Genomic DNA, 57671 nt, shown 5'->3' with positions numbered 1-57671 from the left:
CGGCGGACGCTCAACCGCTATCGCCGGGACCGGCCATCGGGCTTTCCGACCGAATATGATATCGGCAGGGGCACCAAACCCCGGCCTCGTTTCCGATTGGACGAGGTTCAAAAATGGCTGGACTCACGCGCATTGTGGTGACGTTAGGTATCGTCACAACGATCGCGCCGACGCACCGGGCAAAAGTTCTTCATCGCGCATCATGTAAAGCGGCGCTTGACATTCCGATGTAAAGCACTACCTTCCATTCGTGGAAATCGAGAGCATCCATCACAAGGCGCTCCGGCGGTTTGTCGAAACCGGCAAACCGAAGGGCTTGCCCGGTGATCTGGTCGATCGGCTGCTCAAGATGGTGACCCTCATCATTGACGCCGCGACGCTGGACGAACTCTCGACGCCGCCGAACTACGGCCTTCACCCTCTGACCGGCGACCGCGCCGGAACATGGGCGATGACCGTGACCCGCAACTGGCGCATGACCTTCTCACTCAATGAGCAGGGCGCCATCGTCGATCTGGACCTGGAGGATTATCACTGATGGCCATCAAGATTCATCCGTCGTTCGCGATCCACGCAGGGGAGTGGCTCAAGACTGAAATCATCGAGGCCCACGGGGTTTCGATCAACGCGCTGGCCGAGGCCTTTGGGGTCAGCCGGCAGTCGATCAGCGCGCTGCTCAACGGCCGGGCATCCCTGTCGGCCGACATGGCGATCCGCTTCGAGCACGCCTTCGGCGTGAAGGCCGAGACGTTGATGCGGATGCAGGCCCGCTATGAACTCGGCAAGGCCCGCGAGCATGAGGCCGATCTGTCGGTGCCGAGCCTGATCGCGGCGTGAGCACACCGCGCTATAGCCACAGGCGGGTTGAACTTCGGGTCATTGCTCTTCCGCTGGGGGCCGGCACGGGCCGCTGATGTCGGCAACTGAGACATTATTGCCGTTCGAAGCGACGGCTGCGAATGACAGTTATTGCCAGGAGCGGCCGCAATCCTTTCGGTCAGAGGACGGCAGCATATACGAAAGTCGGGCCGTTTGCAGTCAGGCGGCTTTTCGAGAGTAGGACGAATTAACGGCCGTTCATCAGCCGCCAAGACCGCTTATTGCCGAAGGGCATGCCGCCCAGGAGTCTGATTCTGCTTCAGCACCCTTCATCCATCAGCTCGTTGCATTTTCTCCCCTGACTCGGAAGCCCCGCTTCGCCGAGCAGATACGGACCTGTCGGCAAATTTGCATAATTTACGATGATTGTTGCATAAGATAGATCTAAATGGCATAACGCTGACAGATAACGGATTCATAATGGGATTTTGTAATGGAGCATTTTTCGGCGGTCCAAAGTTTGTGTCGGGTCGGCCTAGAAAGCGGCGATGCGCGATTCAGAAAACAGGTCGAAAGATTACGTGACCGATTGGCGAAAGCAGGCGACGAGCGAGATGCCTCTACGATCAGCGCGCTGCTGGCAAATGTGACGAGCGAGGTGTCCTTCGCTCCCAGTAACGTAGAAGTGTCGCGGTCGCTGGTCACGGGTGACGAGTTGACCCCCAACGTACACCCCCCGGCTGATCGTGAAACGAGTGTTCCCCTTGCGGAGATTTTGCTTGCACCTGCGTTGGGACAGCCCACGCCGATCTTCGACGAAACGCTCCAATTGGCCATGAATGCGCTAGTCTCAGAATGGCAACGCGCCGACGCTCTCAAACTTCTCGGTGTAGAACCCTCCCGATCGTGTCTGTTCTATGGCCCTCCCGGCACCGGGAAAACGCTCGCTGCATTGACGCTTGCGGCTCGGCTGAACCTTCCGGTCGTCAATGCCCGGATCGATGGTTTGGTGAGTTCGTTCCTGGGCACGACCGCCCGCAACATTGCCAATCTCTTCGATTTTGCCAACCGCTATAGGTGCGTGCTGGTCCTCGACGAATTCGATGCACTCGCAAAAATGCGCGACGACCCGCATGAACTGGGCGAATTGAAACGCGTGGTGAATACGCTCCTTCAGAACCTCGACGCGCGCGCTGATAAAGGGTTGACGATCGCAATCACCAATCATGAGGGCCTGCTCGATCCAGCGGTCTGGCGCCGCTTCCAAAACCATGTGCGGATCGGCCAGCCCGATCTTCCGACCAGGCTAGAAATGCTACGCACGTTTCTAAGCTCGCTGGAACTCGGTGACGATGTCATTAAGACCTTGAGCTACGTCGCCGGCGCCCGGTCTGGCTCGGATCTGAAGACGTTCGCCGATGCGCTCCGACGCAGCTTGGCGCTGTCGGGCAGTGAGGTGACGCCGCGCGCCATCACCATTGCGACCAAGGCGTTGTTGCCGCGGCTCGGGATCGAAGATGCCGACATGGGGCCTGCGCGGCTTTTCCTTGTCGACGAGCCGAAGTTCATCGGCGCGATTCTCCACGCAGAGCTTGGTGTGCGGCAGGAGAGTCTCGCGCAGATGTTTGATTGCAGCCAGAGCAAGATCTCGCGCTGGTCTGCGGACTGGACGCCTGAGGGCGCCTCATCAGAAGGGGTCGTCGATGCCTAACAATCCCGTCCAGATCGTCCTGAACGACGATTCATTCCTTCGTGCGCCCGATCCCGGTCGGGCGGGTCCTGACAAGGACTTTTTTGAGAAGAACGATCGTGCGTTCGCGTTGCATAAGGCGGCGATGCTCGCGCGTCTGGACGAGATCGACGCAACTCTCGCCATCTCTCGCTTCGGGCCTGTTACTTATGTCCGGGTACGTATGCGCGTGGAAGCCATAGCGAAATCCTATCGGCCGAACCGGGCGCTGTTCCTTGCCGACCAGTTCCCATGCGTGGGTGCTGGTGCGCCCGGCGAGCTCTTCTTTCGGGCGCCACGCATTCACCTTAACCGACTGCGGGCGCGGTTCGAGGACGCCGAGCTTGCGGGTGAAACCCGGATTTCGAGTAAGACCGGCAACCCCTACCATTATGTCACACGCACTAGGTCGGAACTCGGTGCGATCGAAACGATCGAGATCGCTGCTCCCGACGCCAAGCGCGATTTTTCCGCTGCTTCAGCCGTTGATGCGATGCTCGACCCTTCTGCCGCCAGCGGCTACATTGTCGAGCTGTTCGAACAGAAACCACTGGATGTGATCAGCAGCGCCGATATTCTCGGTATGCGCCAGTCGTTTGACACGCTGCAGCAGGATATCGCCCAACTCGGCGATGGCATGTATGCAGCGTTACTGCCCAGTCCGGGTGGTGTGCCCTCGATCGAATTGCTTGTGACCACCGCCCCCAGGAGGCCGCTGATCGAGGATCGCCGCGCAGTTCGCGGCGAGCTGACGCTGGTACCGCCCGTCGCGCAGGTCGACGCCGATGTCGAGCGGCACGAGCTCGTGCTGAAGGTAATGGCCGCGCATCCGCTGGTTCGTCGCATCCGATTTCCGGTGCTGCTCCAGCCCTCCCACGCACCGGCAAGCCCTGGGTCAACGACATTCGCCGTCCCTGCGCGTGTGGCGACCGGCACGTATCCCAAAGTTGGGGTGATCGACACTGGAATCTGCTCTCACTTCTCGGACTGGATTCAGGATCGCTACGACTATCTTGATACTGAAGCCTGTGACGCGACGCATGGCACTCTGGTCGCAGGGATTTTAATCGGTGCGCAGAGTCATAATGGCAACGACATTGGGCGTGAGGCCGACGGCTGTGATCTGGTCGATATTCCGTTGATGCCCAAGGGACGGTTTTTCGACGTTTACGGACAGCGTGGTTTCGAAGCCTTTCTCGAGGAACTGGAGGCTGCAATTGTTGAGGCGCGCGACAATCACGATGTTCGGGTGTTCAATATGTCGTTGAACATCACTTCGCCGGTCGAACAGAATCTCTACAGCATCTACGCCGCCCGTCTCGATGAGATTCAGGATCGCCAAGGTGTAATCATCGTCAATTCTGCCGGGAACCTCAACGGTGCCGAATGGCGCGCGCCATGGCCGCGCACAGCTCGCCAGGCGATCACGGCACTGGCCTCCCGGACCGCGTCCGATACGATTTTCATGCCCTGCGAGAGTGTGCGCGCACTCGCGGTCGGCGCCCTTAATCCGCCCGGAGGTTCCCATGTGGAAGGCGCGCCGGCGACTTATTCGCGCCGTGGTCCGGGCTTGCGGGTCGGTGTTAAACCCGATCTCGCCCATTACGGCGGGACGGGCGATTCTGCTTCGCCCGACAAGACCGCGCTAGTGTCCTGCGCGCTGGATGGAAACTGCGCCGAGACTCGCGGTACTAGCTTCGCTGCTCCACTTGTCGCCAAAACTCTTGCGACGCTGGACGCCATGACTGGCCAAAAGCTCGATACGCGCACCCTGCGGGCTTTTGCCATCCACCATGCAACCATACCAACCTGCCTTGAACACCGATCTCTCAGAGATGTTGCCCGCCAGTTTGTGGGCTTCGGTCAGCCGAGCGATGCGGCGTCGATGCTGGGGACTGACGACCATTCAATTACGCTCGTGTTCGAAAGTCGCCTGAGCATCGGCGAGAAGCGGCCGGCTATTCTGCGCTTTCCCTTTGCGTGGCCTGCTTCGATGGTCGATCCGTCAACGCGCGCGTGTCGCGGTCAAGTGCGGATGACGCTCGTCTATGACGCGCCGATCGACCAGGCCTTCGGGACCGAGTTCGTGCGCGTGAACCTAGATGCCAAGCTTCGCCAGCGTCAGCCGGTCGATCGCGCCGACGGCTTGCCTAGCTTCCATGATCAGATAACCCAAGCGTTCTTGCCGAAATCTTCGGGCATGACGCCGCCAGAGCGTGCGTTGATCTCTCATGGCCTCAAATGGTGGCCAACCAAGCGCTACGCCGCCAATTTTGGCGGCGGTGTCGGCAGCAGCACCGAGTGGCAATTGCAGGTGGAAAGCCTCGTGCGCGCCGAGGCGCAATTCCCCGCCGAGGGTGTACCTTTCTCGCTGATCGTCACTATCGAAGATCCCGAACGCACTCAGCCGATCTTCCAAGAATTCCGGCGCCAGCTCGTGACGCAACGCGTGGACCTCCACGATATCCGGACCGCCGTAAGGCTGCGCGCTCGAACACGCCGATAGCCCGTTGTCCAGCGCACGATGAGGGAACGGCCGCTTGGTGGCTTTGAATCATAAGCGGTGAACGACCGAAAAGAGGCGCATTACCGATCGTCCGGTCTTCGGCGAATGAATGGCCGTTTCTGTCCAGAATAGTCCTTCGCTGCCATCACGCGGAATGGCTCGAGCCGGGGGCAACTGCCTGACAGTTCATGTCGACCACCGAAGCTATTTCGTTTGTGTCACTCAGAACCTGCTAAACGGCACTCGGCCAACTTATGCCATGCATTCCCGTTTGGTCGCGCTATGATTTCTATAGCGACGGCGTATGCGCGAGGGAGTGCAGGGCCGAGTCAATTCGTGTGATTGACCCAACGATTTTCTTGGCCTATTTTACAAAGAGCGGCAGATTTCTGCCGTTTCGCCGCGATTTTTGATGCGATCATAATCCGCGTGTCGGGGGTTCGAGTCCCTCCTCGGCTACCATTTGAATTCAATAATTTCAGGTCGTTAGGGTTCCACCTCTTGGCCGTCACGGGCCATGTGGAACCCGTTCATCACGGGCTAGTATCAGCCATGCTTGCTGACCGCAGGAAAGCCGCGCCGCAAGGCAGGGACCGTTGCGGTTGATCGTGACCGGTAGGGGGTGGGGCGTTCCGGCGTCTGGTGAGAGCCTCCGCCATACGCCTTGTCGCCGCGGTGTCATGTCCTCAGATTCTGCGGCACTATTCTGCCGTTGCGCTCCGCCGCTGGCGCGGTCGGCTCTCGGGGGCGGTTCGCGAACCATCCTCGAATATGATGAGCACCGAACAACCCTCCGGCCCGACGCGGATCGGGCCATAGCCGGTGCCGCGCTTGACCATGCGAATGTCGCCCGCGCCAAAGCGCGTCTTTCCGACCGTTTGTTCGCCGGCCAGGATATATTCGAAATAATTGCTGTCGTGGGCATGCGGCGCCACGACTTCGCCCGGCTCGAAGTCGGTGAGCACGACCGCTGGTGCGGTGGGATTGGCCTCGTCGATCGGGAAGATGGCAAAGCGCGTACCGGGCGATGCTGCCTTCCAGTCGATCTCGTCGCGGAAAATATCGCGATGCCCGCGTCCTGCCATGATGCTCTCCTCGACGCGGTTGGCCCTCCGCCGCAACGGCCCGAGCCGAAGCGGGATCGCGCGCTGCAAAGGCTTGCGCGACGATGTTAGATGTATTACCTCGTTATATATCTAACGACAAGGGAGGCATGCGGTGGCTGGAGCTAAGTCCGATATCAAGGCAAGCGACGAGTGGCAGAAGGCCGTCGCTTATGAAATTACCGATGCGGATATCGAGCGGCAGCGCGCGTTGCTCGGTTTCGACCAGGCGTCGCGGACGCGCGAATATATCCAGACCGCGACCGAGGATAATATCCGCAATTTCGCGCACGGCATGGGCGACGACAAGCCGCTCTATACCGACCCTCATTATGCCAGGAAGACGCGCTGGGGCAGTGTGATCGCGCCCGGCATGATGGCGGGCATCATCAATCGGCCGATGAAGGGCGACCCTATCCCCGACGAGATCAAGGCGCTGAGGAAAAGCCTGTTCAAGGGCATCCACGTCTTTGTTTCGGGGTCGCAGTGGGATTTCTATCGCCCGATTTTCCCGGGCGACACTATTTACAGTTTCAACGGCGACGAGACGTGCGAGGTCAAGCAATCCGAATTCGCCGGCCGTTCGGTGATCACGGTGCGCCGCGACGTCAAGATGAACCAGCGCGGCGAGGTCGTCGCGGTCTATCGCATCTTGCGCGTCCTGACCGAGCGCAAGACTGCGGCGAAGAAGGGGAAATATTCGGCGATTGAACCCGCGACCTATACCGACGAGGAGATGCAGGCGGTCGAGGATATCTACGCCGCCGAACAGGTCCAGGGCGCCGAGAAACGCTGGTTCGAAAGCGTCGAGAAGGGCGATTCGGTCGGATTGCAAGCCAAGGGTCCGCTGACCGTCACCGACGTCATCTGTTTCCACGCCGGCGGCTATGGCTTCGTGCCTTATGCGCCGACCGCGAACCGGCTCGCGCACAAAAACCGTCAGCGCATCCCCGCCTTTTACATCAAGAATGAATATGGCGTCCCCGACGTCGCGCAGCGGTTGCACTGGGACCCGGTGTGGGCGCAGGCGATCGGCAATCCGATGGCCTATGATTATGGCGTGATGCGCGAAAATTACCTGTGGCAATATCTCAGCGACTGGGCTGGCGACGATGCCGTGATCACCCATGTCCACGACGAGATTCGCAAGTTCAACTATATGGGCGACGTCCAGCGCGTCACCGGCGAAGTGCTCGCCAAGCGGCAGGAGGGCGGACAGAGCCTGGTCGATGTCGCGGTGAAATTCACCAACCAGCGCGGCGAGGAAACGGTGCGCGCCACCGCGACGATCGCGCTGCCGAGCAAGGACCGGCCGCTACCGCTCTATCCGCAGGTGCCCGACGCGCTTGCCGAAAAGGCGGTGCGCATGCTGGCGCGGCACCGCGAACTCGGCGGGGATTGAGCAGGGCCGATGTGACGTTGCCCGCGCCGCCGCAGTTTCCGATCGCGCGCGGCTCGGCCGGGCCCGCGCCGCCGCGGCGTCCGGGGTCGATCCGCCGGACGACCTCGATCGATTCCGAATGGCCCGACGGCTTCGGCCGGTCGGGGATGATGACGGGGCGCGCGCGCGATCTTGTGACCGATTTCGCGGGCGAGGCGGCCGAACTGGCCGCGGGCGCATTTCACATCCGCGCCTCGCCGCTTCGTGCGATCGAGGAGATCGACGTTACTCCGGCGCATCCGCGGGGCTCTCATCTCATCGGCGTTCGCGCCGGCGGCGCGAGCCGGAGCGCGCTGGTCGATGCGCTCGGCGATTGCCGAGGAAGCCCGCTCTTCCAACTGCTCGACGATTTTTCGGGTGCGAGCCTCGTCGCCAAATGGATATGGTCGGCATGGGCCGACGACGCGCTGGCGCCTCGGGACGAAGGCGATGCCGCAGCGCGGCGCCGACGGATGGTCAATATTTGCACCGGCTTTGCCGAGGGGGCGAGTTCGCTTACCGGCGACGGCGGCATCGACGCGCCATCGTCGGTCGAGGTCGGGTCGCTGATCGATCCCGCCGACCCGCTCGGCTGGCACGCCATGGCCGACGCACCCGGCCGTCCCCACGCGCGCCGCGCGCGGCGGATCGATATCTGGCGTGCCGAGGGCGTCCTCAACGTCGATGCGGGATTCCAGGACAGCGGCTCGCACCCCGGCGGCGGTCGCAGCGCGATCCACGAATATCGCGTCCATGCCGAAATCGACGAGGTCGACGGCTGCCTCGCCGCGCTTCAGATATTGCCGCTCGCATTGCCGTTTCGCGAATGCCCGGGCGCCGCGATCAAGGCGGCGCGCATGATCGGCCAGCCGGTCGCCGCCTTTCGCCAATCGACGCTCGAATTCTTGCCCGGTACGCTCGGCTGCACGCATCTCAACGACGTGCTGCGTTCGTTCGCCGACATTCCCTTGCTCGCGAAATCCTTGCCAGACGCCCCGCGATAAGCGAGACCTTCAATGGAAAATAGGCGCGGGCTCTGCTCGTTAGTTGTATAACTAGGTAATATGAGTTAGAGGCGCGCGCCAGGAGGATCGACATGGGAATTCTGGAAGGAAAAGTGGTCGCGGTGACGGGCGCGGGACGCGGCGTCGGGCGCGAGATCGCGCTGCTTTGCGCGCGCGAGGGGGCCGCGGTCGTGGTCAACGATCTCGGCGGCAATGCCGAGGGCGAAGGCGCCGATCTGACGCCCGCACAGCAGACCGTCGACGACATCAAGGCGGCAGGCGGCAAGGCGCTCGTCAATGGCGCGAGCGTCGCCGACCCCAAGGGTGCGGCGAGCATCGTCGAGGATGCAGTGCAGGCGTTCGGCCGCATCGACGCGGTGGTGAACAACGCCGGCATCCTGCGCGACCGCATCTGGCACAAGATGAGTCATGAGGACTGGAACGCGGTGATCGACGTCCATCTGAACGGCTGTTTCAATGTCTCGAAGGCGGCGACCCCCTATTTTCGCGAGCAGCAGTCGGGCAGCTTCGTCCATTTCACTTCGACCAGCGGGCTGATCGGCAATTTCGGCCAGGCCAATTATTCGGCGGCCAAGCTGGGGATCGTCGGGCTGTCGCAGTCGATCGCGCTCGACATGGCGCGTGCCGGGGTACGATCGAACTGTATCGCGCCCTTTGCGTGGAGCCGACTGATCGCGACGATCCCCGCGACCAACGAGGCCGAGGCGCTGCGCATCGAACGCATGAAGACAATGACCGCCGACAAGATCGCACCTTTGGTGGCGTTCCTCGCGAGCGATGCGTCGCAGGACGTCAGCAACCAGATTTTCGGCGTCCGCAAGAACGAGATTTTCCTCTTTTCCAAACCGCGCCCGATCCGCTCGATGCAGAAAAGCGAAGGCTGGACCGCGCAGGCGATCGCCGACGAAATGCTGCCGGCGTTCCGCGGCAGTTTTGCCGACCCGGGCGAACGGTCGGGGGATGTGTTCGGCTATGATCCGATCTGAGGATTAGGGCATGGCGATCGACCCTGACCATCTTCTCTCGATGCCCCCCATCGTCACGCGGCAACGGCTGACTCCGCGCGACACGATCCTCTACGCGCTTGGCGTCGGCGCGACCGAACTCGATTTCCTGTTCGAGGAGCGGTTGCAGGCACTGCCGACGATGGCGGTGACTTTGGGCTATCCGGGCTTCATCTGGCGCGACCCGGCGCTGGGCGCGAACTGGCGGAAAATCCTGCACGGCGAGCAATCGACGATCCTCCACCAGCCTTTGCCGGTGGAAGGCGAGATCGTCGGTACGACGCGCATCGAGGCACTGTTCGACAAGGGCGCCGACAAGGGGGCGCTCGCGATGGTGGCGCGCGAGATCCACGATGGCGCGGGCGCGCATCTTGCAACGTCGCGTTCGATGACCTTCCTGCGCGGCGACGGCGGCTTCGGCGGAACGAGCGAAGGCGCCCCCACACCGCACCCGCTGCCCGATCGCGCGCCCGATGCCATCGTGACGCTGGCGACCGCCGCGAACCAGGCGCAGATATATCGCCTGTCGGGCGACCTCAACCCGCTGCATATCGACCCCGATGTCGCGGCGGGTGCGGGCTTCGACGGGCCGATCCTGCACGGGCTCGCGACCTATGGCGTGATCGGGCGCGCGCTGCTCGCCGTGCGTTGCGGCAATGATCCGGCGCGGCTTCGCCGTATCGACGGGCGCTTTTCGTCGCCGGTCTATCCCGGCGAGACGATCGAGACGATGATCTGGGACGCCAAAGGGTCTGGGGACGAAGGAAAGCTTGCCTTTCGCGCCCGCGTCGTCGAGCGCGACAAGATCATCTTTACCAACGGCTATGCGGAGACGGCATGAGCGATTTCGGAATCCTGGCCTTTGGCGCCTATGTGCCGATCACGCGGCTGCAACGCGGCGCGATCCATGCGACGAACAAATGGTTCGCCAGCGGCCTGGGCGGACTCGCCAAGGGCGAGAAGGCGGTCGCGAACTGGGACGAGGACAGCGTCACCATGGCGGTCGAGGCCGCGCGCGATGTGCTCGACGGTATCGATCGCACGCGCGTCGAGCGCGTCGTGATCGCGTCGACCACGCTGCCTTTCGCCGACCGGCAGAATGCGGGGATCGTCAAGGAGGCGCTGAACCTGCCCGACGCGGTCGGCGCGATGGATGTCACGGGGTCGCAGCGCGCGGCGACCTCGGCGCTGCTTGCGGCACTGGGCGGCACAGAGACGACGCTTCTCGCCGCGGCCGAGATTGCGACCCCGAAACCCGCATCGGAGCGCGAGATGACGAGCGGAGACGCAGCGGCGGCGCTGCTTGTCGGCCGCGGAACACCGATCGCGACGCTGGTGGCACGCCACAGCGTCACGGTCGATTTCGTCGACCATTTTCGCGAAGCGGGCGCCGCGCATGATTATGACTGGGAAGCGCGCTGGGTTCGCGACGAGGGTTTCGCGCGAATCTTGGTTCCCGCGGTTGCGACGCTGCTGGGCAAGGCGGGTGTAACGGGCGACGCGATCGATCGGTTCATCGTTCCCGTTGCGGTGAAGGGCGTGCCCGAGATGCTGGCAAAGCAGGCGGGCATCGCGCCTGATGCGATCGCCGACACGCTGGCGCCGGTGCTCGGCCACAGCGGCGCGGCGCATCCGCTGGTGATGCTCTCGGCGGCGCTCGAAACGGCGAAGCCGGGCGAGCGCATTCTGCTTGCGAGCTTTGGTCAGGGGTGTGATCTCATGCTGTTCGAGGTCACGGCCGCGATCGGCTCGGTCAAACCGCGCCTCGGTGTTTCGGGCTGGCTCGCGCGGCGGGTCGAGTCCACCAATTACGCCAAATATCTGTTCCACCGCGGCCTGCTCCAACTCGACCGCGGGATGCGCGCCGAGCATGACAGCAAGACCGCGCTGACCGCGCTGTGGCGTAACCGTAAGGCGGTGCTCGGGCTCGTCGGCGGGCGCTGCACCAAGACCGGGACGGTGCAGTTCCCAAAGAGCGAGATCAGCGTGGGCGGCAACGACCATGCGGTCGGGACGCAGGAGGATTACCCGCTCGCCGAGGTGCCGGCGACGGTGCTCACCTGGACCGCCGACGCGCTGACCTATTCGCCCGACCCGCCGAGCTATTATGGCAATATCGACTTTGTCGGCGGCGGGCGCATGATGGCCGAATTCGTCGATTTCGCAGGCAGCGCGCTCGACGCTGGCGCCCAACTGCGGATGATGTTCCGCATCAAGGCGTTCGATGAGAACCGCGGGTTCCGCCGCTATTTCTGGAAAGCCGCGCCGGCTTTCTGAGAGGAGACGACAAATGGCAAAAGGCATCCGCGACAAGGTCGCCATCCTGGGCATGGGCTGCGCCAAGTTCGGTGAGCGCTGGGACAAGGATGAAGACCAGTTGATGGTCGAAGCCTATCAGGAAGCGCTCGCCGACGCCGGGATCGAACCGAGCCAGATCGACGCCGCATGGCTCGGCGCCGCGTTCGATGCGCAGAATATCGGCCCGAGCGGCATCCCGCTCGCGATGGCGCTGCGGCTCCCCGACATCGGGGTCACCAAGGTCGAAAATTATTGCGCGAGCGGCACCGAGAGCTTTCGCGGCGCGGTCTATGCCGTCGCGTCGGGGGCGTGCGACATCGCGCTCGCGATGGGCGCCGAAAAACTGAAGGACACAGGATACGGTGGGCTACCCGTCCGCACCCGCGGGACGACGCACGACATGGTCGGCATCACCGGGTCGGCGCCGGGGAATTTCGCGCAGCTCGCGAGCGCCTATCGCGGTGTCCACGGCGTCGGCAAGGATGATTTGAAGCGCGCGATGGCGCATGTGTCGGTCAAGAGCCACGCCAATGGCGCGAAGAACCCCAAGGCGCATCTACAAAAGGCGGTGACGATGGAGCAGGTGCTGAACGCACCGATGATCGCCGAACCGCTCGGCCTGTTCGATTGCTGCGGGGTGAGCGACGGCGCCGCCTGCGCGATCGTGACGACCCCCGAAATCGCGCGGTCGCTGGGCAAGACCGACATTGTGACGGTCAAGGCGCTCCAGCTCGCGACCTCGAACGGCTGGGAAATGCAGGGTTCGGGATGGAACGGCAGCTATTTCCACACCACCCGCGTCGCCGCGACCAAGGCCTATGACGAGGCGGGAATCACCGATCCGCGCTCGCAGTTGAGCCTGATCGAGGTCCATGACTGTTTCTCGGTCACCGAACTGGTGACGATGGAGGATCTGCACATCTCGAAAGAAGGCCAGGGCTGGCGCGACATCCTCGACGGATTCTTCGACGCCGACGGCGAGCTTCCGTGTCAGATCGACGGCGGGCTGAAATGTTTCGGCCATCCGATCGGCGCTTCGGGGCTGCGGATGATATACGAAAACTACCTGCAAATCCTCGGCCGCGCTGGCGAGCGCCAGCGGCAGGATAGTCCGGTGTTTGCCTTGAGCCACAATCTTGGCGGCATGCCGAACCAGAATGTCTCGTCGATCGCGATCATCGGTCGCGCCGACGCCTGACACGGGGAGGCGAGACGGGCCCGGCCCTGATCGACGCGCTCGATAAGCCCTTCCCCTGATGGGGCGGGGGTTCATCCTCGGCCGCAAAACCCATCGCTGCTCCTTATAAATGGTCTGTATTGACCTAAAAATCTCATATGAATTGTCCATAATTCCCCATAATTTCGAACTCTGTCGAAGGGATTGGATTTTCATAACTAGTCATTATAGACTATTTATGAAAATCCAAGCCGAGTCGCGACCGCTCGCGGCGTCGGCACGAGAGGAGCGGGCATCGATGCAATTGCGGGGAAAGACGGCCTTCATCACCGGCGCGGCGAGCGGCATCGGTCTTGCCATCGCCGAAAAATGCGCGGCTGAAGGAATGAAGCTGCTGATCGCGGATATCGCGGCGGACGCCCTAGCAGCGGCGGCCGAAGCGTTGCGTGCATCGGGCGCCGAGGTGGCGACCTACCGGCTCGACGTCTCCGACCTCGACACTTATCGCGCCGTGGCCGAAGCCGTGCTCGCCGAGCATGGCGCACCGTTTCTGCTGGTGAACAACGCCGGTGTCGCCTGGAAGGCACCCGCAAGCGCCGCGACGCCCGAGGACTGGCGCTGGACGGTGTCGGTCAATATCCTTGGGGTCGGCTATGGACTCAGTCTGTTCGTGCCCGCGATGATCGCGAGCGGCGAGCAGGGGTATGTCGTGAATACCGCGTCGGTGACGGGGCTGATCACCTCGCCCGGAACCTCTGCGGTCTATGCGGCGACCAAGCACGCCGTGCTCGCCATTTCGGAAACGCTGGCGCACGAGTTGCGGCCGCACGGGCTGCATGTAGCGGTGCTGTGCCCGGGCAGCGTCGCGACCAACATCACCGACGCCGACCGCAATTTGCCCGACCATGTGTCGCACGATGGCCTGACGTCGGCCGAAGAGTCGGAGCGTGCCTTCACCCGCCAGTTCGTCGGTAACGGCCTGCCGCCGGCGGCGGTCGCCGACCAGCTGTTCGCGGCGCTCGCGGAACGGCGCTTCTATGTGATTACGCACCCCGAATATCGCGAAGAGATCGAAACCCGTCACCGCCAGATCGAGGCCGCGATCCGCGGCGAGCCGGCGAGCGATGTCGGGCTGCTCGCCATGGCCAAGCAGATCCTCAATCTGCAGCCGCTCACCTGATTGTCAGATGGACCCGACCCCATGACCACAGATGTTCCCGATGACCTGCCGCGCGGCATCGAACTGACCTCGCTGTCCGAAACCTTCCGCGCCGATCCGCACAAGGTGCTGAATGACGCGCGCGGGCGCTGTCCCGTCTATCACGACGGCATATTGCGCGACACCGTCGTGCTGTCGGCCGACATCGGGCGCAAGATATTGACCGATCGCAGCCTGCCGAGCGATCCGCGCAACACGATCGAGACCTCGACGCGGCGGCTGCGCGGCGAGGATCTCACGAAGAATCCGCCGATCATGTTCATGGATGATCCGCTGCACAAGCGCGTCCGCACCCTCGTCGGCAAGGCATTCAACAACGAGCGGATCGAACGGATGCGGGCGCGCGTCGGCGATCTGTGCCGCGAGCTGGTCGATGCCGCCGCTGCCGACGCCTTCGATTTCATCGAGGCAGTCGCGCGGCCGCTGCCGACGATCGCGATCGCCGAGGTTCTGGGGATCGACGCCAGCCATCACGACAATTTCAAACTATGGTCGGACCAGATGGTCGCGGCGAACCTCAATCCCCTGGCGTCGGCCGAGGTCAAGCAGGCCGGTGCCGAGGCCGCGGTCAGCCTGCACAATCTGTTCGCCGCCGAGATCGCCGAGCGCCGGGCGCGCGCTGCCGTCGGCGACGACCTGATCAGCGCAATGATCGCCGTCGAGCAGGAGGGCGACCGGCTGACCGATGCCGAGATCATCGAGCTCAGCCAGGTGCTGCTGATCGCGGGCAACCAGACGACCACCGACCTGCTCGGCACCATGCTGCGCAACATCCTGACCACCGGCGATTCCTACGCACGGCTGCGCGCGAACCCGGCGCTCATCCCCAATGCGGTCGATGAGGCGATCCGGTTCGAACCGCCGATCTTCTCGACCGATCGCGTCGCCCCCGACGATATGGAACTCGGCGGCACGATCATTCCCAAGGGGCACCAGATTTCGGTGATGCTGCCCGCGCTCAACCATGACCCGGCGCTCAACCCCGACCCCGATCGCTTCGATATCGAGCGCAGGCCGGTCAAGCATTTCTCGTTCGGCGGCGGCCGCCACATCTGCCTCGGCGCGCCGCTCGCGCGGCTGGAGGCGCAGGAACTGCTGAAGGTGCTGGTCGAGCGCATGCCCGCGCTGACACCCGACCCCGCGCATGTGCCGGTCTATACGATCAATCCGGGCTTTCGCGGGCTCGACGAATTTTGGGTGACGCAGGGCTGACCGCCGGCGCATCGAACAAGGAGAACAGGATGTCCGTTTCGCAAGCCGCGACCCCGGCGATCGACCTCGAGGCGCTGCGCGACAAATATCGCGACGAACGCGACAAGCGCCTGCGTAAGGATGGGATCGATCAATATATCGAAATCGGCGGTGACTTCGGGCATTTCGCCGACGATCCCTATGCCGAGCGGATCGAGCGCGCGCCGATCGTCCGCCGCTGCGAGGTCGCGATCGTCGGCGCGGGCTTTGGCGGCATATTGACCGCCGTCAAGCTGAAGGACGCGGGCATCGACGATGTGCTGCTGCTCGAAAAGGGCGGCGGTTTCGGCGGAACCTGGTACTGGAACCGCTATCCGGGTCTGGCGTGCGACATGAAGGCTTATGTCTATCTGCCGCTGCTCGAAGAAACCGGCTATATGCCGCCGCGCAACTATGCTTCGGGGCCCGAAATCCGCGCCCATGCCGAGCGGATCGTCGATCGCTGGGAGCTGCGCAACAAGGCATTGTTCCAGACGCAGGTGACGCGCGCCGAATGGCAGGAGGACCGCGCGGTCTGGCAGGTCGCGACTGATCGCGGCGACGTGATCGAAGCGCGTTATCTGGTCACCGCGAACGGCCCGATGTCGAAACCCAAGCTGCCGGGCATCGCGGGTATCGCGGGTTTCACGGGCCACATCTTCCACACCAGCCGCTGGGATTATGACTATACCGGCGGCGGCCCCGACGGCGGACTGACCGGCTTGAAGGGCAAGAAGGTCGCGATCGTCGGGACGGGCGCCACCGGCGTCCAGTGCATCCCCTATCTCGCCGACCACGCCGACCATCTCTATGTCGTCCAGCGCACCCCCTCGGGGGTCGATGTCCGCGAGGAGCAGCCGACCGATCCCGCGTGGGCGGCGTCGCTGCAGCCGGGCTGGCAGCAGGAACTGATGAACAATTTCAACCTGCTGACGTCGGGCGGCATGGCCGAAAAGGACATGATCGACGACGGCTGGACCTTCCTGTTCACCTCGATCGCCGCCGCCGCCAAGGAGGTCAGCGGCGACGATGCGCTGGAACAGCTCATGCACGTCGCCGAAATCGCCGACGCCGAAAAGATGACCGACATCCGCGCGCGGATCGACCGGATCATCAGCGACCCCGCGACGGCGGACGCATTGAAGCCGTGGTATCGCCGCTTCTGCAAGCGCCCGGTCTTTCATGACGGGTATCTCGAAACCTTCAACCGCGACAATGTGACCCTCGTTGATACCGGCGGGCAGGGCGTCGATGCGATCACGGCCACCGGCTTTCGCGTCGGCGACGCCGAATATGAGGTCGACTGCATCATTTTCGCGTCGGGGTTCGAGGTCGGCACCGACTTCATCCGCCGCGCCGGCTATGACATCGTCGGCAAGGGCGGGCAGTCGCTCCAGTCCGCCTGGGCAAAGGAGTTCGCGACCTTCCATGGCATGCACGTCCATGGCTTTCCCAACCTGTTCCTTCACCAGAATGCGCAGGGCGCCTTGCCCGCCAATTTCTGCCACAGTCTGGCCGAGGGAGCGAAATCGATTGCCGCGATCGTCCGCCATGCCGCGCAGACGAACCGGCCCGTCGTCGAAACCACGCGCGAAGCGCAGGACGGCTGGGTCAGCCATTGCTGGGACGTATCGGGAAACCTGCTGCCCTTCTTCGAACAATGCACGCCGGGCTATTATAATCTCGAGGGTAAGCTGACCAAGGAGGCGGCGCAGGGGTTCGGCTATGGCGCGGGCGCGGCCGCATTCTTCTATCTGAAGGATGCCTGGCTCGCCGAAGGGAGTTTCGTTGGCCTTGAATTCTCGGCCGACTGAAGCGGATCGAGGCGCCGACATGGCCGCGCGGTGGACGCTCCTTGCTTTTTCTGCAAAAGCTGCCGCAATGCGCAGCGAGGACGAGAAGCGGGCTTGAGCAACGATAATCCTGTCGGGGCCGAAGCGGCGGCGATGGCAAGAAAGCCGCGCGGACAGACCCGGCGCGGCCTCGCCACCCGCGAGATTCTGTTGTCGAGCGCGATCAGGCTCGTCGCGCTGCACGGCTATGCCGCGACGACGACGCAGGCCGTTCTCGACGATGCCGGGGTCAGCCGCGGGTCGTTGCTCCACCAGTTCCCAACGCGCGAAGAGCTGATGGTCGCTGCCGCCGAAGAGGCGATGGCGCGCATGCTGGCGGCGGTCGAAAACGGGCTGCTGCGCCACAGCGACCTGCTGCGCGGATTGATGGATTTTCCGAACATCATCTGGCGCGTCCAGAACGACATTCCGGCGCGGGCTTTTACCGAGATCCAGCTTGCGAGCCGGTGGGACGCCGGTCTCGGCGACGGGCTGAAGGGCGCGATGTCGACGATCAACGACTTGACGTCGGACAAGGTCCGGATCGTCGCCGAGCAGTATCGGCTGGGGGATATCCCCGGCTTTCTGAACGAAGTCTATCTGTTGATCAGTGCGACCCAGGGGCTGGCCATCGGGCGTGACCTGACCGGCGACAAGACGATGGTGACCGCCTCGCTCGCGTTGCTCAGGGACCGGTTTGTCGCGTCGCTGCGATCGAGGCTATCGACAGGGACGGAACCGTCCTAGACGGCTTGCCGCACCGGGGCGACGGTGCACGCGATCAGCCAGGCGGCGGCGTCGATCATCGCGTCGGCCTCGATGTGGCGCGCCGCGGGAGTCCTGATCACGGCCGACACGCGCTCCAGCATAGCCAGGATCGTTCCGGCCGCGGCATGGGCGTCGATGTGTGCCGGCACCCATCCGCGCTTTACCGCATCCGCCGACTTTGCGGCCAGGATCGCGAGAACGGGTCGAACCGCCTTCTCGCGGGCATGACGAAACCGCTCGTCCCCCTCGTCCGCCGCGAGGTTGCGGACGTGGAACAGCGCGGCATGATCCGCCCAATAGGCCGCATAGGCCGCGGCCACCTCCCGCGCACGCGGTAGCGGATCGCTGCGCCCCCAGTCGACGTCGATGAGCGCGAGAATGGCGGGCGTCGCCGGTGAGAGTTCGCCGACTGCCGCCAGCACCGCTTCGGTCACGTCGTTGAAATAGAGATAGAAGGTCGCAGGCGATGTGCGCGCTTCCTTTGCGATGTCGGCGACCTTGAGATCGCGCAGGCCATGATGAGCCAGCAAGGCGGCGCAGGCGGCGACCAGCTTGGCGCGCGTCGCCAGCCCCTTGCGGCCCATGGCCTGACCTTGCTGATTTATCAGGCGCCGACCACCGGCGCGCGCTCCTTGTCGCGATCGATGGTCGGCGATGGTCGGGCTGGCGCGCTGATCCGTCATCGTCGACGATGTCGCAGGAGTGCCGGTCGAAAACAAGCGGCTTGGCGTTGCGGGGCATACCTATATAACTATGTATAATATCTAGGAGATTCGAAAGGGACGATGATGGCACGACTGGCGGGTAAGGTGGCGGTGGTGACCGGCGGCACGAAAGGCATGGGCCGCCATTTCGTCGATGCGTTGATTATGGAGGGCGCGCGGGTCGCGGTTCTTGCACGGGCTTCTCCCCAGGCGCAGGCGCTCGCGCGCGAATATCGGGACGATGTCCTCGTGCTCGATTGCGACGTCACCGAATCCGATACCGTGGACAGGGCCGTCGCCGAGGTTGCGGCCCATTTCGGCGGGGTCGATATTCTCGTCAACAATGCCGCGATCTTCGAGCCGTTCCTCCTCGAGCGCGCCACCGACGATCAGGTCATGCGTCACATCGCGGTGAATATTCTGGGCCCGATCTGGTGTACGCGCGCCTGCATTCCGCATTTGCGCGTGGCGCGTGGTCAGGTGGTGACGGTGAGTTCGGAATCGGTCCGGATGCCCTTTCCCTTCCTGACCGTTTATGCGGCGACCAAGGCGGCGGTCGAAACATTGAGCAGGGGCTTGCGCGACGAGCTGCGCGCCGACGGCATTCGCGTCGCGGTGCTGCGATCAGGGTCGGTCGCCAGCGGCCCCGGTGACCGGAACTGGGACCCCGACGTCACGGCCGCCTTTTTCGACACGATCAGCAAGTCCGGGCATGCGGCCTTCGCCGGTGAGGCCGCCGACCCGCGCACGATGGCGCAGGCGCTGATAGCGATGCTGGCCTTGCCCGCGGACGTCACGCTCGATCTGGTGGAGGCCCGCGCGACGCGATCGACCGCATAAGCGGAACAGCGCGCCTGACGCCGACCTTCGCGCGCGGGCTACATCCGAAACCGACGGGAACAGGGCCACCCACCGCTGGACGAAGCCATCCCTTTTGCTCACTCAAATATCGATACAACAATCTTGTAAGATACAATTGTAAAATATCTTTTCTCATGAGATAGCATGGATGGAGCGCGAAAAATTGCGCCGCAACCCACGGGAGACTCTATGAACGCCTTTGCTAGATATGTGTGTTTGAGTGCATGTTCGTCGATGGCCATCGGCTTTGCCGGCGTGGCTTCGGCACAGGATTCGAGCGGCCCGGTCGCGGTGACCGAAAGCGAGGGACTGGGAGAAATCATCGTCACCGCGCAGCGGCGAAGCGAGAATATCCAGAACGTCCCGATCGCCATCACCGCCGCCGATTCGGATGCGCTAGCGACCGCACGGGTCGAAAATATCGCCAATATCCAGGCGATCAGCCCAAGCATCAGTTTCCGCGTGTCGAATATCTCGTCGTCGAGCGCGAACGTCATCATCCGCGGTCTCGGGACCACCGGCAACAGCCGGAGCTTCGAAGGCTCGGTCGGCGTGTTCATCGACGGCGTCTACCGCACGCGAGCGGCGGCGGCGTTGCAGAACTTCCTCGACATCGACAACCTCCAGGTATTGCGTGGCCCGCAAGGCACCTTGTTCGGCAAGAATACGACGGCGGGTGCGCTGCTGCTGAGCTCGGCGAATCCGGGGCTGGGTGATGCCGAAGGGATGGTGGATCTTGGATATGGCAATTATGATTCGATTCTGGCCCGCGCGGCGGCCAGCGTGCCGCTGGGCGACAGCGCGGCGTTCCGGATCGCCGGCCTCGCATCCTCCCGCGACGGCTTTTATCATGATGCCGCGACGGGGCGGCCGCTCAACAGCGACCGCAGCCAGGCCGTAAAGGCACAGTTTCGCGTCGATCCCAGCGACGGCGTGTCGATCCGCCTGATCGGGGATTATTCGTTGAGTCACGGCAATTGCTGCTATGCGACCAGCAATTATATCGACGGACCGACGCAGCCGCTGATCAATGCCCTGACCGCCGGACTGGGGCTGGCACTGCCCTCGACCGATCTCGGCGATTTCGAACAGACGCTCAACCATGAGGGGCGGCAGACGACCGAGGATTATGGCGGCACGTTGCTCGCGACGTTCGGATTGGACGCTGGCGAGCTGAAATCGGTGACCGCGCTGCGCAAATTCAAGGTGACGCAGAACGACACCGATCCCGACTTTTCGGGCGCCGACATCTTCACGCTCGACGAAAGTTTTTCCAGCCGCTTCTTCTCGCAGGAACTCACCTACAACGGCAAGATCGAAGCGCTGGGCGCCAACATGGTTCTCGGCGGCTTTTTCTCGGATGAAAAGCTCGCGATGACACGCGACCTGATCTGGGCGTCGCAGGGGCAGGCGTTCTGGAATGCCGCGCTGGGTGCCAGCGGCGTTCCCGCCAACACCGCGTTCGCCGGACCCGGCCAGTGGGCGGGCGAAGTGATGGGCGGGCGTGCCAAATCCTATGCAATGTTCGGCCATCTCGACTTCGCGCTGGGCGACAAGGTCAATCTGATCGCCGGTCTGCGCTATTCGATCGAAAAGAAGCAGGGATCCTTCGCCAACAGCTTCTATCGCTCCGCGGTCAACGACGTGTTCCGCCTTCTCGGTATCCAGCCGGGCCCCGCCTATGACGCATCGACGACCGACAAGGCGCTGAGCGGCACCTTGGGTATCCAGTATCGCCCGATCGACGACGTCATGCTCTATGCGACCTATAATCGCGGCTTCAAGGCGGGCGGCGTCAACATGGATGCCAATGGCGCGGGGACGCTGGTCAACAATGCCGACGCGTTCAACGCCATCCCGGCGCCGCTGCGCGCGGCCTTTTTCCCCGGTGTGACAGCGCAGGCGCCCTTGAGCCCGGTCTACAAGCCCGAAAAGGTCAATGCCTTCGAAGCCGGTGCCAAGATCGAATATCTCGATCGCCGCGCACGCACGAACATCGCCTTCTTCTACTATGACCTGTCGAACATCCAGGTGGCGCAGTTCATCGGCCTTCGCTTCACCGTGCTCAACGCGAAGTCGGCGACCGACTATGGTCTTGAGGTCGAAAATCTGTTCCAGATCACCCCGGCGCTCACTCTGGGGCTGGACGGGACCTGGTTGCCCCACGCCCAATATGGGGTCGATCCCTCGATTGATCCGGCGCTCTCGGGGCAGCGCTTTCGCTATGCGCCGAAGTTCCAGGGCAATGCGACGCTCTCGCTCGACCAGCCGGTCACCGACCAGATGAATCTGACGGCGCGCGTGCAATATCAATATAGCGGCGCCCAGTTCATCAACACGGCCTCGACGACGAAGCGGGGGTCGTCCGGCGTCCTCAATGCCAATCTCGGCGTCAAGCTGCCGGACTCGGGATTGACGCTGGAGGCGTGGGGTCAGAATCTGACCAACAAGACCTTCGCGACGCTGAGCTTCAACACGCCGCTCCAGACGGGCGACGAAAATGCCTATCTGGCGCCGCCGCGTACTTATGGCGTCCGTCTGCGGGCGTCATTCTGACCCCTCGCAGCGCCGCGGCGCGAGAGAGGCGGTAGCCGTTCGGGGCAGGGCCTTGCCCCAGTCTCGAACGGCTACCGCTTTTGCCCGGATACAGCGACGCTATTGGCGTGCGCTATAGCGGCGCCACCGTCCGTGGCGGTTCGGTCTTCACCGGTTCCTTCAGGGTCTGTTCGTAAGTCGTCCGACCAACAAAATCGCGATCGGCTTCGGCGAAGGCGGCCTGCGTTTGCGCGACCGCGCGCCTGCGCTGTTCGGGTGAGCGGTGCAGGCGCCGCCGCGCGAGCCGGTTGATCACGACGATCGCCGGCAGCGCCAGTGCGACCGGCGTCCGGGGAACCCCAAGCTGGTCGGCAAGGGTGTCGCCGTGGAGCCGGCGCAGGATCGCGCGCGCCAGCGCCAGCGACAGCGTGCGCCCGACGCGAAGCCGCGGCGCGAGCAGCGTCGCGACCGCATCAAGCATCGCCGTGGTCAGCCGCCGCGAATGATCGTCGGGCGGCGGCGCCTGGGCATCGATGGCAGCCAACAGCCTAGCCCCCGAAAGCTGGTCGACGACCGGCTGATAGAGTTCGGGCGCGACGCCCAGCAGCGCGGCAATTCGGTACCACAGCGCATAAAGATCGCGAAGCTCGTCCTCGGTGAACCCGATCCCCAGGCGGTCGAGCGCCGAAAAGGGCACGAAGGTGAAATCGAGCCAGGTCCGGGCCAGCTCAAGCTGGTTGATCGGGACGCCCATGGCGCCGTCCCAGCCACGCCGAAGCAGGGCGTGCCGCACGCGGGCGTGCAACAGCCGAACCTGAAGATTATGCACATAGCCGGGCGCGCCGACGAGGAGCGCCCCCGGAACGACCGAGGCGGTGTTCCACTTGCCGGTTTCGAGCAGCCTGCGTTCGGCCATCCGCGTCAGATTGCCGGTGTCCGCCAGCACCCGCGCGATCGAGGGCGCGCTGTAGGTATGGGTCAGCGACCCCGGCCCCAGCGACAGGGCGATCCACGTTGCGCCGATCGACAGATAGGCCTCCGACCCACGGCGCATGGCGGCCGTCTCCGCGCTGGCCGCCGTCTCGCAGCCTTCCAGAAAAGCGCGCAGAGCGGGCAGCGGTGCCGCAACCGCGGGCAGACCCGCGGCAATTCCCGTTTCCAGATTTTGACGGGCAGTCGCGTCGTGCGCCGCGAGTTCGTCAATGACGGCGTCGGCCAGCGGATCGCCGATGCCTCGCCAACGGTCGAGGTCGCCGAAAATCGGCGGATTGTCGGGACACTGCATCTGGCCGGCTCCGTTATGAGACATTTGTTTCATTTACGGATGTTCCGGAGTTTCGTTGCAGGGTCAATCGGGTTTTGCCGTGGGCGGATCTAGGATCCTGACCCTAGGCGACCATCAACGGCTCGGTCATGGTCACCAGCAACGCGGCGGCCTCGCCGATGTCCGGTTCGAGGCCGTCCTCGATCCACGCGAGGAGAAAGCCGGCGACGGCGCCCGCGACGGCACCCACCGCAAGGGCGGAGCGATGCGGGTCCTGTGCTTCGTTCCGTGTCGGCAGGAGGGCGACGATATGCGCGATCTGATCGCGAAACAGCGCGACGCCATTGGCGCCGGCGGAACCGTCGAGCAGCGCGCGATAGAGGGCCGGATGCGTCGCGATGCGGCGGCAGGCAAAGGCCGTGACTTCGGTCAGCAGGACGCGGGGCGAAGCATTGGTCGCCTTCAGCGACCGCGCCAGTTCGGCCTGCTCCTCAAGATCGCCGCGCAAGCGATCGATCAGCAACGCGTTGACGTCCGCAAAGTGGCGATAGAAAGTGGGGCGCCCGACATCGGCTTCGTCGCTGATCTGGCTGATGCTCAATTTGGAAAAGGGCAGGCGGTCGATCAATCGGTCGAGCGCGCCATGAAGCGCCGCCCGCGTCCGCCGCTGGCGTCGATCGAAAGCCTTCTCCGTAACCGACGTCATCCTTCATCCTTGCGATCGGCTTGGCGGGCCGCCGTGCCGTCTTGCGGGTGTAGACGACGCGCACGTTCACGCAAGCGGCCCGTCGCCGCGGAGCGACCGCCGCAACTCGGCTTTCAGCACTTTGCCCGACGCATTGCGGGGAAGCGCCTCGACGAGGACGACATGCTCGGGTGTCTTCTGCCGTGCGATGCCGATCTTCTGAAAGGCGGCGGCGATGGTCGCGATGCTCGGCGGTGTGGCCCCATCCCTGGCGACGATCACGGCGCAGATTTTTTCGCCGAGGCGGGGGTCGGGCCAGCCCACCACCGCGACTTCGGCGATGCCGTCGACGGCGAGCAGCAGATCCTCGACTTCGCGCGAGGCGATATTTTCGCCGCCGCGGATGATGATGTCCTTCTTGCGATCGGTGATGGCGAGATAATTTTCGCCGTCGAGCACGCCGATATCGCCGGTCAGGAACCAGCCGCCCGGCAGGAACGCGTCGTCATTGTCCTCGACCCGCAGATAGCCGGTAAAGCGTTCGGGTCCGCGGACGGCGACTTCCCCGGCGGTGCCGGTCGGCACGTCGCGGCCGCCATCGTCAACGATGCGAACCTCGGCGCCGGGGGTGGGCCGACCGTCGGTGGTCAGGCGGCGTTCGAGCGGGTCTTCGGGTTCGCACTGGGTGATCGAGGGCATTTCGGTCGATCCATAGCAGCGGCAACAGCGGATGCCGGCCGCTTCGGCCTGCGCGACCAATGTCGCGGGCACCGTGGTCGCGCCGATGACATATTGGCGCAGGCTCGCGAGCGACCGGCCGTCGCGCGTGGCGGCTTCGAGCAGGCCCGACAGGTGGAAGGGCGTGCCCGAGGTCTGTTCGATCGCATGCCGCTCGATCTGCTCGGCCGCGACCGCTGCGTCCCAGCTTTCCATCACGACCGTCGTCCGGCCAAGCAGGGCATGGCCGAGAATACTGAGCGTGCCCGCAATATGCCCCGAAGGCCACGGACCCAGCCAGGTGCCGCCCTCTGCCCGGTGGCGCGATTGCGCGGCAAGCTCGCCGTGAATCGTGCGCGCGCTGTGGCACACGCCCTTCGGCCGGCCCGTCGTCCCCGACGTATAGAGCAGCAGCGCGGTTTCGTCGGCAGCGACCGATCGCGGCGTCAGCGGCCCGGACGGAAGGTTGCGCCACAGCAGCGACCCCGGCGGCGCAGTGTCGCCGACGACGATATGCTGCATCGCGGGGGGACGCGGATCGATGCGGCGGACGCGGTCGAGAAAGTCGATGGCCTTCCAATGATCGGGGGTGAAGAAGATGCGCGCGCCGCTGTCGTTGAGGATGAAGGAGAGTTCGGCGGGGCCGAGGATATGGACGATCGGCAGAATCGGGCAACCGAGCGCCGCCGCGGCCTGAAAGATGATCGCATTCTCGGCACAGTTCGACATCTGCATCGCGATGACGTCGCCGCGCGCGACCCCGAGCCGTTCGAGCGATCCCGCGAGCTTCAACCCGGCGCGATGGATCGCGGCGAGGCTGTCGATGGTCGGGCGGTGTTCGGCGAGGACGTGAAACTCGGCGTCGCCATGGTCGTGCGCCGCGCGCGCCATCGTCTCGGCGAGCGACCGGGCGTGATGAAAGCCTTCCGCGCTCCAGGTCGCGAGCAGGTCGGCGGGAATATCCCGCGCCGCGATGGCATCCTCTTGCGTCACGATCATCGTTTCCCTTTTCCTCTTGCCGAACCGGCGGCGGACCGGCACCTCTCTAGCGCTCCCTGTCGCCGATGTGCAATCCCAACATAGTATACTTATTATGCTATGTTGGGTACCGCGCGCTCTTGACGAGGGCGATGCGAAAGGGCAAATTGAGATATCTATCGTGGTTACCTATGTTGGGCAAAGCCCGGCGTTGAGAGGCTTGGATGAATTTCGAATTATCGGATGAGCAGCGCATGCTCGCCGAGCAGGCCCGCAGCCTGTTTTCCGAACGCTCGACGCCCGACCGCCTGCGCGCGCTGATCGGGGCGGGGGACGAGTGGGACGAGCCGCTGTGGCGTCAATTGGCGCAGGTCGGCTTCCTCGGCGCCGCGATTCCCGAAGCCGACGGCGGCCTGGGCCTGGGCGCCCTCGACCTTGGTATCATCGCCGAAGAGATCGGGCGTGCGAATGCCGCCGTTCCGTTCCTGTCGTCGATCGTCCTTGCCGCCGATGCCATCGCCGCGATGGGCGACGCCGACCAGCGCGCGCGCTGGCTGCCCGGTATCGCCGCGGGAACATGCGTCGCCGCATTGGCCTATTCCGAGGAGAGGGCGGGCTTTACGCAGCCGGCGCTGCGCTATGCCGACGGGCGCCTGTCGGGAACCAAAATCCCCGTCGCCGACGCCGGTGTCGCGTCGCTGTTGCTGGTCACGGCGTGCGACGAAGCGGGCGCGTGCGTGATCGTCGCGGTCGATCCGGCAGCGAGGGGCGTCGAACGCGAGCGCCTCGAAAGCTTCGACCAGCTCCGCCCGCACTATCGGATCGATTTTCATGATGCGCCGGCCGAACGGCTGGCCGGGTCGGCGTCGCCGGGCGCGCTCGCGCGGCTGTTCGACCGCGCCGCGATCGTCGCGGCGTTCGAGGCGGTCGGCGGCGCGCAGGCCTGTCTCGACATGGCGCTCGCCTATGCGGCCGAGCGCCGGATCTTCGGGCGCCCGCTCGCCAGCTATCAGGCGATCAAGCACAAGCTTGCCGACATCGCGGTCCAGGTCGAACTGGCGCGCTCCAACGCCTGGTTCGGCGCCTGGGCCGCGGATAATGCGCCCGCCGAACTGCCCGCCGCCGCCGCCTGCGCCCGCCTGACCGCGATCGGCGCGTTCGAAAGGGCGGCGCGCGAGAATCTCCAGGTCCATGGCGGCATCGGCTATACGTTCGAGGGCAATTGCCATTTCTATTATCGCCGCGAGCGGCTGCATGCGCTGATCCTTGGGCAACGGCCTTATTGGGCGGCGCGCCTGATCGCCCACCGCGCCGCGCCGCAGCCAGGGGTTGCCTGATGGATTTCAACGATTCCCCCGAAGAAGCCGCCTATCGCGCGCGGGTGCGCGACTGGCTCGCCGCCCATGCGCCCGCGCATGCGCTGGCCGAAGGCGTGGCGCTCAGTGACAAGGAGCAGGTCGCACGCGGCCGCGCATGGCAGCGCGCGCTGTATGACGGCGGCTATGCGGGGATCACTCTGCCGCGCGCGCTCGGCGGGCAGGGCGGGACGGCGATCGAAGGCGTGATCTTTGCCGAGGAAGAGGCGCGCTATGCGGTGCCGCGCGGCGCCTATACCGCGATCGGGCTGGGCATGGCGATCCCGGTGATCGGCCGCCACGGCAATGATGAACAGCGCGCGCGCTTCGTCGAGGCGACGCTGAAGGGCGAGATTGTCTGGTGTCAGCTGTTTTCGGAGCCTTCGGCGGGGTCCGACCTCGCCAACCTGCGCACCAAGGCGGTCCGCGACGGCGATGATTGGGTCGTCAATGGCCAGAAACTATGGTCGAGCTGGGCGCACGAGGCCGACTGGGGCATTTTGGTCGTCCGCACCGACCCCAGGCTGCCCAAGCACAAGGGGCTGACCTTCTTCGTCATCGACATGGCGTCGCCCGGTATCGACGTGCGCCCGATCCGCCAGATCTCGGGCGCGTCCGACTTCAACGAAACCTTCCTCGTCGATCTCCGCATCCCCGACGCGAACCGCATCGGTGCCGAGGGCGAAGGCTGGGCGTGCTGCATGACGGTGCTGATGGGCGAGCGGCTCGGGTCGGGCAGCGGCAGCAAGGGGCGGATCGAACCGCTGATCGACTATGTCGCGGCGACCTCCGGCCCCGACACGCTGGCCAATGAGGCGGCGCAACTGGCCTTCGCGCAGGCGCTGGCCGAGGAGCGCGGCGCCAAATATCTGGAGGCGCGGCTGCGCACCATGGTGTCGCGCGGCGAAAATCCGGGTGCGCTCGCGGGCATGATCAAGCTCGCCTATGCGACCCGGCAGCAACAGGCGCTCGGTCTGGCGATGGAATGGCGCGGCTATGGCGCGATCGCGTCGTCCGGAAACGACCCGGAGACCGCGGCCCTGCACTATGATTATATCTGGTCGTCGGTGATGCGGATCGCCGGCGGCGCCGACGAGGTGCTGCGCAACCAGATTGCCGAACGCGTCCTTGGCATGCCGGGCGAGGTGCGCGCCGACAAGGATATCCCGTTCGATCAGCTCGTTTGAACCGCGATATGGAAAACAAGGGCCGCCGATGCGGCCAAGGGAGGCGATCTTGACCAGAGTGATGGAAGGCGTGCGGATTTTGGAGGTGGCGCAGTTCACCTTTGTACCGATGGCGGGCGGGGTGCTTGCCGACTGGGGCGCCGAGGTCATCAAGATCGAGCATCCGGTGCGCGGCGATGCCCAGCGCGGAATCCAGATGCTGCAGCGCCTCGCGGTCAATCCCGACCGGTCGAGCCTGATGCAGCATCCCAACCGGGGGAAGCGCTCGGTCGGCGTCGATGTGTCGACCCCCGAGGGGCAGGCGCTGATCTATGAACTCGCGAAATCCTGCGATGTGTTTCTGACCAACTATCTGCCGCAGCAACGGCAGAAGCTGAAGATCGATATCGAGCATATCCGCGCCGCCAATCCCGACATCATCTATGCGCGCGGCTCGGCATTCGGCGACAAGGGGCCCGAGCGCGAAAAGGGCGGGTTCGATTCGACCGCTTTCTGGGCGCGCGGCGGCTCGGCGAAGCTCGTCGCGCCAAAGGAAATCGGCGGACCTTTGCTCCAGCCTGGCCCCGCCTATGGCGACACGATCGGCGGCATGAACCTGGCGGGCGGCATCGCCGCGGCGCTGTTCCACCGCGAACGCACCGGCCAGGCGACCGAGGTCGATGTTTCGCTGCTGTCGTCGGGAATCTGGGCGACCGCGTGCAGCATCGATGTGGCGATGGAGCTCGATCGCGACCCGTTCGCCGCCGCGATGCCGGGCACGAGCAGCGTCGGATCGAATCCGCTGGTCGGTCTGTTCGAGACCGCCGACGGCGGCCACATCAACCTCACCATTCTCAAGCCCGGCCCCTATATCGGCGATACGTTCGAGCATCTCGGTATCGCCGACCTGGCGTCGGACCCGCGCTTCGCGACCGATCAGGCGCTGATGCAGCCTGAAAACGCGCGCGCCGCCTATGAAGCGGTGAAGGCCGCGTTCCGGCGCGAGAGTTTCGACTATTGGATCGGCAGGCTCAAGACTCTGAAGGGGCAATGGTCGCCCTATCAGACCGTCTACGACGTCGCGTCGGACGAGCAGGTGCTCGCCAACGACCTGATCTTCGAGGTCGAAAGCGCCGATGGCGGCGCACCGATCCGGCTGGTCGCTAATCCGGTGCAATTCGACCATGCGGGCGTCACCACCACCCGCGCGCCGCAGGCGTCGGAACATACCGAATTGGTGCTGATGGAATTCGGCATCGACTGGGACCGGATCGAGCAATTGAAGATGATCGGCGCGATCGCCTAGGGCTGGGTTCAGTCATCCAGTAAAAAGGCAGTGTGCCCCCGCGAAGGCGGGGGGCCATCACCGGTCGGCGCCATTTTGAGCCGGCAGGAGATGGGTCCCCGCCTTCGCGGGGACACACGGATAAGTTGTTGAAGCTCAGCTTCCCCCCATCGCCTTCGCCATCAGCGCCGCGACGTCGATCGAACCGCTGAACACGCCCCCATGAAAGCCGCCGTCGACGGGAAGGCACACGCCGCTGACGAAGGCGGCGGCATCGCTGTTCAGAAAGACCATCGGCAGCGCCTGCTCCGCCGCCGTCGATCGCCGGAAGGTCGGCGCGCAATAGGCGTCGAGCAAGGCGGCGCCCGCGACCTCCTCGAACGCCGAAATCATCGGAGTCTGGGTCGGACTCGGCATCGTCGCGTTGAAACGGATTCCGGCGGGTGCGTACTCGACCGCCATGATCTGGGTCCAGGCGTTCAAAAGCTGTTTGGAATAGCCGTAGCCGTCGGCGATTTCGGCCGGGTGAGCGTCGATCCAGTCGAGCAGCGCGGCTTCGCTGTCGAGCGCGATGACTTCGCGCAACTGCGGGATATTCTGGAGATAGCCCATGCCCGCGAGCGACGAGATGGTCGCCACCGCGCTCCCCGCCTTCATCCGCGGCAGCCATTGCTCGGTCCAGTGGCGCAGCCCCATGAAATTGACGCGGACTACGTCGCGCGCGGGAAAGGTCTGCGGCAGCCCCGCGCAGTTGAACAGCGCGTCGATCTCGCCGCCGATCGCCGCGACCGCCGCGTCGATCGCCCGCCAGTCGGTCAGGTCGACGGTGTGGAATGAGGCGATGGCAGCGGGGCAGGGGCGGATATCGACGCCATGCACTTCGGCGCCCAGCTCGACCAGCGTTTCGGCCACCACCAGCCCCATGCCCGAATGGCAACCGGCGATCGCGACGCGCTTGCCCTCGTAACTCCATGCACCGTTCGACATAGTCTTCCCCTCCATCATTTTTCCAGCGTCCGCCGCGGCCTCACCGGATCGTATATTTCTTGGCCTTGTCGCTCATCAGCGCCGCGCGATCGACCTGCGGAATTCCGACCGGGTTGCCGATCTGGCAATATTTCAGGCTCTGCATCAGCGCGACCGATCGCGGTAGGTCGAGGCTCTGCCAGATCGCCTTGACCGAACCGGCGGTGGCGGCAGGCGGCTTGGCCGCGACGATCGCCGCGAGTTCGGCGGCGCGCGGCCACAGCATGTCGAGCGACACGACCTCGCTGACGATGCCGATGCGCCGCGCGGTTTCCGCCGATACGCGCTCGTCATTGCCGAGCAGCACCATCCGCAGCACATCCTGGAGCGGCATCTTGTAGGTCATGCCGATCGGTTCGAGCGCCGAGGTCATGCCATAGGTGACATGCGGGTCGAAAAAGGTCGCATCGTCCGAACAGATGACGATGTCGCATTCGTTGAGCCAGTAAAAGGCGCCGCCGGCGGCCATGCCGTGGACCGCGGCGATCACGGGCTTCCAGCAATTCATCGACTTGGGGCCGAGGTAGCGGCCCGGATCCTCGCAATGCCAGATATTGTCGAGATCGACGAGTTGCCGCCCCGGCTCGCGCGGGGCCTTCACATCGGCGCCGGTCGAAAAGGCGCGGCCCGGCGCGGCGCGCAAGACGCAGCAATGGACATCGTCATTGTCGCCCAGCGCACGCCACAGATGCTCGAATTCGCGCACCATGTCGAAGGTGAAGCTGTTCATCGCATCGGGGCGGTTGATCGTGATCGTCGCGACATGATCGGCGATATCGACGAGGATGGTTTGATATGTCACGACGGCATTCTTCCCTTGTTCGCCATGGCTTCCGGCATGGTGTCCGGCGCGTGCGGGATCACCCCGCGCGCCGCCTTTGCTGCGCCGCATCCGAAAGCGGCGCAACCAGTTCCTTCTTCAGTACCTTGCCATTCGGGTTGAACGGCAATTCGTCGAAAATCACCAGCGTGCGCGGCACCTTGTTGTCGGCGAGATGCTCGCGGCAAAAGGCCAGGATCGCATCGACCGTCGCGTCGGCGCCGGGGCGCAGCGTCACCGCCGCGGCGATATCCTCGCCCAGCACCTCGTGCGGAACGCCGACGACCGCCGCCTGCTGCACGGCGGGGTGACGATGAAGCGCGGTCTCGATCTCGAGCGGCGTGATGTTATAGCCGCCGCGGATGATCAATTCCTTCGATCGACCCGCCATGATCAGATCGCCGTCGGCATCGACATAACCAAGGTCGCCGGTTCGCGTCCAGCCGCCCGTGAAGCTCGCCTCGGTGGCTTCGCGGTCGTTCCAATAGCGTCGCGGATGCTTCTGACGGCCAAAGATTTCGCCGACCACGCCGGGCGTGGTGACGACCTTGCCGTCCTCGTCGCGCAATTCCATGTGCGGGGGCAATTTGCCGACGCAGCCGGGCTTGAGCACCTGGTCGTTACTGGTGGTGCCGACGCCGATGCCACCCTCCGACATGCCATAGGAGTTGCGGATCCTAAGGTGCGGCCAGTTCGCCAGCGCGCGCCGCACCGAATCATTGGGCAGGGGCGCGGTGCCGGTCATCAGATATTTCACGCCGTCGAAATCATAAGCGGCGGCATCGGGATGGTCGAGGATCAGCCGCAGCATCGACGGAACCAGGTAAACGAGGTTGGGCTTCTTCGCGCGAACTAGGTCGAGAAAGGTCTTGGGGTCGAATTTGGGCTGGGTGATCGCGGTCGCGCCGCCGCGCACGGGCAGCATCACGATGCCCAGATTGCCGCCCGATCCGGTCAGCGGCAGCGCATTGAGCGTCGACCGCGACCGATCCATTTCGAGGCCCGTCAGTCCACCCACCAGGTCGGGATGCGACACGACGACGCCCTTGATCGTGCCGGTCGTTCCGGAGGTGCCCAATATTTCGGCATCGGCGGTGGGGTCGAGCGCGGATTGATCGGGAAGCGCGGCCAGGTCGCGCGGCATGGCATCGACCGTCCAGCATCCGGCAAGGTCCAGTGCCGCGGCGAGGTCGGGCGCATCGGTGATACAGAAACGCGGTTCGACCAGCGCCGCGAAATCGCGCACCTCGGCCGTGCTGAGGCGCGTGTTGATCGGACAGGCGATCCCGCCCGCGCGGAAGACGGCAAAGACCGCGACCGCCATTTCGATCGCGTGGTTGTTGCTGATCGGCAGGAACACCCGATCGCCCGGACGCAGGCCCGCCGCCACCAGGCCGCCGCCGATTTCGTCGGCCTCGCGATCCCATTCGGCAAAGCTCAGGGTCCGCCGCGTGTCGTCATGGGCGATGGCATTCGCTTGATTCTGGGCTCGTACCTTCAGGGCGTCGCTGATTCTGCGAACGTCGCTCATTGCCATCCTTTTCCCTTGTCACACGATCAATCATCTATTACCTAGTTATACAACTAATGCAAGCCGACATCGTACGGCATTGCCGTTGAAACATGGGGTGGGGAATGGCCGACGAACTGCTGGTTGAAGAAGATGGGGGCGTCCGGTTGATCACGCTCAACCGCCCCGACCGTCTCAACGCGCTCAATCAGGAACTGATGGAGTCGCTTGCCGACGCCTGTGCCGATGCGGCACGCGATGCGTCGGTGGGCTGTGTCGTGGTGACGGGGGCGGGGCGCGGCTTTTGCTCGGGCGGCGACCTGAAGGGCGCGGCCACCAGCGAGCGCGGCGAAGCGGCGCCCGCCGCGGGCGGCCGCGTCGAACAGAGTTTCACTCGGCTGCGCGGCTTCATGGAAACCTCGCGCCTGCTCCACGAAATGTCCAAGCCGACGATCGCGATGGTCAACGGCCCGGTCGCGGGTGCCGGCATCGGGATCGCCGGGGCCTGCGACCTTCGCTTCGCGGCGCGTTCGGCGACCTTCTTTCCGGCGTTCGATCGCATCGGCGCGGGGGGCGATTTCGGATCGACCTGGTTCTGGAGCAAGATATTGGGCACCGGCGCGGCGCGCGAAATGTTCCTGCTGGGCGAAAAGCTCGAGGCCGAAGCCGCGCTCGCCAAGGGCATCTATACGCGCCTTTTCGACGATGACGCGCTGCGCGGCGAAACGCTGTCGGCGGCCCGGCGACTCGCCGACGGCCCGCGAATCGGCTATCGCTACATGAAGCAGAATCTGAACAATGCCGAAGACTGGGCGTTCGAAGCGGCGCTGGATGCCGAAGCGCTCAACATGGGCCTTTCGACCCACGGTTCGGCTTTGGCCCGGCGCGAAAAGCGCAAGAATGATGAGACTAGAAACGGTGACGAGGATTGATGCGATGAAGCCTGGCACGCGTTTGAAAAGCCTTGTCTGCACCGGCGAGTTCGTGGTGGTCCGCTACGGACGGGGCGAGGTCGGCTGCGGCGGCGCGCCGATGGGCGAGGGCGCCGATGCTGGCTCCGCCGAGCCTGATGCCGCGCTCGCGGGCGGGACCGTGACGGGCAAGCGCTATGTCGACGTCGCGGGAACGGTGGAGCTGCTCTGCGTCAAGGCGGGCAAAGGGACGCCGACGCTCGACGGCGCCGCGCTGATCGTCAAGGAAGCCAAACCGCTCCCCGCGTCGGATTGAGCGAAGACCCCGATGAACATCGCCCTGCTTCTCGAAATGGCGGCCGACACCGCCCCCGATCGCATCGCTCTCGCGTGCGACGGCAGGCGCTGGACCTATGCCCAGCTCCTGGCGGCGGCGCGCGGCGCGGGGCGGGTGATCGCGGACAGCGGCGTCGACTGTGTCGGGCTTCTCGACGAAAGCAGCGCCGCGTCGGTGATCGCGCTGTTCGGCGCGGCACTCGCCGGTGTGCCCTATTGTCCGCTCAACTATCGACTGGCCGATGTCGATCTGGCGACCCTCGCGGCGCGGATTGCCCCGGCGGTCATCATCGGGGATCGGGGCCGTGTCACGCGCCTCGACGCCGAAGGCGGGTCTATCGCCTTTTCCCGCGATGATTTCGTCGCCGCGGCGTTGGCAGCCGATGCGGCGGAGGATGCGGCCGCCGCGGCCGGTGACGCCGACATCGCCGTCCAGCTCTTCACCAGCGGCACGACATCGGCGCCCAAGGCCGCGATTTTGCGGCACGCCCATCTGGTTTCCTATATCCTCGACACCGTCGAATTCGGCGGCGCTGACGAGAGCGATGCGGCGCTGGTTTCGGTGCCGCCCTATCATGTCGCGGGGATCGCCGCGGTGCTGTCGTCCATCTACGCCCAGCGCTGTATCGTGATGTTGCCCGCCTTTTGCCCCGACGCCTGGCTGAGCCTCGCCGCGGAGGAGGGGGTAACGAACGCCTTTGTCGTCCCGACGATGCTGAGCCGCATCGTCGAAGCGGTAGAAAAGGGATGCCGGGCGGATCCGCGGCGGCTGCGCGCGATCGCCTATGGCGGCGGAAAAATGCCGCAAGAGCTGATCGTGCGTGCGCTCGATCGGTTCCCCGCGGTCGATTTCACCAACGCCTATGGCTTGACCGAGACGAGCTCGACGATTGCCCTGCTTGGCCCCGAAGACCACCGCCTCGCGCAGAAATCGTCCGACCCCCGGGTGCGGGGGCGCTTGGCGTCGGTCGGCCGCCCCTTGCCCAGCGTCGAGATCGAAATTCGCGGCGAGGACGGGCAAGCGATGCCGGCCGGTCAGGCGGGCGAGATATTCGTGCGCGGGCCGCAGGTGTCGGGCGAATATCGCGAGCGCTCGGCGCTCGATGCCGACGGATGGTTCCCGACCCGCGATGCCGGCTATCTCGACGAGCAGGGATATTTGTTCCTGTCGGGCCGCGCCGACGATGTGATCGTGCGCGGCGGGGAAAATATCTCGCCCGGCGAGATCGAGGATGTGCTGTTGACTCACCCTGCGATCGCCGATGCGGCGGCCGTTGCTGTGCCGTCCGTCGAATGGGGCGAGGCGATCGGGGTTGCCATCGTCGTGCGCCCGGATTGCGACGCACCGCAGGCGGAGGAATTGAAGCGGCTGATCCGGCATCGGCTCCGGTCGTCGCGGGTCCCCGACCATGTCACCTTCATGGACTCGTTGCCCTATAACGAGATGGGCAAGCTGCTGCGCCGCGAGTTGCGCGAGCGGATGGCGAGCTGACGCCGCTTGGCGATAATCATTGGCAATGCAGGCCTGCTCGGCCATCATTGCAGACGAGTTGTTCAAAACGGGGGCTGGATTCGCCACTATGGTTGCAAGGCATCTATTCGACATGTTCCTTCAGGAAGGCGGCAGCCAGCCAACGGGGCGTATCCGGGTTCCCAAGACCAGCGAACTGGTCGCCGATCAAATTCGCGCCCAGATCGTGCGCGGCGAGCTCGACGAAGGGTCCAACCTGCCCCCCGAGGGAATCCTGATGGAGACATTGGGTATTTCAAGGCCGACGCTGCGCGAGGCGTTCCGCATCCTCGAGGCCGAAGGGCTGATCAGCGTGGCGCGTGGCGCCCGCACCGGCGCGGCCGTCCACAAGCCATCGGTCGACAAATTCACGCGCTATGCCGGCTATGTTCTTCAGTCGCAGGGCGCGAATATCGCCGATCTGTACCAGGCGCGCCTCGCGATCGAGCCGACCGTGGTGCGCTGGCTGGCCACCGCCAAGGGGCAGACCCCGGGCATGGAAAATCTGCGCATGCTGCTGCGCCACATGGCGACACTGCTCCAAAAAGAAAGCTATGACGAGTTCATCGATTGCGTCGCGATCTTTCACCAGGCGCTGGTCGAGGCGACGGGCAACAAGACGCTGTCCTTCATGAATCGCATGCTGCTCAACCTCGTCCAGAATCACCAGAATGACTACCGACGCCGGACTCCGCGCAAGCATGAGACCCGGATCAAGATCATCCGCACCGGGCTGCGTTCGTATGAAAAGCTCGTCACCCTGATCGACGCCGGTGCGGTGGAGGAAGCGGTGGCCCATTGGCGCCTGCATCTGGACAATGCGAATGCGACCTGGGCCGGCAAGGGCGAAGGCGAGCGCGTGGTGGATTCGATCAGCGATTGATCCGCGTGGCATCGATTCTAAAAAAGCCTTTTAATATCAGTCATTAGCATCGAAACGGATAGGCGATTAGGCGCTTGCTTCGTTTCGCAAGCAGGTATAAACTGACGATACGTCAGTTTTAGGGCGAATATGTGAGGAGAACCGCCATGGAAATGAACGATATGGTCGTCATCAGCATCGACGATCATGCGGTGGAGCCGCCCGAAGCGTTCATCCGGCACTATCCCGCCGCCCAGCGCGACCATGCGCCGCGCATCATCGACCGCAACGGTCAGGACGTGTGGCTGTGGAACGACACCATCTATCCGACGATCGGTCTCAACGCCGTGGTCGGCCGTCCGCGCTCCGAATATGGCATGGAACCGACACGTTACGACCAGTTGCGCCCCGGCACCTTCGATCCGGTCGCGCGCGTCGACGACATGAATGCGAACGGCGTTCTCTCCTCGCTGAATTTTCCGACGATGCCGGGTTTCGCGGGCGGCACCTTCATCGCGGCCGCGACCAAGGCGCCGGACGAGGCGCTGCTCGCGGTGCGCGCCTGGAACGACTGGCACGTCCAGGAATGGTGCGCGTCGGCGCCCGGCCGTTTCATCCCGATGATCATCCTGCCCGTGTGGGACATGACCGAAACGCTGGCCGAAATGAAGCGGATGAGCGCGCTCGGCGTCCATGCCGTGTCCTTTTCCGACAATCCGGCTCAGATCGGGCTGCCCAGCATCCATAATGAATATTGGGAGCCCTTCTGGAAGGCCTGCGTCGAATACAGGATGGTGATCAACTGCCACATCGGCACCGGCGCCCGCGCGATGCACCCGTCGAACGAAAGCCCGATCGATGCCTGGATCACCGCGATGCCGATCACGATCGCCAACTCGGCGGCCGACTGGACCTTCGCCAGCTTCTGGAAACGCTATCCCGAATTGCGCATGGCGTTGTCCGAAGGCGGTATCGGCTGGATTCCCTATTTCCTCGAACGCGCCGACTTCACCTTCGAGCATCATCACGAATGGACTTTTTCCGATTTCAACGGCGAACGTCCCAGCGACCTGTTCAAGCGGCACATCATCTGCTGTTTCATCGACGATCAGTTCGGGATCAAGAACCTCGACTATCTGAATGCCGACATGGTCGCCTATGAATGCGATTATCCGCATTCGGATACGGTGTGGCCCAATGTTCCCGAATATCTGTGGGCGTCGGTCAACGCGCTTCCGCGGGCGACGATCGACAAGATCACGCACCAGAATGTGATGCGCGAATATAGCTTCGACCCGATCAACGCGCTCGGCGGCCGGGCGAATTGCACCGTCGGTCACCTGCGCGAACTCGGCAAGCATGTCGATGTCTCGCCGCGCCACGGTCTTGGCGGGCTCAAGACCGACAGCATGGATGTGGTCGGCCAGGCGCGCCGCCCGGTAACATCGGGCGAAATCCAGCGGATGTTCGCTTCGGCCTGACGATTGCGGTAGATCGGGGATGAGGCCGAAGCTGGTCTCCCCCGACCTCACCCGGAGCGATATGACCCAGCCACCCACGATCGCCACGCTGGACCTGATCGGAGCCGAAGCCGCCTCGGTCCTCGGTGACGGGCCGCTGCGGCTGTGCGACGCCTCCGAACCGGCGGATGACGGCGCGCCCTGGTCGATCCGGGTCGGGATCGACCGCGAGGGGCGATTGCCCGACGCCGATCCGGCGACGTTCGATACGCTGATCACGACAGCGGTGGATGCGCCCGCGCCGTGGGTTACGGTCGCCGCCCCGCGTCTCGACGGCCAGCTTGCAAGCGTCGCTGAAACGGCGCGGCGCGCGCCGATCGCGTGCCACATCTTCGCGCGCCTGCTGCGCCTTGGCGAGACGCTGCCCGCCGAAGCGGCGCTCGAAATGGAATCGCTTGGCTATTCGACGCTGTTGGCGGGCGGCGAGTTCGCGCGTTGGCGGTCCGGCTGCGCGCCGGGCGCCGACCATCGCACCGCGCCTGCGCCGGTGCGCTATGCGCGCGACGGCGATGCGGTGCGCCTGACGCTGGCATCGCCCGAGAACCGCAACGCGATGACCGCGCCGATGCGCGACGCGCTGTTCGAGGCGCTGTGCAGCATCTGCGACGATCCGACCGGCCCCGCCGTCACGCTCGACGCCGAAGGCCCATGCTTTTCCACCGGCGGCCATCTTCCCGAATTCGGCACCGCGCCCGACCTCGCGCTCGCGCATGCGATCCGGACGATGCGCAGCGCGGCGCGCCTGCTGATCGCGCTCGGCGATCGCGCGACGGTGCGCGTCCACGGCGCGTGCATCGGATCGGGGATCGAAATCGCCGCCGCCGCCGCGCACCGTGTCGCGCGCCGGGGCAGCTTCGTCCAGCTTCCCGAACTGCGCATGGGGCTCGTTCCCGGTGCGGGCGGAACCGTCACGCTTGGCCGCGCGATCGGCCGGCACCGGCTGATGTGGCTCGCGCTCGGCGCCTTTCGGCTGCCCGCCACGACCGCGCAGACCTGGGGGCTGTTCCACCGGATCGAGTCATGATTGCGGGGCTGGTCGAACTGGTCGAAAGCCGTGCTCTGGTGCTGGGGCTTGGCAGCCTGCGCGCCGCCGATTTGCTCGCGCGCGACCTGCCGGGCGGTGGGGTTGCGCGTTGCAGTGTCCTGCACGCCGCCGATGGCGCCTATGCTTTCAACCTCGCGCGCGGCGACGATCGCGACCTGATTCCCGCCCTCACCGGGCGCAGCGGCGATCCTTGGGATGCGCTTGCCCACGCGATCGCCGACGAAGGGGGCGGGGCGATTTATGACCGCGCTTTGTCCTTTCACATGCCGGTCGCGCGGCTCGGCGAGGTCCACGAGGCGACCGCGCTCGACGGCGAGTTTGACGGGACGCCATCGGCAGCGGGGTCGCGGGTGATCGACATGTCGGCGCTGTGGGCGGGGCCGCTGTGCGCCGGGCTGTTGGCGCGCGCGGGGGCCGAGGTGCTGCGCATCGACAGCATCGGGCGGCCCGACCCGACGCCGCGCGTGTCGCCGGGTCTCGACCGCCGGATCAACGCGGGAAAGCGGCATTTGGCGCTCGACCTGCGCCGCGCGGCGGATCGCGCCCGATTGCTCGATCGCATCGCCGCGGCCGATATATTGGTCACCAGCGCGCGGCCCGCGGCGCTCGGCCGCCTCGGCCTGACGCCGGAAGCGCTGTTCGCCCGTCATCCCCGCCTCATCTGGGTCGCGGTGACGGCCTATGGCTTTTCGGGACGCGCCGCCGAGCGCGTCGGCTTCGGCGACGATTGCGCCGTCGCCGGCGGGCTCGTTGCATGGCGTGGGGGCAGGCCCGAGCTGACCGGCGACGCCGTCGCCGACCCGCTCACCGGCATCGAGGCGGCGCGCTCGGTCCTCGCCGCCCTCGCCGGTCGCCGCGCGGGCGGCGCGCTCAACGAGCCGGTGCTGCTCGATATCAGCCTTGCGCGCGTCGCGCGCGGCTATGCCCGGCGGCTGGAGCCGTGAACCTGATTCTGCGGCAGGTGCGGCCCTTTGGCGGTGCGCTGACCGACATGGCGATCCGCGACGGATTGATCGTGGCGCAGGCGGACGGCAGGGGCTTTGTCGAATATGACGGCGATGGTGCGACCTTGCTGCCGGGGCTCCACGATCATCATCTGCATATCGCGGCGCTTGGCGCGCGGCGCGCGTCGCTCGATCTCGCGCCCTGTATCGACGGCGAGGAGGTGGTGAAGGCGGTCGCCGCTTTTGCCGCACAACATCCGCTCGGGAGCTGGTTGCGCGCGGTCGGCTATGACGAGCGCGCGGCGGGTTTGCCCGACGCCTCCGACCTCGACCGCTGGTGCCCCGACCATGCGATGCGGTTGCAGGATCGCACCGGCGCGCTGTGGGTGCTCAATCGCCGCGCGCTTGCGGTGCTGGGCGACGCGCCGCGGCCGCCAGGCTGCGAACGCGACGGCGAAGGCCGTCCGACGGGGCGCTTCTGGCGCGAGGATGCGTGGCTCGGCGCGCATGTCCCGCGCCAGGCGATCGACTTTGCGGCGCTGGGGCGCGACTTGGCCGCGCTGGGGGTCACGGGGTTGACCGACGCGGGCGCGACCAATGGCCCCGCGATGGCGCACACGCTGGGCGAGGCGCACCTCGCGGGCGCGCTGCCGCAGCATCTGGTGCTGATGGGATCGGAGCGGCTGGGCGAAGGCGCCGGTTATCGCCGTGGCCCGCTCAAGCTGTTGATCGACGAACGCGCACCGCCCGGCGTCGACGCACTGGCCGGGCGCATCGTCGCGGCGCGCGCCGCGGGGCGCAGCGTCGCCGCGCACTGCGTTACCCTCATCGAATTGCTGCTCTATCTCGCGGCGCTCGATACGGCGGGCGGCGCGCGATGCGGCGACCGGATCGAACATGGCGGGGTCATCCCCGCGGCGCTGATCGACCGCATCGCCGCCATGGGGCTGATCGTCGCCACCAATCCGGTCTTCATCGCCGATCGCGGCGACCGCTATCGCGCCGAAATTCCCGCAGCCGAATGGCCCGACCTCTATCGCGCCGCGAGCCTGATCGACGCCGGGGTCGCTCTCGTCGCGGGGTCGGATGCGCCCTATGGACAGGTCGATCCCTGGGCCGGGATGCGCGCGGCGACCAGCCGGCGGGCCGCGTCGGGGGCATCGCTGTCGCCGCAGGAGAGGGTGTCCGCCGATCGCGCGCTTGCCCTTTATTGGGGGCATGGCGAGGCGCCCGATCGCCAGCGGCGGCTTGCTGTGGGCGAACCGGCGGACCTCATCCTGCTGCGCGGCGGCTATCGCGATGTGCTCGCCGACCTCAGCGCCGATCGCGTCATGGCGACGATCATTGGCGGGAAGCCGGTTCATATCGCCCATTGAATCGGGCGTTCAAAAGCCTCTTTCGCCTGCTTTGATATTATACTAGGTAGACTATGTTATAAGCGGCAGGATGAACCTTCCGCTTTGGAGGGACGCGATGAAGATCGACCAGACTGTTGCAGCAATTGTCACCGGCGGCGCCTCGGGGCTGGGCCGCGCGAGCGCCGAGGCACTGGCCGCCGCGGGCGCGCGCGTCGCCATTTTCGATGTCAACGAAGCGGGGGGACAGGCCGTCGCGGCGGCGATCGGCGGACTGTTCTGCAAGGTCGACATCACCAGCGAGGACAGCGTCGTCGCCGGCTTCGACGCCGCGCGCGCCGCGAACGGGCAGGAACGCATTCTGGTCCATTGCGCGCAGATTTCGAAGGGCGGCAAGACCGTTTCCTTCAACAAGGAAACCGGCGGCTTCAAGCGCCTGTCGAGCGAGGATTACGCCTTTTCTGCTCAGGGCATATTGATCGCCAGCTATCGCCTGGCCTCGATCGCGGCCCTCGGCATGGCGGGAGCCGATCCGCTAAATGAAGACGGCGAGCGCGGCACGATCCTGCTGACCGCCTCGGCCGCGGCGCAGGACGCGCAGATCGGCCAGGTCGCCTATGGATCGCTCAAGGCCGGGGTCAACGGCCTGGTCCTGCCGATGGCGCGCGACCTGATGGATCTCGGCATTCGCGTCAATTCGATCATGCCGGGGATTTTCGCTACCCCGCCGATGCTGATGGCGAAGGAGCGCGCCCCGGCGATCTTTGAGGGCCTGTCGAAATCGGTCCCCTTTCCCAAGCGCCTCGGTCATCCGGAGGAATTCGCCAGCCTGGTGCTCGAAATGGTTCGCAACTCCTATATCAACGGCCAGAATTTCCGCCTCGACGGCGCGATCCGCATGCCGCCGAAATAACCGGCGCGGGTGGCGCGCCTCAGCCGTTATGGCACAGGCGCAGCCCGGCCTCGGGCCATGTCGTGCGGATCAGGCGGCCGGTCGCCGACAAGGTGATATGCGCGCTGCGCATATCGGACCCGCCAAAGGCGATGTTGGTGGTGAACGGATCGGGAAAGGCGACGGCCGACACCGCGCCGCCGGGCGTCACGGTCGCGATCCCGCCTTCGTGAATACGGCCGACGCAGATATTCCCGCTGGCGGTCACCGCGAGACTGTCGAGGCCCACTGGACCCGGAACGGTCGCGACGAAATGTGGCGCCCCGGGGGCGTCGCGGTCGAAGCGGTATATCCGGGCCTGATGCGTGTCGGCGACATAGACCCACCGCCCGTCGGGCGATAGGCCGACGCCGTTATAGGATTCGCCCTTATACACTTCGGCGATCGCCGACCCGTCGCACGCGGCGCGAAACAGCGCGCTCTGTTCGTGGATGCGGTCATAATGCTTGCCAAGATCGGTGAACCAGATTTCGCCCTGTTCGTCGATCACCAGATCATTGGGGGCGGAGAGCGGAATGTCGCCCGCACGCTCATAGACGCGCTCGACCTTGCCGGTGGCCAGGTCGATCCGCTCGATCCGGCCCTCGTTGCCGGGGCCGGTCGCATTTTGCAGTCGCACCAGGTCGATCCCGCCACTGTTGCAGACATAGAGCGCGCCGTCGGGACCGATTGCGGCGCCGTTGGGGCCGCCGCCCGGTTCGGCGACCACTTCGGTGCGGCCGTTCCAGCATCGGGTGATCCGCCCCGCGGCGAGTTCGACGACGATGACCGACCCGTCGGCCATCGCGACCGGCCCTTCGGGAAAGGCGAGTCCGTCGGCGATCACGTCATAATCCGGCGCGGCGGCCGGGCTGGCGTCCTGCATGGCGATGGCTCCCGATAGCAAGGTGGCGGCCTTCGCCCGCGTTGACAAGCGACGGCCCACGTCTATGAAGAAGTTGCACTAGGTAATATATGTTGGTCAACCATTTCCATTGCAGACCCGGTCGTCGGTGCTGCTATGAAAGCGGGAGACAAACCCAAAAAGGGGCGCGAGGGAGACCCGATGTCGCAGCATCTCATATTCACGGCGGAAGATGATTTCTACCACAAGCTGTCCGACGATCCGTACGAGACGGAAACCAACTGGTGGTCGTTCAACATTCCCGAACGCAAGATGGGCGGCTGGATCCACAATCAATATTATCCGAACCGCAAGACGTGCACCTGGCGCGTGTTCGTGTGGGACGACCGCGGCATGTCGCCGACCGATCTCGCTTATTATCGCAAGGTCGACGAGGCGCCGATGTCCGGCGATCCCGACCTGACCGACATTAGCTTCCCCGGCGGCGGCTATAGTTTGAAGATGCTCGAACCGGGGATGAAATATCAGCTCGGCTATTCGGACCCGGCGCGCGGCTTCGCGATGGATTTCGTCCACACCGGCGTGCATCGCCCACACCGTTTCGAGCCCGGCGAGCCGCCATTCATGCAGACGCCGCATTTCGACCAGCTTGGCCATGTCGAGGGGACGCTGCGCCTGCACGGCGAAACGATCGCGATCGACGGCGTCGGCGTCCGCGACCGCACCTGGGGGCCGCGCGGCGGCCCCTATCAAAAGAGCCGCAAAAAGCATCCCGCCGACGCGCAGCGCGTCAAGCATCCCGGCGGACCGCTGTGGCGCCAGATCGAACGCGAGCGCGGGCGCGGGCGGATCGAATATATCTATGGTCATAGCGAGGATTTTCAGACCGGATTCCTGGGGTTCGTGCGGATGCAGGATGCCGACGCCAGCGGCTGGGCGCCGATGAACACCGGCTGGCTGCTCAAGGACGGCGTCTTCCAGCCGCTCGACAAGACGCGGTCGCGGATGCTCAATTTCCGCGACCCGGTCGGCGGCTGGAACAGCCATATGCTCGTCGATCTGGCCGATACCACCGGCCGCACGATGGAGGCCGAGGGGATCAGCCTCAGCCGCCTGCGCGACGGCGGCATGTATCAGCTGATGCGCTGGGAATTTGACGGCAAGGTCGGCTGGGGCGAGGATCAGGATGTCTGGATCGGCGCGGGACATTTTCCGCGCATGCTCGACGCGCTGCGGGGCGCACGATGACCGCACCCGCCGATCTGTTGCCGCCGGGCCTCGCCGCCGATGTCGAACGCGCGAGCGGCGCCCGCATCGTCGCGGTGCGTCCGCGCGGCGGCGGTGGGGCGAGCCGCGAAGGCGCCGAACTCAGCCTCGCCTGGCCCGATGGCCGCGCATGCGAGGCCTATATGAATTATGACGTTCACCGCGCGGGGGCGGGCGACGATGCGGCCTTCCTGCGCGAAGCGGCGGTCGTCAGGGGCCTGTCGCAGACGGGCAGCGCGTCCGGATTGCGCCTCGCTCCCTTCATCGCCGCGATCCCCGAACAGCGCGCGCTGGTCGCGGGGCGGGTCGAGGGGGAGGCGCGGTTCGACCATATCAAGGACGCCGATCAGAAGGCATCGGTCGGTGCCGATTATATGGCGCAGCTCGCGCGGCTCCACGCCGCCGATCCGGCGCTGGTGCCCGAACTGGGCGGGCCGGTGCCGATCCGCGATCAGGTAGAGCGGCGGTTGAAATCGATCCGTACCGCGAGCGAGCGCGGCGGCACGCGCGACCCGTTGCTCCGCCTCGCGGCCGACTGGATCGCCGACAATATTCCCCGCGAACCCGACCATCAGGTGATCGTCCATGGCGATGCCGGGCCGGGGAACTTCCTGTATCAGGGGGACCGGGTGACCGCGCTGCTCGATTGGGAGCTTGTCCATATCGGCGATCCGATGGCCGATATGGCGATGATCTGCCTGCGCACCCTGTTCCAGCCGTTCATCCCGCTCCCCGCCGCCTTCGCCGCTTATGAGGAGGCGGGCGGGGGGAAGGTCGATCTCGATCGCGTCCGTTTCTGGCGACTGCTGCTTCAGGCCGGGTTCGCGCGGGGCGGCCGCTATGACGATCCGTCGGCCCCGCCGCCGCCGAACCTCGGCATGAACATGATCTTCTCGCTCATCCACCGCCGTGTGCTGGCCGAAGCGCTGGCCGAGGCAAACGGGATCGCGCTGGCGCCCGTCGTCCTGCCCGACGTACCGCCCGCGCCGCACGATCACAGCTTTACCGTCGCGCTCAACGATTTGCGCGACGTCATCGTGCCGCGGCTGAGCGATCAACAGGCCGACACCAAGGCCAAGGGGCTGGCGCGGCTGGTCAAATGGTGGCGTGCGCTGGCGCGCTATGGTCCGGCGGTCGAGGCGGCCGAACGCGCCGAACTCGACGCCGCGCTCGGCCAAATCCACGCCACCCTCGCCGCGGCGCGCGAGGCTTTCGCCGACGCGGTGTTCGCCGGGGCCATGCCGCGGGTGGACGCGGTGCGGCTGGCGCATGCACGGGTTGCGCGCGATGCGGCGCTGATGGCCGACGCGATGGGCGGGCTCAGCGGCGCGCGCTTTCTTCCCCTCACCTGAACCGGATGACTCTATGACGCAAAGTGAATTTTCCGGCCGCGTTGCGCTGGTCACCGGCGCGGCGAAGGGGATCGGCGCCGCGACTGCAGCCCAATTTGCCCAGCAGGGCGCCAGCGTCGTCCTCGCCGATATCGACGCGGCGGCGGGCGAGGCGACGGCGGCCCGGATTCGCATGGAAGGCGGCCGGGCAATTTTCGTTCCGGTCGATGTGCGCGACGAAGGCGCGGTTGCAGCGCTCGTCGCGCGGGCGGTCGATGATTTCGGGACGCTCGATTTCGCGGTCAACAACGCCGCGATCCGCCCGGATCAGGCGCCGCTCGACCAGATGGATCTCGCCGATTTCGACGCGCTGATGGCGATCAACCTGCGCTCGGTCGCGGCGTGCTTGAAACATGAATTGCGCCAGATGCTCCGGCAGGACAGTCGTGGTGCGATCGTCAATGTCTCGTCGATCTGCGGCCTGCGTCCGCAAGCGGCGAGCCCCGGCTATGTTGCGTCGAAATCGGCGGTGATCGGCCTCACCCGATCGGCATCGCTCGATTACGCGCCGCAGGGGATAAGGGTCAATTGCATCGCGCCGGGACTGGTTGACACACCGATGGTCGATGCCGCGCTGCCTGCGTCGGATACGGTGCGGCAACAGGTGGCGGGCCAACTCAGCCTGTTCCGCCGCTTCGGCCGCGCCGAAGAGGTGGCCGAGGCGTGCGTCTGGCTCTGCTCCGACCGCGCGTCGCTGCTGACCGGCGCGATCCTGCCCGTCGACGGCGGCTACACCGCGATGTAGCTCAGCCGCCCTTGAAGGCGATGGTCTTGATATTGGTGAACTCGTTCAGCCCTTCGAGGCCATATTCGCGGCCATAGCCCGATCGCTTGATGCCGCCGAAGGGGGCGTGGCTCGACATACGACCCGCGCCGCCGTTGATGTGGACGCCGCCGGTGCGCATCTGCAACGCCATCTCGTAAGCGCGGCCGACATTGGCGGAGAAGATTGCGCCCGACAGGCCGAAATCGCTGTCGTTGGCGAGCGCGATCGCTTCGTCGTCGCTGTCGAAGCCGATGACGACGCCGATCGGCCCGAACACCTCTTCCTGCGCGATGCGGTGGCCGTTCTCGACGTCGGCAAACAGGGTGGGTTCGTAATAATAACCGCTGGTCAGGCCATCGGGGCGCTTGCCGCCATGAACCAGCCGCGCGCCCTGGCCGAGCGCGATATCGACATAATCCTCGGTGCGCTTGCGCGCGGCTTCGCGGATCAGCGGCCCCATCATATTGGCGGGATCGGCGGGATTGCCGATCTTGATCGCCCCCAGCATCCCCGCGAGCGTCGCAATATACTGGTCCTTGACGCTGTTGTGGACGAGGTGGCGGGTGAGCAATGCACAGCCCTGGCCGCTGTGGGTGACGATGCCCGACACGCCGCTTGCCGCCGCCGCCATGATGTCGGCGTCGTCGCGGACGATCAGCGCCGACTTGCCGCCAAGCTCCATCAGCAGCCGCTTCAGCGTCGGCGCCGACTGCGCCTGGATCGCGGCGCCGACGCTATCCGATCCGGTAAAGCTGATCAGATCGACGCGCTTGTCGGTGGTGAGCGCGGTGCCGACGTCGATGCCGCCGGTGACGATGTTGAGTACCCCGCGCGGCAGACCCGCTTCGGCGGCGATCTCGCCCAATACAAGTGCTTCGAACGGCGTGTAGGGTGAGGGTTTCAGGACAATGGTGCAACCGACCGCCATCGCCGGAATGATCTTGCCGATGTTGAGGAAGAAGGGGAAATTATAGGGGGTGATCGCCGCGACCACGCCGACCGGGTCGCGCGCGATGACGCCGGCGCCCAGCGTGATCCCGCCGCGTGCATCGGGGGTCGTTTCGACGGGCAGCGGGGTGATCGCGGGCCGGTCGGAAATCTCGACCATGTGCCGCGCGTGCTGCATCGGAATGCCATATTGCAGGAACTCGGCGAGCATCCTTGTGGCACCGGCCTCGGTCACGATCATCTCGATCAGCTCGCCCTTGCGCCGCTCGATGGCGTCGAGGAATTTGCTCAGCGCCGCCTGCCGTTCGCGCTGGGGAAGGCGCGGCCAGGGGCCGCGGTCGAACGCCTCGCGCGCGGCGGCGATCGCCGCATCGGCATGCGCCGCATCGCCCACGGGCGCTTCGGCAAAGACGGTTTCGTCGGCGGGATTGACCAACGCTTCATAGGAGCCCGGCTGGACCCATTCGCCGTCGATGTAGAGCGAGCGCGGTGTTGCGAATGTCATGCAGAAATCCTCCCGGTCGGCGGTCGGCGCGTGTTCTGCCCCGGCCCCTTGTCTGGTCAACATGTATATCGAGGTTTAATATCTTTCAACGACTTCACCGCAGGCGCGCAAATCGCTCGCCGCGCTCGATCCGCTCGATGCAATCCGACCGCAGCGCCGAACGGCGCACCTTGCCGGCGTCGTCGCGCAGCCGTCCCGATGCGATTTCATAGCTGTAGGGTAATTTGTAACGCGCCAGCCGCGACGCGACGAAGTCGGCGATGTCGGCCGGATCGAGGGCGGCGGCATCGTCGCGCGGTTCGATGATCGCATGGACGCGGTGGCCCAGATCGTCGTCGGGCAGGCCGACGACGACGCTCGAGGCGATTTGGCGATGCTGGTCGAGCGCGGCCTCGACCTCGGCGGGGTAGATGTTCGACCCGCCGCTGACGATCATGTCGGTGCGCCGGTCGGCAAGATAGAGATAATGGTCGGCGTCGAGCCAGCCCATGTCGCCATAGCTTTCCCATTCGCCGATCGCCTTCGCGGTGGCGCCCAGATAATGATAGGTCGATCCCTTGCCGGTCGCGGGCAGGAAAAAGATTTCGCCGATCTCGCCCGGCGCGCAAATCGCACCGTCATCGTTGACGATCCTGGTCGTTTTCGGCGAAACGCGCCCGACCGAACCCTTGTGCAGCAGCCATTCGGGGCCCGAGATGGTGGTGCCGCCCATGACTTCGGTCCCGGCATAAAGCTCGAAGATCTTCTCCGCGCCCAGCCAGTCGATCCACTTCTCCTTCAACCAGATCGGGCAGGCCGCCGCCATATGGATGACCATCTCGATCGAGGAGACATCGAAGCTGCTGCGCACCTCGTCGGGCAGCGCGGCGATGCGGTTCATCATCGTCGGGACCAGATAGACCCATTTGATCCGGTGTCGTTCGATCAGTCGCAGCGCCTCGACGGGGTCGAACTTCGCCATTTCGACGACATGCGCGCCCCAGCACATCGCCATGTGGGTGAAGCCGAAGGGCGCATTGTGATACAGCGGCGCGGGATTGAGGATGACATCGTCGACCTCCATTCCCAGCCGCGGCATATCGGGGTCGAACACCGACGGCGAATGATCGACGATCACCTTGGGCCGGCCGGTGCTGCCGCCGCTGGTGATCGCTTTCCAACTCGGCGAAATCTTCTCGGGCAACGGAGCATCGGACAGGCCGGGGTCGGGTTCGAAGCCCGCCGGAAGGACGGCATGGCCCGGAAGGCGCGTCTCGTCGAAACCGATGACCAGCTTTGGCGCGACCAACTCGACGATCGCGCGCAACTCGATGTCGGGCAGGGTGTGCGGCACCGGGGCGGGGACCGCGCCGATTTTCCAGATCGCGAACGCGGTTTCGTGAAATTCGGGGCCGTTGCGCAGCCCGATCGTCACATAATCGCCTTCGCCGACACCGCGATCGAGCAGCGCCCGCGCGCGGCGATTGGCGCGCGCGTCAAGTTCGGCTCGGGTCATCGTTTGGCCGTCGAAGGTCAGCGCCGGCCAGTCGGGGTCGCGCCCCGCCTGATGGGTCAGCAATGCGCCCATCGGCCGGAGCTCGGGGATCTTCTCGGGCGGGACGCCAAATGCGAGCGAGCGAGTTTTGGACACGGTTTACCTTTCGTCACAAAGGGTCTGGGCAGGGTCAGCGGACGGCGTGCAACTCGGCAACGGTCGTGCGCATCGGCTTCATCCCGAACCAGAATAGCAGCGCCGCGAGCGGCATGAAAATCGCATTGGTCAGCGCCAGCGACCAGATGACCATGGCATCGTCGCGGAACAGATGGTCGGTGAACAGCGCCACGACCGACGGGCCGCTGGTGCCGCCGATCGTCGCCGCGATCGTCCCCATGATCGCCGCCATCCGGCCGCGCATCGCGCTGGGGGTGACGATCTGCACGGTGGCCGCCTGCACGCCGCCGAAATTCATCGCGAACTTGAGCGGGATCAGGATCGCGAGATAGAGATAGGCGGTCGGGGCCAGCGGCGCGAGAACGCCGCACAGCGCCGCAACCAGCGACACCCCGGCATAATAGCGCAGATGCGCATCCTGGATGCCGCGCGCGAACAGGCGGTCGACGATCATCCCGTTGCCGATCTGCCCCGGCAGCCCGATCGCGATCGTGAAGACCGCCAGCGTCGCGCCGACCTGGACGATCGACCAGCCATAGCTGCGTTCGATGACCGCGGGCAGCCACGCCAGGCTCGCCCATGTCGCGATCTGGAGGCTCGAGAAGCCGAGGATATAGCAGGAGAGGAAGCGGGCGTGGCGCCGCATGAAGGCGAACAGTTCGGCCCAGGGCACCGTCCCGGCCTGGCCGCCGCTCTTTCGCGGCGGTTCGGGAACCAGAAAGACGAGCAGCGCGATGATCGCGCCGGGCAATCCGGTGACGATGAAGGCCACCTGCCATGGCGCCAGATGCCCGAGCCCCGGCAGGGTCAGCCCCTGGCCCGCCCAATGGATGACGGCGCCGCCGATCGCCAGCGCGATGCCGCTTCCCAGCAAGGCGCCTGCCGAAAAGATCGACATGACCAGCCCCAGCCGATGTCTTGGAAAACTGTCGCCGAGCAGCGAGATCGCGGCCGGGCCGAGTGCGGCCTCGCCGATCCCGACGCCGATCCGCGCGGCGAGGAGCGGGGTGAAGCTGTTCGCAAAGCCGCCCGCCGTCGCCGCGAGCGACCAGAAGATCATGCCGAGGAAAATCACCCAGCGCCGCGAAAAGCGATCGGACGCATAGCCGAGCGGGATTGCGAACAGCGGGTAGGCGAGGCCGAAGGCGGCCCCCTGCAACAGCCCGATCTGGCCGTCGCTGATCTGGAGGTCGTCCTTGATCATCCCGACCATCAGCGAGATGATCTGCCGGTCGAGGAACGCGACGAGGCTGATCATCAGCAATATGCCAAGGCCGACCCACGCCATGAAAGCGACAGCGGGTTCGCGGGTTTCGGCCGCTGCCGCGTTCATCTCTTGTCCCATGGACTAATATTTGAACCCGATGCGAATCCCATAGGTCCGCGGCGGCGCATAGCGTTCAAAAGTGGCGGGCGTGCCGAGCAGCAGCGCCCCGGTCGCCGAATTGCGCACCGGCGCGCTGGCGATGATATTGGTGATCGCCAGCTTGTTGGTCAGATTCTGGCCATAGGCTTCGATGAACCAATTGTCCTTGGTTTCAAAGCGGACCGACCCGCCGAGCAGCCAATAAGGGTCGCCCGAATAAAATTCATTCTTGAACACCGTATAATAGACCCGGTCGCGAAAGGCGGCGTTGGCGCGGAACTTGAGATCGCCCGCGCTTGTTGGCACGCGATATTCGGCCGAGATATTGGCCGAAACCTTTGGCGCGCGGGTCAGGGGATTGCCCTCGACATTGACGAACGGCCGGTCGGCGGGGTTGGTCGCGGTGCATGATCCCATCAGGGGATCGCAAAATTGCGTCGATCCGAATTCGGTGTGCAGCAACGACAGCGCGCCGCTGATCGTGAAATGGTCGCTGAGGTCGACATCGGCTTCGGCATCGAGCCCCCAGACCTTGGCCGTCGCGCCATTGGTGATATTCTGGACCAGCGTGGCGACCGGCGGCGTGCCCTGCTGCACGGTGATATATTGCAGCACCTGGATATCCGAATAGTCATAATAAAAGGCCGAGGTCGCGAGGCGGATGCGATTGTCCCACAACCGCGTCTTGATCCCGCCTTCATAGGCCCAGACCTTTTCGGGGTTGAAGTCGTTCCCCGGAACGGTCGGATTGAACCCGCCGCTCTTGAACCCGCTCGTCGCGGTGGCGAAAATCAGCATCCCCGCGCGCGGCCGCCATTCGATGCCGAACCGCGGATTGGTGCTCTGGAACGATTTCTTGTTGCCCGCCGTTGCCGTCACCGCGCCGGTGGCGACGCTCAGCGTGTCGCGCGTATAGCTTTTGCTCTCGTCCGAATAGCGCACGCCGCCCACCAGGCGCAGCGTGTCGGCCAGGTCGAAGGTCGCGTCGGTATAGACCGACCAGGCGTCGGTCTTGGCATAGGAATTGGACGAGGTGATGGTCGATCGGTCGAAGGCATATTCCTTGTCGTGGAAATAATTCGCCCCGACGATCAGGTTGAACGGGCCGTCGAAATCGGTCGCCAGATAGGTGTCGTGATAGAAGGAGTCCGACCCCTGGGTCGAACCGATCGTGTTGATCTTGGCGCGAAAGGCGATCGCGAAGCTTGGTGTCTGGTCGCTGTCGCCAAAGATCGGCCCGGCATCGAAGTTGCGGCGGCTGGTGACCGACGTCAGCATGCCGATCGGCGTGTTCCAGCGAAACGTCGCCGAATAGCCGCGATCCTTGGCCGGGTTGCGCGGATCGACGTCATAATAGACCTCGCGCGGATTGGGCGTGAAATACATCGGACCCGGCGTCTGGTCGGCGATCGTGTTCGGCGGCGTGTAATAATAGGCCGAGGTGCGCGGGAACAGCTTATAGACGTCGCTCGCCACCGAATGGGTATAGTCGGCGCGCAGCACGACCTCGAGATTGTCGGTCAGCACCGCCTTGAGCGCGCCGCGGACCGCCTGCGACTTTTCGTAATTGATGTCGTTGCCGGTGAACAGATTCTTCACATAACCGTCGCGCGTGCTGACCTGCCCGGCGATGCTCAGCGCCAGCCGGTCGGCGATGATGGGGATATTCACGCGGCCGTGCGCGGCAATCGCATTGTAATTGCCATAGGAAAAATCGGCCGCACCGCCATATTCGAACTTCGGGTCGGCCGAAACGGTGATGATGGCGCCGCCGGTGGCGTTGCGGCCGTAAAGCGTGGCCTGCGGTCCTTTCAGCACCTCGACCCGTTCGACATCGGTGAACTGCTGCGCGCTCTGGATGCTGTTCGGGATATAGACGCCGTCGACATAGGTCGCGACGCTATTGCCCGTCGCGATGCCCTGCAGATTGCTGCCGATACCGCGAATATAGATCTGCGTCTGCAGCCCCAGATCCTGCGAAATCGTCACGCCCGGCGTCGCGAATTGCAGGCTCATGCTCGAATTGGTGCCCGTCGATGCCAATTGGTCGGCGGTCAGGACGCTGATCGCCGCCGCGGTGTTCTGGACCGTCGATGCGCGGCGCTGCCCGGTGACGATGATGTCGCGATCCGATGACGGCGCCTCGTCTGCGGCGGGGGCCGGCGATTCGGGCGTCGGCGCCGCGGTTTGGGCATGCGCTGCATTGCTTGCCACGATCAATGCGAGACTCGACGCGCCCAGCATCGCGCCCATGCGCTGAAATCGACCCATTTTTTCTCTCCCGAACTTATATGACGTAGGTATATAAGTGTATCAGGTGGAAAAACTCAATAGGCAAGTTTCCGCGCACCGTGAAGCCGGTGGTGCGCGCGACGGGTGACAGGGTGTTGCGCGCGGCGTCCGGCATCAACCGCTGGTGAGGAGCAGGCATCCGGCGATCGGGCCGCCGCCGTTCGAAACCGCGGCGACGCGAAGCGGCTTCGCGACCTGCCGGTCTCCGGCTTCGCGCCGCAATTGCAGGCAGGCTTCGTGCAGCGACCAATGGCCGTGGAGCCGCCCCGCCGATAGTTGGCCGCCATAGGTGTTGAGCGGCAACGCACCGTCGAGCGCGATCCGCGTCGCGCCCTCGACGAACGGTCCGGCGCCGCCGCGTTCGCAGATTCCCAGGGCTTCGAGCCATGCGAAGGTCAGGAAGGTGAACCCGTCATAAAGCTGGGCGATATCGATGTCGGCGGGTTTCAGATCGGTCTTGCTCCACATTTCCGCCGCGGCATCGACCGACGCCATGGCGGGGTAATCGGGGCGCAGGGTCCATGCGCCCGGCCCGGTCGAGCCGCCGAACGCCTCGATCGCGGGCGCGGCATTGGGGGCGTCGGCGGCATAGCCGGGATGCGACACGACAAAGGCCGCGGATCCGTCGATCGGAATGTCGCAGTCGAGTCGGCCGAACGGGGTCGAAATCATCGGGGCGGCCAGATAATCGTCCATCGTGATCGGCTCGCGCAGGACGGCAAGCGGATTGAGGGCCGCATTGCGGCGGCTGTTGATCGCCAGCCAGCCGAGCTGCTCCTTCGTCGTCCCGTAAAGCGCCATGTGGCGCTGGCAGTGCATGCCGAGCCAGTTGGTCGCGGCATAGCCGTGATAGGCGAGCAACTGGGGCGTGTCGGCCATCATCGTGGGAAGGGTCGCGGTCGCCGCCGCCTGGGCCTTTGGGCCGCGCTTGCGCGCCTCGTCCGCGTCCTTTGCGGTGATATTGCCGCCCTTCATCTTGACCGTGCGATAGATCAGGACGTGGCGGGCGCGGCCCTGCTCGACGGCTTCGGCCGCCGCCATCACATAGGAAAGAAGGCCGCCGCGGCTATAGCCTTCGCCATGGTAGCGCGGTGCGATTCCCAATCGTGCGGACGCTTCGGCGGGCGGGGTGTCTCCCAGCGTCGCAACGCCGTCGATGTCGGCCGGCGAGAGCCCGGCGTCGGCGATGGCGGCGCGGCTCGCCTGCTCGGTAAGATCCAGCGCCGACACGTCGGTGTTGCGTCCGATGGCCGAGATTCCGATCCCCGATATTATGGCTTTTGCTGTCATCATTCCCGCCTGTTGTTCGTTGCGACCTCGTTAGCGGTTGGCCTATTCACATACAATGTGTATGTGAATAGGCCACGCATAGAGGAAGGCTTTCGATCGTGACTCTGATCCCCGCCGCGGCGCCGCGCATATTGGCCCGTGAATCCTTCGCGACCCAGGCCTATTGGACCAGCGGGCGGAGCGGCGTCCTGCATCTTGCGCGCAGCAAGGCCTCGGGCCGCTGGCTCCACCCGTTCTGGAACATCGACGAAAGCGACCCCGATGTCGAAATCGCGCCGGTCAGCGGCAGGGGGACCGTCTTTACCTACACCGTCAACTGCCATGCCTATAATCCGCAAGTGCCGCCGCCCTATGTGATCGCGATCGTCGAACTCGTCGAGCAGAGCGATCTGCGGATCGTCACCAACATCGTCAACTGCGCCCCCGACGCGGTCGGGATCGGGCTGCCGGTGCGGGTGGCGTTCGAGCATCATGATCCGCTATATGTCCCGGTGTTCGAACCCGACCTTTAGCGCCGCCGCTTGATCAGAAACGCCATCGCGGTGCCGCAAAGCGTCAAGGCCGCGATCACGGCCAGCGTCAGGGTAAAGGCCGCGGCGTCGGGATAGCGGCCGCTCTCGCCCGGCTTGCTGACGGTGCTCGTCGCGAGCAGGACGGTGACGAGCTGCGCCCCGGCGGCCATGGCGACGGCGCGGATCACCGACATCGTCCCGATCGCCTCGCTGGTGCGGGCTTCGGGAACCGCGGGGACGATCAGATTGGGGATGGCGGTATACAGGATCGTCGTTCCCGCCGCGATGAGGCACAAGATGGCGCCGACGACCAGGATCGAGCCATGCCAAAAGATCATCGCGGTCCAGCCGACGATCACCATGATTCCCCCGACGAAGACCGGAACACGCTCACCGCGATTCTGCGTCAGCCATCCGCTGAACGGCGCAACGGCGATGCCGAGAAGGTTCGAGGGCAGCTTGACCAGCCCCGAAACGGTGGCCGACACGCCAAGCCCGATGCCGGTCCAGGTCGGCGACTGGAGGAGCAGCGAAAAGATCAGCGTGATCTGCAGCGCGCCAAGCGCGACCAGCGCGGAGATGATATTGGCGAGCGCGACGCCGCGGTTCGTCAGCAGCCGGAGGTCGATGAGCGGGTCGGCGATGCGCAGGCTCCGCCATATCCAACTGCCCAGCAGCGCGATTCCAGCAGCGCCCGCGACGAGGGTGGCGCCGTCGGTCCAGCCCCAGGCCGCGCCCTTGCCGAGCATGAGCAGCAGCAGCGCCAGCCCCGGCAGGAAAAGGATCGCGCTCAGCCAGTCGAGCCGCGCGGCCGAATCCGACCCGGCGGCGCGCGGCACGAGCCGCCAGACCGTCACCGTCGATAGGGCGCCGAGGATCGCGCTGGCGACGAACAGCGACCGCCAGCTCATATGATCGACCAACAGGCCCCCCAGGACGAGACCGCCCGCGGTTCCCGCCGAAGCGGCCGATACGATCAGCCCGACCGCGACGGGAACGCGCTCGGCGGGCAGATTTTGGCGCAGCAGCCCGATCAGCAGCGGCAAGACCCCGGCGCCGAGACCTTGCAGGCCGCGCCCCACCAGCAGAAGGCCGAAATTCGTCGTCGCGGCGCTCAGGATCGATCCCGCCGTCCCGGCGGCGAGCAGGATGATCAATATCTTGCGGCGTCCGTACATATCGCCCAGCCGTCCGCAGATCGCGGCGCAACCGGCGCCGACCAGGCCAAAGATCGTCACCATCCAGCCGACCGCGGTCGGGTCGCCGAATTCGGCGATGATGCTTTTGACCGCGGCATAGATCATCGAGGTTTCGAACGCCCCCGCGATATCGGCGAGAAACAGCGCGCTCAGAAACGGAAGATGCTGCCGCAGCGACGAAGCGCGCGGCTCGCCGGACGCGCCGCCTTTGCCGATTTCTTGTGTATCTGCCATGACATAGAATACTAAGATAGATATCTATCCTGTCAATGCGAGCGACAGGGCCGCGGGGCAAACCCGCCGCTCGCCAACGTCCGTGTCACCCGGCCCACAGCCCCAGCCGCCGCTCGCCCGCGAATATCGGCCGACGAAAACAGGCTCATGCCTCTATTTTGATAGTTGACGTAGTATACTATGTAGGAGATAGTGCGCGAAAGGCCGGGAACATGGCCATGATGAAACTCTGGTTGGGAGGGTATGATGAAGAAGAGGTTTCAAGCGGCCGTTTATGCGGGGCTGGGTTCGTTGCTGGTCACGGTGCCGGCCTTTGCGCAAGGCGCCGCGGCGGGAACGGGAACGGCGGCGCAGCCCGCACCCGCGGACGAGGCGGACGGCCCGTCGTCGCGCGGCCTGAACGAGATCGTCGTCATCGCGCAAAAGATCGAACAGAATCTGCAGGACGTGCCGGTCGCGGTCACCGCCTTTTCGGGTGAGGAGCTCGAGCAGCAGAATGCGACCAAATTCAATGATATCGCCAGGCTGACCCCCAGCCTCTATATTTCCAAGGTGTCGGCGACCGAGACCGCCCCGGTGATCACGCTGCGCGGTCAGGTTCAGGCGGACGTGCTGGCGACGCTCGACCCCTCGGTGGGCACCTATGTCGACGGCTATTACTGGTCGCGCGCCTATGGCCTCAACAGCGACCTGCTCGATATCCAGAGCGTTCAGACGCTCAAGGGTCCGCAAGGAACGCTGTTCGGCCGCAACACCACCGGCGGCGCGATCCTGATCCAGACCAATGATCCGAATTTCGACGGCTTCTCGGGCTCGGTGTCGGCGACCTATGGCCGGTTCAACGAGATGCAGGGGACGGCGGTCCTCAATCTTCCGATCGTCGACGACAAGGTCGCGATGCGCGTCGCCTTTTCGAAATCGAAGCGCGACGGCTAT

The 57671-nt window shown here is 65.0% G+C and carries 49 protein-coding genes (2 of these 49 running past the window's edge); 34 read left to right on the top strand and 15 right to left on the bottom strand.

Annotation, left to right across the window (positions count from 1 at the left end; translation table 11 throughout):
- The 5 genes from CVO77_RS04185 to CVO77_RS04165 all read left to right on the top strand — a co-directional run.
- A protein-coding gene (locus tag CVO77_RS04185; protein ID WP_146130822.1) for a helix-turn-helix transcriptional regulator crosses the window boundary here: on the top strand, positions 1 to 141 show its 3' portion. It extends 117 nt beyond the left edge of the window; 141 of the gene's 258 nt are visible here — the last part of the coding sequence; its start codon lies beyond the left edge, outside the window; it ends in the stop codon at positions 139 to 141.
- Between the two features lie 109 nt (positions 142 to 250).
- Positions 251 to 538: a type II toxin-antitoxin system RelE/ParE family toxin gene (locus CVO77_RS04180; RefSeq protein WP_105998033.1), complete on the top strand. Its 288-nt coding sequence runs from the start codon at positions 251 to 253 to the stop codon at positions 536 to 538.
- Positions 538 to 837, top strand: coding sequence for a HigA family addiction module antitoxin (locus tag CVO77_RS04175; protein ID WP_105998032.1), 300 nt, complete (start codon positions 538 to 540; stop codon positions 835 to 837). The genes CVO77_RS04180 and CVO77_RS04175 overlap by 1 nt, the downstream gene beginning before the upstream one ends.
- A 475-nt stretch (positions 838 to 1312) precedes the next feature.
- Positions 1313 to 2530, top strand: a complete 1218-nt coding sequence (locus tag CVO77_RS04170) for an AAA family ATPase (protein WP_105998031.1) — start codon at positions 1313 to 1315, stop codon at positions 2528 to 2530.
- On the top strand, positions 2523 to 5054 hold the full coding sequence (locus tag CVO77_RS04165) for a S8 family peptidase (RefSeq protein ID WP_105998030.1): 2532 nt from the start codon (positions 2523 to 2525) through the stop codon (positions 5052 to 5054). Before CVO77_RS04170 ends, CVO77_RS04165 begins: the two co-directional genes overlap by 8 nt.
- Before the next feature lie 701 nt (positions 5055 to 5755).
- Here CVO77_RS04165 and CVO77_RS04160 read toward each other — a convergent pair.
- Positions 5756 to 6139, bottom strand: coding sequence for a cupin domain-containing protein (locus CVO77_RS04160; protein ID WP_146130821.1), 384 nt, complete (start codon positions 6137 to 6139; stop codon positions 5756 to 5758).
- 133 nt (positions 6140 to 6272) lie between these two features.
- Between CVO77_RS04160 and CVO77_RS04155 the strand changes: the two genes are divergently transcribed.
- The 10 genes from CVO77_RS04155 (at position 6273) to CVO77_RS04110 (ending at position 18109) form a co-directional block, all read left to right on the top strand.
- On the top strand, positions 6273 to 7559 hold the full coding sequence (locus CVO77_RS04155; protein WP_105998028.1) for an FAS1-like dehydratase domain-containing protein: 1287 nt from the start codon (positions 6273 to 6275) through the stop codon (positions 7557 to 7559).
- Complete coding sequence (locus CVO77_RS04150) at positions 7556 to 8581, top strand: DUF2889 domain-containing protein (protein ID WP_105998027.1); 1026 nt, start codon at positions 7556 to 7558, stop codon at positions 8579 to 8581. The genes CVO77_RS04155 and CVO77_RS04150 overlap by 4 nt, the downstream gene beginning before the upstream one ends.
- 92 nt (positions 8582 to 8673) lie before the next feature.
- Complete coding sequence (locus CVO77_RS04145) at positions 8674 to 9588, top strand: SDR family NAD(P)-dependent oxidoreductase (RefSeq protein ID WP_105998026.1); 915 nt, start codon at positions 8674 to 8676, stop codon at positions 9586 to 9588.
- A 10-nt stretch (positions 9589 to 9598) separates the two neighbouring features.
- The gene (locus tag CVO77_RS04140) at positions 9599 to 10447 is read left to right on the top strand and encodes a MaoC/PaaZ C-terminal domain-containing protein (protein ID WP_105998025.1); all 849 of its coding nucleotides are present in this window, start codon (positions 9599 to 9601) and stop codon (positions 10445 to 10447) included.
- Positions 10444 to 11883 carry a 3-oxoacyl-[acyl-carrier-protein] synthase III C-terminal domain-containing protein gene (locus CVO77_RS04135; RefSeq protein WP_105998024.1) on the top strand — a complete coding sequence of 480 codons (1440 nt, stop codon included), beginning with the start codon at positions 10444 to 10446 and terminating at the stop codon, positions 11881 to 11883. The genes CVO77_RS04140 and CVO77_RS04135 overlap by 4 nt, the downstream gene beginning before the upstream one ends.
- A 13-nt stretch (positions 11884 to 11896) precedes the next feature.
- Positions 11897 to 13102: an acetyl-CoA acetyltransferase gene (locus tag CVO77_RS04130; protein WP_105998023.1), complete on the top strand. Its 1206-nt coding sequence runs from the start codon at positions 11897 to 11899 to the stop codon at positions 13100 to 13102.
- 277 nt (positions 13103 to 13379) lie between these two features.
- Positions 13380 to 14261, top strand: a complete 882-nt coding sequence (locus tag CVO77_RS04125) for an SDR family NAD(P)-dependent oxidoreductase (protein WP_158257998.1) — start codon at positions 13380 to 13382, stop codon at positions 14259 to 14261.
- A 21-nt stretch (positions 14262 to 14282) separates the two neighbouring features.
- Complete coding sequence (locus CVO77_RS04120) at positions 14283 to 15512, top strand: cytochrome P450 (protein ID WP_105998021.1); 1230 nt, start codon at positions 14283 to 14285, stop codon at positions 15510 to 15512.
- Positions 15513 to 15541: 29 nt separating this feature from the next.
- A complete protein-coding gene (locus tag CVO77_RS04115; protein WP_105998020.1) occupies positions 15542 to 17344 on the top strand; it encodes a flavin-containing monooxygenase in 1803 nt (600 codons plus the stop codon).
- Between the two features lie 93 nt (positions 17345 to 17437).
- The gene (locus CVO77_RS04110; protein ID WP_105998019.1) at positions 17438 to 18109 is read left to right on the top strand and encodes a TetR/AcrR family transcriptional regulator; all 672 of its coding nucleotides are present in this window, start codon (positions 17438 to 17440) and stop codon (positions 18107 to 18109) included.
- On the opposite strand, the gene CVO77_RS04105 is transcribed toward CVO77_RS04110, so the two are convergent.
- Positions 18106 to 18714 (bottom strand): TetR family transcriptional regulator, encoded by a 609-nt coding sequence (locus tag CVO77_RS04105; RefSeq protein WP_158257997.1) that lies wholly within the window; start codon positions 18712 to 18714, stop codon positions 18106 to 18108. The genes CVO77_RS04110 and CVO77_RS04105 overlap by 4 nt on opposite strands.
- 204 nt (positions 18715 to 18918) lie before the next feature.
- Here CVO77_RS04105 and CVO77_RS04100 point away from each other — a divergent pair, with 204 nt between their 5' ends.
- Positions 18919 to 19674: an SDR family oxidoreductase gene (locus CVO77_RS04100; RefSeq protein WP_158257996.1), complete on the top strand. Its 756-nt coding sequence runs from the start codon at positions 18919 to 18921 to the stop codon at positions 19672 to 19674.
- Between the two features lie 237 nt (positions 19675 to 19911).
- Positions 19912 to 22251 (top strand): TonB-dependent receptor, encoded by a 2340-nt coding sequence (locus CVO77_RS04095; RefSeq protein ID WP_242446089.1) that lies wholly within the window; start codon positions 19912 to 19914, stop codon positions 22249 to 22251.
- Positions 22252 to 22363: 112 nt separating this feature from the next.
- Here CVO77_RS04095 and CVO77_RS04090 read toward each other — a convergent pair whose 3' ends face one another.
- The 3 genes from CVO77_RS04090 to CVO77_RS04080 all read right to left on the bottom strand — a co-directional run bounded on the left by CVO77_RS04090 (position 22364) and on the right by CVO77_RS04080 (position 25895).
- A complete protein-coding gene (locus tag CVO77_RS04090) occupies positions 22364 to 23515 on the bottom strand; it encodes an oxygenase MpaB family protein (protein ID WP_158257995.1) in 1152 nt (383 codons plus the stop codon).
- Positions 23516 to 23618: 103 nt separating this feature from the next.
- The gene (locus CVO77_RS04085) at positions 23619 to 24200 is read right to left on the bottom strand and encodes a TetR/AcrR family transcriptional regulator (protein WP_105998014.1); all 582 of its coding nucleotides are present in this window, start codon (positions 24198 to 24200) and stop codon (positions 23619 to 23621) included.
- A gap of 66 nt (positions 24201 to 24266) precedes the next feature.
- Positions 24267 to 25895: an AMP-binding protein gene (locus tag CVO77_RS04080; protein ID WP_105998013.1), complete on the bottom strand. Its 1629-nt coding sequence runs from the start codon at positions 25893 to 25895 to the stop codon at positions 24267 to 24269.
- A gap of 203 nt (positions 25896 to 26098) precedes the next feature.
- Here CVO77_RS04080 and CVO77_RS04075 point away from each other — a divergent pair, with 203 nt between their 5' ends.
- From CVO77_RS04075 to CVO77_RS04065, 3 genes are read left to right on the top strand one after another with little or no spacing between them, the layout of a single operon-like run.
- Positions 26099 to 27211, top strand: a complete 1113-nt coding sequence (locus tag CVO77_RS04075; protein WP_105998012.1) for an acyl-CoA dehydrogenase family protein — start codon at positions 26099 to 26101, stop codon at positions 27209 to 27211.
- Positions 27211 to 28416: an acyl-CoA dehydrogenase family protein gene (locus CVO77_RS04070; protein ID WP_105998011.1), complete on the top strand. Its 1206-nt coding sequence runs from the start codon at positions 27211 to 27213 to the stop codon at positions 28414 to 28416. The genes CVO77_RS04075 and CVO77_RS04070 overlap by 1 nt, the downstream gene beginning before the upstream one ends.
- 49 nt (positions 28417 to 28465) lie before the next feature.
- Positions 28466 to 29701 (top strand): CaiB/BaiF CoA transferase family protein, encoded by a 1236-nt coding sequence (locus CVO77_RS04065; RefSeq protein ID WP_106000621.1) that lies wholly within the window; start codon positions 28466 to 28468, stop codon positions 29699 to 29701.
- A 135-nt stretch (positions 29702 to 29836) separates the two neighbouring features.
- Here the strand turns inward: CVO77_RS04065 and CVO77_RS04060 are convergent, their stop codons facing one another.
- From CVO77_RS04060 to CVO77_RS04050, 3 genes are read right to left on the bottom strand one after another with little or no spacing between them, the layout of a single operon-like run.
- Complete coding sequence (locus CVO77_RS04060; protein WP_105998010.1) at positions 29837 to 30667, bottom strand: coniferyl-alcohol dehydrogenase; 831 nt, start codon at positions 30665 to 30667, stop codon at positions 29837 to 29839.
- A gap of 40 nt (positions 30668 to 30707) precedes the next feature.
- Positions 30708 to 31508, bottom strand: a complete 801-nt coding sequence (locus tag CVO77_RS04055; RefSeq protein ID WP_106000620.1) for an enoyl-CoA hydratase/isomerase family protein — start codon at positions 31506 to 31508, stop codon at positions 30708 to 30710.
- A gap of 58 nt (positions 31509 to 31566) precedes the next feature.
- Positions 31567 to 33057: a class I adenylate-forming enzyme family protein gene (locus CVO77_RS04050; protein ID WP_105998009.1), complete on the bottom strand. Its 1491-nt coding sequence runs from the start codon at positions 33055 to 33057 to the stop codon at positions 31567 to 31569.
- Between the two features lie 104 nt (positions 33058 to 33161).
- Between CVO77_RS04050 and CVO77_RS04045 the strand changes: the two genes are divergently transcribed.
- The 9 genes from CVO77_RS04045 to CVO77_RS04005 all read left to right on the top strand — a co-directional run bounded on the left by CVO77_RS04045 (position 33162) and on the right by CVO77_RS04005 (position 42432).
- Positions 33162 to 33968: an enoyl-CoA hydratase-related protein gene (locus CVO77_RS04045; RefSeq protein WP_105998008.1), complete on the top strand. Its 807-nt coding sequence runs from the start codon at positions 33162 to 33164 to the stop codon at positions 33966 to 33968.
- A 4-nt stretch (positions 33969 to 33972) separates the two neighbouring features.
- Entirely contained in the window at positions 33973 to 34263 is a 291-nt protein-coding gene (locus CVO77_RS04040) for a hypothetical protein (protein WP_105998007.1), read from the top strand.
- Between the two features lie 12 nt (positions 34264 to 34275).
- Positions 34276 to 35775 carry a class I adenylate-forming enzyme family protein gene (locus CVO77_RS04035; protein ID WP_105998006.1) on the top strand — a complete coding sequence of 500 codons (1500 nt, stop codon included), beginning with the start codon at positions 34276 to 34278 and terminating at the stop codon, positions 35773 to 35775.
- A 112-nt stretch (positions 35776 to 35887) separates the two neighbouring features.
- The gene (locus CVO77_RS04030) at positions 35888 to 36676 is read left to right on the top strand and encodes a FadR/GntR family transcriptional regulator (protein WP_158257994.1); all 789 of its coding nucleotides are present in this window, start codon (positions 35888 to 35890) and stop codon (positions 36674 to 36676) included.
- 146 nt (positions 36677 to 36822) lie between these two features.
- The gene (locus tag CVO77_RS04025) at positions 36823 to 38136 is read left to right on the top strand and encodes an amidohydrolase family protein (RefSeq protein ID WP_105998004.1); all 1314 of its coding nucleotides are present in this window, start codon (positions 36823 to 36825) and stop codon (positions 38134 to 38136) included.
- Positions 38137 to 38197: 61 nt separating this feature from the next.
- Positions 38198 to 39199 carry an enoyl-CoA hydratase/isomerase family protein gene (locus CVO77_RS04020; protein WP_158257993.1) on the top strand — a complete coding sequence of 334 codons (1002 nt, stop codon included), beginning with the start codon at positions 38198 to 38200 and terminating at the stop codon, positions 39197 to 39199.
- Positions 39196 to 40164, top strand: coding sequence for a CoA transferase (locus CVO77_RS04015; protein ID WP_105998002.1), 969 nt, complete (start codon positions 39196 to 39198; stop codon positions 40162 to 40164). Before CVO77_RS04020 ends, CVO77_RS04015 begins: the two co-directional genes overlap by 4 nt.
- A complete protein-coding gene (locus tag CVO77_RS04010; RefSeq protein ID WP_105998001.1) occupies positions 40161 to 41540 on the top strand; it encodes an amidohydrolase family protein in 1380 nt (459 codons plus the stop codon). The genes CVO77_RS04015 and CVO77_RS04010 overlap by 4 nt, the downstream gene beginning before the upstream one ends.
- A gap of 97 nt (positions 41541 to 41637) precedes the next feature.
- The gene (locus CVO77_RS04005) at positions 41638 to 42432 is read left to right on the top strand and encodes an SDR family oxidoreductase (RefSeq protein WP_106000619.1); all 795 of its coding nucleotides are present in this window, start codon (positions 41638 to 41640) and stop codon (positions 42430 to 42432) included.
- A 19-nt stretch (positions 42433 to 42451) separates the two neighbouring features.
- On the opposite strand, the gene CVO77_RS04000 is transcribed toward CVO77_RS04005, so the two are convergent.
- Entirely contained in the window at positions 42452 to 43336 is an 885-nt protein-coding gene (locus CVO77_RS04000; protein ID WP_105998000.1) for an SMP-30/gluconolactonase/LRE family protein, read from the bottom strand.
- Positions 43337 to 43516: 180 nt separating this feature from the next.
- Here CVO77_RS04000 and CVO77_RS03995 point away from each other — a divergent pair, with 180 nt between their 5' ends.
- From CVO77_RS03995 to CVO77_RS03985, 3 genes are read left to right on the top strand one after another with little or no spacing between them, the layout of a single operon-like run.
- Positions 43517 to 44563, top strand: coding sequence for a DUF7065 domain-containing protein (locus CVO77_RS03995; RefSeq protein WP_105997999.1), 1047 nt, complete (start codon positions 43517 to 43519; stop codon positions 44561 to 44563).
- Positions 44560 to 45933 carry a phosphotransferase family protein gene (locus CVO77_RS03990; protein ID WP_105997998.1) on the top strand — a complete coding sequence of 458 codons (1374 nt, stop codon included), beginning with the start codon at positions 44560 to 44562 and terminating at the stop codon, positions 45931 to 45933. Before CVO77_RS03995 ends, CVO77_RS03990 begins: the two co-directional genes overlap by 4 nt.
- Positions 45934 to 45946: 13 nt before the next feature.
- Complete coding sequence (locus CVO77_RS03985; protein WP_105997997.1) at positions 45947 to 46717, top strand: SDR family NAD(P)-dependent oxidoreductase; 771 nt, start codon at positions 45947 to 45949, stop codon at positions 46715 to 46717.
- 1 nt (position 46718) lies between these two features.
- On the opposite strand, the gene CVO77_RS03980 is transcribed toward CVO77_RS03985, so the two are convergent.
- From CVO77_RS03980 to CVO77_RS03960, 5 genes are all read right to left on the bottom strand, one after another.
- Complete coding sequence (locus tag CVO77_RS03980; protein ID WP_105997996.1) at positions 46719 to 48191, bottom strand: aldehyde dehydrogenase family protein; 1473 nt, start codon at positions 48189 to 48191, stop codon at positions 46719 to 46721.
- 94 nt (positions 48192 to 48285) lie between these two features.
- Positions 48286 to 49758: an AMP-binding protein gene (locus CVO77_RS03975; protein ID WP_105997995.1), complete on the bottom strand. Its 1473-nt coding sequence runs from the start codon at positions 49756 to 49758 to the stop codon at positions 48286 to 48288.
- Between the two features lie 97 nt (positions 49759 to 49855).
- Positions 49856 to 51175, bottom strand: a complete 1320-nt coding sequence (locus tag CVO77_RS03970) for an MFS transporter (protein ID WP_158257992.1) — start codon at positions 51173 to 51175, stop codon at positions 49856 to 49858.
- 15 nt (positions 51176 to 51190) lie between these two features.
- On the bottom strand, positions 51191 to 53479 hold the full coding sequence (locus CVO77_RS03965) for a TonB-dependent receptor (protein WP_105997993.1): 2289 nt from the start codon (positions 53477 to 53479) through the stop codon (positions 51191 to 51193).
- Between the two features lie 135 nt (positions 53480 to 53614).
- Positions 53615 to 54790: a thiolase family protein gene (locus CVO77_RS03960; protein ID WP_197709666.1), complete on the bottom strand. Its 1176-nt coding sequence runs from the start codon at positions 54788 to 54790 to the stop codon at positions 53615 to 53617.
- A 98-nt stretch (positions 54791 to 54888) separates the two neighbouring features.
- Between CVO77_RS03960 and CVO77_RS03955 the strand changes: the two genes are divergently transcribed.
- Positions 54889 to 55302: a Zn-ribbon domain-containing OB-fold protein gene (locus CVO77_RS03955; RefSeq protein WP_197709665.1), complete on the top strand. Its 414-nt coding sequence runs from the start codon at positions 54889 to 54891 to the stop codon at positions 55300 to 55302.
- On the opposite strand, the gene CVO77_RS03950 is transcribed toward CVO77_RS03955, so the two are convergent.
- On the bottom strand, positions 55299 to 56735 hold the full coding sequence (locus CVO77_RS03950) for an MFS transporter (protein WP_105997990.1): 1437 nt from the start codon (positions 56733 to 56735) through the stop codon (positions 55299 to 55301). The genes CVO77_RS03955 and CVO77_RS03950 overlap by 4 nt on opposite strands.
- Before the next feature lie 246 nt (positions 56736 to 56981).
- Between CVO77_RS03950 and CVO77_RS03945 the strand changes: the two genes are divergently transcribed.
- Positions 56982 to 57671, top strand: partial view of a TonB-dependent receptor gene (locus CVO77_RS03945; RefSeq protein ID WP_158257991.1) — the start only. 1713 nt of this gene lie beyond the right edge of the window; the window shows 690 of its 2403 coding nt (coding positions 1-690); its start codon is at positions 56982 to 56984; its stop codon lies beyond the right edge, outside the window.

Origin of the sequence: Sphingopyxis lindanitolerans (genome assembly GCF_002993885.1) — a bacterium.
GTDB lineage: Bacteria > Pseudomonadota > Alphaproteobacteria > Sphingomonadales > Sphingomonadaceae > Sphingopyxis > Sphingopyxis lindanitolerans.
This window is presented reverse-complemented; position numbering and strand designations above follow the sequence as displayed.

Coding starts and splice junctions, on each gene's coding strand:
- CVO77_RS04100 (WP_158257996.1), top strand. CDS start 18,919: ATGGCACGACTGGCGGGTAAGGTGGCGGTGGTGACCGGCGGCACGAAA.
- CVO77_RS04020 (WP_158257993.1), top strand. CDS start 38,198: ATGACCCAGCCACCCACGATCGCCACGCTGGACCTGATCGGAGCCGAA.
- CVO77_RS04145 (WP_105998026.1), top strand. CDS start 8,674: ATGGGAATTCTGGAAGGAAAAGTGGTCGCGGTGACGGGCGCGGGACGC.
- CVO77_RS04120 (WP_105998021.1), top strand. CDS start 14,283: ATGACCACAGATGTTCCCGATGACCTGCCGCGCGGCATCGAACTGACC.
- CVO77_RS04070 (WP_105998011.1), top strand. CDS start 27,211: ATGGATTTCAACGATTCCCCCGAAGAAGCCGCCTATCGCGCGCGGGTG.
- CVO77_RS04175 (WP_105998032.1), top strand. CDS start 538: ATGGCCATCAAGATTCATCCGTCGTTCGCGATCCACGCAGGGGAGTGG.
- CVO77_RS04050 (WP_105998009.1), bottom strand. CDS start 33,057: ATGAGCGACGTTCGCAGAATCAGCGACGCCCTGAAGGTACGAGCCCAG.
- CVO77_RS04165 (WP_105998030.1), top strand. CDS start 2,523: ATGCCTAACAATCCCGTCCAGATCGTCCTGAACGACGATTCATTCCTT.
- CVO77_RS04025 (WP_105998004.1), top strand. CDS start 36,823: ATGGAAATGAACGATATGGTCGTCATCAGCATCGACGATCATGCGGTG.
- CVO77_RS04040 (WP_105998007.1), top strand. CDS start 33,973: ATGAAGCCTGGCACGCGTTTGAAAAGCCTTGTCTGCACCGGCGAGTTC.
- CVO77_RS04000 (WP_105998000.1), bottom strand. CDS start 43,336: ATGCAGGACGCCAGCCCGGCCGCCGCGCCGGATTATGACGTGATCGCC.
- CVO77_RS04160 (WP_146130821.1), bottom strand. CDS start 6,139: ATGGCAGGACGCGGGCATCGCGATATTTTCCGCGACGAGATCGACTGG.
- CVO77_RS04035 (WP_105998006.1), top strand. CDS start 34,276: ATGAACATCGCCCTGCTTCTCGAAATGGCGGCCGACACCGCCCCCGAT.
- CVO77_RS04030 (WP_158257994.1), top strand. CDS start 35,888: ATGTTCCTTCAGGAAGGCGGCAGCCAGCCAACGGGGCGTATCCGGGTT.
- CVO77_RS04005 (WP_106000619.1), top strand. CDS start 41,638: ATGAAGATCGACCAGACTGTTGCAGCAATTGTCACCGGCGGCGCCTCG.
- CVO77_RS03965 (WP_105997993.1), bottom strand. CDS start 53,479: ATGGGTCGATTTCAGCGCATGGGCGCGATGCTGGGCGCGTCGAGTCTC.
- CVO77_RS03990 (WP_105997998.1), top strand. CDS start 44,560: ATGACCGCACCCGCCGATCTGTTGCCGCCGGGCCTCGCCGCCGATGTC.
- CVO77_RS03980 (WP_105997996.1), bottom strand. CDS start 48,191: ATGACATTCGCAACACCGCGCTCGCTCTACATCGACGGCGAATGGGTC.
- CVO77_RS04085 (WP_105998014.1), bottom strand. CDS start 24,200: ATGACGTCGGTTACGGAGAAGGCTTTCGATCGACGCCAGCGGCGGACG.
- CVO77_RS04105 (WP_158257997.1), bottom strand. CDS start 18,714: ATGGGCCGCAAGGGGCTGGCGACGCGCGCCAAGCTGGTCGCCGCCTGC.
- CVO77_RS04080 (WP_105998013.1), bottom strand. CDS start 25,895: ATGATCGTGACGCAAGAGGATGCCATCGCGGCGCGGGATATTCCCGCC.
- CVO77_RS04090 (WP_158257995.1), bottom strand. CDS start 23,515: ATGCAGTGTCCCGACAATCCGCCGATTTTCGGCGACCTCGACCGTTGG.
- CVO77_RS03970 (WP_158257992.1), bottom strand. CDS start 51,175: ATGAACGCGGCAGCGGCCGAAACCCGCGAACCCGCTGTCGCTTTCATG.
- CVO77_RS04170 (WP_105998031.1), top strand. CDS start 1,313: ATGGAGCATTTTTCGGCGGTCCAAAGTTTGTGTCGGGTCGGCCTAGAA.
- CVO77_RS03960 (WP_197709666.1), bottom strand. CDS start 54,790: ATGACAGCAAAAGCCATAATATCGGGGATCGGAATCTCGGCCATCGGA.
- CVO77_RS04125 (WP_158257998.1), top strand. CDS start 13,380: ATGCAATTGCGGGGAAAGACGGCCTTCATCACCGGCGCGGCGAGCGGC.
- CVO77_RS03985 (WP_105997997.1), top strand. CDS start 45,947: ATGACGCAAAGTGAATTTTCCGGCCGCGTTGCGCTGGTCACCGGCGCG.
- CVO77_RS03995 (WP_105997999.1), top strand. CDS start 43,517: ATGTCGCAGCATCTCATATTCACGGCGGAAGATGATTTCTACCACAAG.
- CVO77_RS04075 (WP_105998012.1), top strand. CDS start 26,099: ATGAATTTCGAATTATCGGATGAGCAGCGCATGCTCGCCGAGCAGGCC.
- CVO77_RS04140 (WP_105998025.1), top strand. CDS start 9,599: ATGGCGATCGACCCTGACCATCTTCTCTCGATGCCCCCCATCGTCACG.
- CVO77_RS04130 (WP_105998023.1), top strand. CDS start 11,897: ATGGCAAAAGGCATCCGCGACAAGGTCGCCATCCTGGGCATGGGCTGC.
- CVO77_RS04135 (WP_105998024.1), top strand. CDS start 10,444: ATGAGCGATTTCGGAATCCTGGCCTTTGGCGCCTATGTGCCGATCACG.
- CVO77_RS03975 (WP_105997995.1), bottom strand. CDS start 49,758: ATGGGCGCATTGCTGACCCATCAGGCGGGGCGCGACCCCGACTGGCCG.
- CVO77_RS04045 (WP_105998008.1), top strand. CDS start 33,162: ATGGCCGACGAACTGCTGGTTGAAGAAGATGGGGGCGTCCGGTTGATC.
- CVO77_RS04015 (WP_105998002.1), top strand. CDS start 39,196: ATGATTGCGGGGCTGGTCGAACTGGTCGAAAGCCGTGCTCTGGTGCTG.
- CVO77_RS04115 (WP_105998020.1), top strand. CDS start 15,542: ATGTCCGTTTCGCAAGCCGCGACCCCGGCGATCGACCTCGAGGCGCTG.
- CVO77_RS04060 (WP_105998010.1), bottom strand. CDS start 30,667: ATGTCGAACGGTGCATGGAGTTACGAGGGCAAGCGCGTCGCGATCGCC.
- CVO77_RS03950 (WP_105997990.1), bottom strand. CDS start 56,735: ATGGCAGATACACAAGAAATCGGCAAAGGCGGCGCGTCCGGCGAGCCG.